This is a genomic window from Vibrio sp. 10N.222.55.B11, from assembly GCF_041473705.1.
In the GTDB taxonomy this organism is placed as follows: domain Bacteria; phylum Pseudomonadota; class Gammaproteobacteria; order Enterobacterales; family Vibrionaceae; genus Vibrio; species Vibrio crassostreae_C.
Genome location: NZ_JBFRST010000001.1, coordinates 3,260 through 60,930, shown reverse-complemented (window position 1 = coordinate 60,930; position 57,671 = coordinate 3,260). Strand labels below are relative to the sequence as shown.

Annotated in this window: 42 protein-coding genes and 14 pseudogenes (1 of these 56 cut by a window edge); 19 read left to right on the top strand and 37 right to left on the bottom strand. The window is 41.5% G+C overall.

What is annotated here, in order from left to right:
* Positions 1 to 50, top strand: partial view of a hypothetical protein gene (locus AB4503_RS00295; RefSeq protein WP_016800071.1) — the final stretch only. 130 nt of this gene lie to the left of the window's left edge; the window shows 50 of its 180 coding nt (coding positions 131-180); its start codon lies beyond the left edge, outside the window; its stop codon occupies positions 48 to 50.
* Between the two features lie 601 nt (positions 51 to 651).
* Here the strand turns inward: AB4503_RS00295 and AB4503_RS00290 are convergent.
* Positions 652 to 801, bottom strand: a pseudogene (locus AB4503_RS00290) (transposase); the annotation flags it as partial.
* A gap of 960 nt (positions 802 to 1,761) precedes the next feature.
* Between AB4503_RS00290 and AB4503_RS00285 the strand changes: the two are divergent.
* Positions 1,762 to 2,121, top strand: a pseudogene (locus AB4503_RS00285) (hypothetical protein); the annotation flags it as partial.
* A gap of 13 nt (positions 2,122 to 2,134) precedes the next feature.
* Here AB4503_RS00285 and AB4503_RS00280 read toward each other — a convergent pair.
* The 4 genes and pseudogenes from AB4503_RS00280 to AB4503_RS00265 form a co-directional block, all read right to left on the bottom strand.
* Positions 2,135 to 2,365 (bottom strand): hypothetical protein, encoded by a 231-nt coding sequence (locus AB4503_RS00280; protein WP_016800070.1) that lies wholly within the window; start codon positions 2,363 to 2,365, stop codon positions 2,135 to 2,137.
* Positions 2,366 to 2,731, bottom strand: a complete 366-nt coding sequence (gspS2, locus tag AB4503_RS00275) for a type II secretion system pilot lipoprotein GspS-beta (RefSeq protein ID WP_016800069.1) — start codon at positions 2,729 to 2,731, stop codon at positions 2,366 to 2,368.
* A pseudogene (locus AB4503_RS00270) lies at positions 2,688 to 3,813 on the bottom strand (alanine/ornithine racemase family PLP-dependent enzyme). Before AB4503_RS00270 ends, gspS2 begins: the two are co-directional and overlap by 44 nt.
* Entirely contained in the window at positions 3,810 to 5,015 is a 1,206-nt protein-coding gene (locus AB4503_RS00265; protein WP_017103259.1) for a DUF1611 domain-containing protein, read from the bottom strand. The pseudogene AB4503_RS00270 and the gene AB4503_RS00265 overlap by 4 nt, the downstream one beginning before the upstream one ends.
* A 1,086-nt stretch (positions 5,016 to 6,101) precedes the next feature.
* On the opposite strand from AB4503_RS00265, the gene AB4503_RS00260 reads away from it, so the two are divergent.
* Positions 6,102 to 6,287 carry a hypothetical protein gene (locus AB4503_RS00260; protein ID WP_017103258.1) on the top strand — a complete coding sequence of 62 codons (186 nt, stop codon included), beginning with the start codon at positions 6,102 to 6,104 and terminating at the stop codon, positions 6,285 to 6,287.
* A 1,009-nt stretch (positions 6,288 to 7,296) separates the two neighbouring features.
* On the opposite strand, the pseudogene AB4503_RS00255 reads toward AB4503_RS00260, so the two are convergent.
* The 6 genes and pseudogenes from AB4503_RS00255 to AB4503_RS00230 all read right to left on the bottom strand — a co-directional run.
* Positions 7,297 to 7,533 (bottom strand): annotated as a pseudogene (locus AB4503_RS00255) (recombinase family protein); the annotation flags it as partial.
* 91 nt (positions 7,534 to 7,624) lie between these two features.
* Positions 7,625 to 7,885 (bottom strand): annotated as a pseudogene (locus tag AB4503_RS00250) (resolvase); the annotation flags it as partial.
* Between the two features lie 125 nt (positions 7,886 to 8,010).
* Positions 8,011 to 8,925: an AAA family ATPase gene (locus tag AB4503_RS00245; RefSeq protein WP_017103257.1), complete on the bottom strand. Its 915-nt coding sequence runs from the start codon at positions 8,923 to 8,925 to the stop codon at positions 8,011 to 8,013.
* Positions 8,922 to 9,947, bottom strand: coding sequence for a hypothetical protein (locus AB4503_RS00240; RefSeq protein ID WP_016800063.1), 1,026 nt, complete (start codon positions 9,945 to 9,947; stop codon positions 8,922 to 8,924). The genes AB4503_RS00245 and AB4503_RS00240 overlap by 4 nt, the downstream gene beginning before the upstream one ends.
* Positions 9,948 to 13,543: 3,596 nt before the next feature.
* Positions 13,544 to 13,975, bottom strand: coding sequence for a GNAT family N-acetyltransferase (locus tag AB4503_RS00235; protein ID WP_371996046.1), 432 nt, complete (start codon positions 13,973 to 13,975; stop codon positions 13,544 to 13,546).
* An 82-nt stretch (positions 13,976 to 14,057) separates the two neighbouring features.
* Positions 14,058 to 15,401: an opine metallophore biosynthesis dehydrogenase gene (locus AB4503_RS00230; protein ID WP_017102562.1), complete on the bottom strand. Its 1,344-nt coding sequence runs from the start codon at positions 15,399 to 15,401 to the stop codon at positions 14,058 to 14,060.
* Between the two features lie 340 nt (positions 15,402 to 15,741).
* Here AB4503_RS00230 and tnaA point away from each other — a divergent pair, with 340 nt between their 5' ends.
* On the top strand, positions 15,742 to 17,157 hold the full coding sequence (gene tnaA / locus AB4503_RS00225) for a tryptophanase (protein ID WP_029203693.1): 1,416 nt from the start codon (positions 15,742 to 15,744) through the stop codon (positions 17,155 to 17,157).
* A 64-nt stretch (positions 17,158 to 17,221) separates the two neighbouring features.
* Here the strand turns inward: tnaA and AB4503_RS00220 are convergent, their stop codons facing one another.
* The 3 genes and pseudogenes from AB4503_RS00220 to AB4503_RS00210 all read right to left on the bottom strand — a co-directional run bounded on the left by AB4503_RS00220 (position 17,222) and on the right by AB4503_RS00210 (position 19,421).
* Positions 17,222 to 17,851 (bottom strand): winged helix-turn-helix domain-containing protein, encoded by a 630-nt coding sequence (locus AB4503_RS00220; protein WP_016800058.1) that lies wholly within the window; start codon positions 17,849 to 17,851, stop codon positions 17,222 to 17,224.
* Positions 17,852 to 17,995: 144 nt separating this feature from the next.
* Complete coding sequence (locus AB4503_RS00215; protein WP_016800056.1) at positions 17,996 to 18,172, bottom strand: hypothetical protein; 177 nt, start codon at positions 18,170 to 18,172, stop codon at positions 17,996 to 17,998.
* Between the two features lie 543 nt (positions 18,173 to 18,715).
* A pseudogene (locus AB4503_RS00210) lies at positions 18,716 to 19,421 on the bottom strand (DDE-type integrase/transposase/recombinase).
* A 635-nt stretch (positions 19,422 to 20,056) separates the two neighbouring features.
* Here AB4503_RS00210 and AB4503_RS00205 point away from each other — a divergent pair.
* Positions 20,057 to 20,509 carry an Lrp/AsnC family transcriptional regulator gene (locus AB4503_RS00205; protein ID WP_017062578.1) on the top strand — a complete coding sequence of 151 codons (453 nt, stop codon included), beginning with the start codon at positions 20,057 to 20,059 and terminating at the stop codon, positions 20,507 to 20,509.
* Positions 20,510 to 20,621: 112 nt separating this feature from the next.
* Positions 20,622 to 21,949, top strand: a pseudogene (locus AB4503_RS00200) (IS4 family transposase).
* A gap of 19 nt (positions 21,950 to 21,968) precedes the next feature.
* Here AB4503_RS00200 and AB4503_RS00195 read toward each other — a convergent pair.
* Both AB4503_RS00195 and AB4503_RS00190 read right to left on the bottom strand, forming a co-directional pair.
* Positions 21,969 to 23,054 (bottom strand): ParB family protein, encoded by a 1,086-nt coding sequence (locus AB4503_RS00195; protein WP_371995773.1) that lies wholly within the window; start codon positions 23,052 to 23,054, stop codon positions 21,969 to 21,971.
* A complete protein-coding gene (locus AB4503_RS00190; RefSeq protein WP_016800054.1) occupies positions 23,054 to 24,253 on the bottom strand; it encodes a ParA family protein in 1,200 nt (399 codons plus the stop codon). The genes AB4503_RS00195 and AB4503_RS00190 overlap by 1 nt, the downstream gene beginning before the upstream one ends.
* A gap of 238 nt (positions 24,254 to 24,491) precedes the next feature.
* Here AB4503_RS00190 and AB4503_RS00185 point away from each other — a divergent pair, with 238 nt between their 5' ends.
* From AB4503_RS00185 to AB4503_RS00165, 5 genes are all read left to right on the top strand, one after another.
* Entirely contained in the window at positions 24,492 to 25,616 is a 1,125-nt protein-coding gene (locus AB4503_RS00185; protein ID WP_017102338.1) for a carbohydrate porin, read from the top strand.
* 146 nt (positions 25,617 to 25,762) lie between these two features.
* The gene (locus tag AB4503_RS00180; protein WP_017102339.1) at positions 25,763 to 27,007 is read left to right on the top strand and encodes a DUF3440 domain-containing protein; all 1,245 of its coding nucleotides are present in this window, start codon (positions 25,763 to 25,765) and stop codon (positions 27,005 to 27,007) included.
* A 5-nt stretch (positions 27,008 to 27,012) separates the two neighbouring features.
* Positions 27,013 to 27,651, top strand: a complete 639-nt coding sequence (locus AB4503_RS00175; protein WP_017102340.1) for a ParB/RepB/Spo0J family partition protein — start codon at positions 27,013 to 27,015, stop codon at positions 27,649 to 27,651.
* A 271-nt stretch (positions 27,652 to 27,922) separates the two neighbouring features.
* A complete protein-coding gene (locus AB4503_RS00170) occupies positions 27,923 to 28,189 on the top strand; it encodes a transposase (protein ID WP_229648116.1) in 267 nt (88 codons plus the stop codon).
* A 691-nt stretch (positions 28,190 to 28,880) separates the two neighbouring features.
* Complete coding sequence (locus tag AB4503_RS00165; RefSeq protein ID WP_029222809.1) at positions 28,881 to 30,161, top strand: aromatic amino acid transporter; 1,281 nt, start codon at positions 28,881 to 28,883, stop codon at positions 30,159 to 30,161.
* Between the two features lie 1,232 nt (positions 30,162 to 31,393).
* Here AB4503_RS00165 and AB4503_RS00160 read toward each other — a convergent pair.
* The 5 genes and pseudogenes from AB4503_RS00160 to AB4503_RS00140 form a co-directional block, all read right to left on the bottom strand.
* Positions 31,394 to 31,628 (bottom strand): annotated as a pseudogene (locus AB4503_RS00160) (type II toxin-antitoxin system RelE/ParE family toxin); the annotation flags it as partial.
* Positions 31,619 to 31,852: pseudogene (locus AB4503_RS00155) on the bottom strand (prevent-host-death family protein); the annotation flags it as partial. The pseudogenes AB4503_RS00160 and AB4503_RS00155, both read right to left, overlap by 10 nt.
* Positions 31,853 to 31,958: 106 nt before the next feature.
* Positions 31,959 to 32,321 (bottom strand): hypothetical protein, encoded by a 363-nt coding sequence (locus tag AB4503_RS00150; RefSeq protein ID WP_016800046.1) that lies wholly within the window; start codon positions 32,319 to 32,321, stop codon positions 31,959 to 31,961.
* Positions 32,322 to 32,593: 272 nt separating this feature from the next.
* Positions 32,594 to 32,986, bottom strand: coding sequence for a Rid family detoxifying hydrolase (locus tag AB4503_RS00145; protein ID WP_016800045.1), 393 nt, complete (start codon positions 32,984 to 32,986; stop codon positions 32,594 to 32,596).
* A 321-nt stretch (positions 32,987 to 33,307) separates the two neighbouring features.
* Positions 33,308 to 34,135, bottom strand: a complete 828-nt coding sequence (locus tag AB4503_RS00140; RefSeq protein ID WP_016800044.1) for a CPBP family intramembrane glutamic endopeptidase — start codon at positions 34,133 to 34,135, stop codon at positions 33,308 to 33,310.
* A gap of 1,371 nt (positions 34,136 to 35,506) precedes the next feature.
* On the opposite strand from AB4503_RS00140, the pseudogene AB4503_RS00135 reads away from it, so the two are divergent.
* From AB4503_RS00135 to AB4503_RS00115, 5 genes and pseudogenes are all read left to right on the top strand, one after another.
* Positions 35,507 to 35,990: pseudogene (locus AB4503_RS00135) on the top strand (integrase core domain-containing protein); the annotation flags it as partial.
* Between the two features lie 1,578 nt (positions 35,991 to 37,568).
* Positions 37,569 to 38,078: a hypothetical protein gene (locus AB4503_RS00130; RefSeq protein WP_102258285.1), complete on the top strand. Its 510-nt coding sequence runs from the start codon at positions 37,569 to 37,571 to the stop codon at positions 38,076 to 38,078.
* Positions 38,079 to 38,775: 697 nt separating this feature from the next.
* Positions 38,776 to 39,365: pseudogene (locus AB4503_RS00125) on the top strand (RNA-guided endonuclease InsQ/TnpB family protein).
* On the top strand, positions 39,311 to 39,433 hold the full coding sequence (locus AB4503_RS00120; protein WP_198592117.1) for a transposase: 123 nt from the start codon (positions 39,311 to 39,313) through the stop codon (positions 39,431 to 39,433). Before AB4503_RS00125 ends, AB4503_RS00120 begins: the two are co-directional and overlap by 55 nt.
* A gap of 722 nt (positions 39,434 to 40,155) precedes the next feature.
* Positions 40,156 to 41,238, top strand: a complete 1,083-nt coding sequence (locus AB4503_RS00115; RefSeq protein ID WP_017100373.1) for an Ig-like domain-containing protein — start codon at positions 40,156 to 40,158, stop codon at positions 41,236 to 41,238.
* A 585-nt stretch (positions 41,239 to 41,823) separates the two neighbouring features.
* Here AB4503_RS00115 and AB4503_RS00110 read toward each other — a convergent pair.
* The gene (locus tag AB4503_RS00110) at positions 41,824 to 42,717 is read right to left on the bottom strand and encodes a dihydrodipicolinate synthase family protein (RefSeq protein ID WP_017100374.1); all 894 of its coding nucleotides are present in this window, start codon (positions 42,715 to 42,717) and stop codon (positions 41,824 to 41,826) included.
* A 235-nt stretch (positions 42,718 to 42,952) separates the two neighbouring features.
* Here AB4503_RS00110 and AB4503_RS00105 point away from each other — a divergent pair.
* Positions 42,953 to 43,131, top strand: a pseudogene (locus AB4503_RS00105) (IS256 family transposase); the annotation flags it as partial.
* A gap of 9 nt (positions 43,132 to 43,140) precedes the next feature.
* Here AB4503_RS00105 and AB4503_RS00100 read toward each other — a convergent pair.
* The 9 genes from AB4503_RS00100 to AB4503_RS00060 all read right to left on the bottom strand — a co-directional run bounded on the left by AB4503_RS00100 (position 43,141) and on the right by AB4503_RS00060 (position 50,134).
* Positions 43,141 to 44,073, bottom strand: coding sequence for a RimK family alpha-L-glutamate ligase (locus tag AB4503_RS00100; protein WP_017100375.1), 933 nt, complete (start codon positions 44,071 to 44,073; stop codon positions 43,141 to 43,143).
* Between the two features lie 16 nt (positions 44,074 to 44,089).
* Positions 44,090 to 44,830 carry an SDR family NAD(P)-dependent oxidoreductase gene (locus AB4503_RS00095; RefSeq protein WP_017100376.1) on the bottom strand — a complete coding sequence of 247 codons (741 nt, stop codon included), beginning with the start codon at positions 44,828 to 44,830 and terminating at the stop codon, positions 44,090 to 44,092.
* Positions 44,831 to 44,839: 9 nt separating this feature from the next.
* On the bottom strand, positions 44,840 to 46,012 hold the full coding sequence (locus AB4503_RS00090; RefSeq protein WP_017100377.1) for an MFS transporter: 1,173 nt from the start codon (positions 46,010 to 46,012) through the stop codon (positions 44,840 to 44,842).
* Positions 46,013 to 46,100: 88 nt separating this feature from the next.
* On the bottom strand, positions 46,101 to 47,090 hold the full coding sequence (cysK, locus tag AB4503_RS00085) for a cysteine synthase A (protein ID WP_017100378.1): 990 nt from the start codon (positions 47,088 to 47,090) through the stop codon (positions 46,101 to 46,103).
* Between the two features lie 20 nt (positions 47,091 to 47,110).
* On the bottom strand, positions 47,111 to 47,683 hold the full coding sequence (locus AB4503_RS00080) for a YqcI/YcgG family protein (protein WP_372113318.1): 573 nt from the start codon (positions 47,681 to 47,683) through the stop codon (positions 47,111 to 47,113).
* Between the two features lie 49 nt (positions 47,684 to 47,732).
* Complete coding sequence (locus AB4503_RS00075) at positions 47,733 to 47,888, bottom strand: hypothetical protein (protein WP_017100380.1); 156 nt, start codon at positions 47,886 to 47,888, stop codon at positions 47,733 to 47,735.
* Positions 47,869 to 48,663 carry an arginase family protein gene (locus tag AB4503_RS00070; RefSeq protein WP_017100381.1) on the bottom strand — a complete coding sequence of 265 codons (795 nt, stop codon included), beginning with the start codon at positions 48,661 to 48,663 and terminating at the stop codon, positions 47,869 to 47,871. Before AB4503_RS00070 ends, AB4503_RS00075 begins: the two co-directional genes overlap by 20 nt.
* A gap of 956 nt (positions 48,664 to 49,619) precedes the next feature.
* On the bottom strand, positions 49,620 to 49,838 hold the full coding sequence (locus AB4503_RS00065; protein WP_139137543.1) for a hypothetical protein: 219 nt from the start codon (positions 49,836 to 49,838) through the stop codon (positions 49,620 to 49,622).
* Positions 49,839 to 50,023: 185 nt separating this feature from the next.
* On the bottom strand, positions 50,024 to 50,134 hold the full coding sequence (locus AB4503_RS00060; protein ID WP_371695879.1) for a hypothetical protein: 111 nt from the start codon (positions 50,132 to 50,134) through the stop codon (positions 50,024 to 50,026).
* A gap of 135 nt (positions 50,135 to 50,269) precedes the next feature.
* Between AB4503_RS00060 and AB4503_RS00055 the strand changes: the two are divergent.
* Positions 50,270 to 51,189, top strand: a pseudogene (locus tag AB4503_RS00055) (IS5 family transposase).
* Between the two features lie 99 nt (positions 51,190 to 51,288).
* Here the strand turns inward: AB4503_RS00055 and AB4503_RS00050 are convergent.
* From AB4503_RS00050 to AB4503_RS00025, 6 genes are read right to left on the bottom strand one after another with little or no spacing between them, the layout of a single operon-like run.
* On the bottom strand, positions 51,289 to 52,134 hold the full coding sequence (locus tag AB4503_RS00050; RefSeq protein WP_016800130.1) for a DMT family transporter: 846 nt from the start codon (positions 52,132 to 52,134) through the stop codon (positions 51,289 to 51,291).
* Between the two features lie 11 nt (positions 52,135 to 52,145).
* Positions 52,146 to 53,420 carry an opine metallophore biosynthesis dehydrogenase gene (locus tag AB4503_RS00045; RefSeq protein WP_017100974.1) on the bottom strand — a complete coding sequence of 425 codons (1,275 nt, stop codon included), beginning with the start codon at positions 53,418 to 53,420 and terminating at the stop codon, positions 52,146 to 52,148.
* Complete coding sequence (locus AB4503_RS00040) at positions 53,417 to 54,196, bottom strand: hypothetical protein (protein WP_016800128.1); 780 nt, start codon at positions 54,194 to 54,196, stop codon at positions 53,417 to 53,419. The genes AB4503_RS00045 and AB4503_RS00040 overlap by 4 nt, the downstream gene beginning before the upstream one ends.
* Before the next feature lie 8 nt (positions 54,197 to 54,204).
* Entirely contained in the window at positions 54,205 to 54,972 is a 768-nt protein-coding gene (locus AB4503_RS00035; protein ID WP_372113316.1) for an ABC transporter ATP-binding protein, read from the bottom strand.
* The gene (locus AB4503_RS00030; RefSeq protein ID WP_016800126.1) at positions 54,972 to 56,036 is read right to left on the bottom strand and encodes an iron ABC transporter permease; all 1,065 of its coding nucleotides are present in this window, start codon (positions 56,034 to 56,036) and stop codon (positions 54,972 to 54,974) included. Before AB4503_RS00030 ends, AB4503_RS00035 begins: the two co-directional genes overlap by 1 nt.
* Positions 56,029 to 57,153: an ABC transporter substrate-binding protein gene (locus AB4503_RS00025; RefSeq protein WP_016800125.1), complete on the bottom strand. Its 1,125-nt coding sequence runs from the start codon at positions 57,151 to 57,153 to the stop codon at positions 56,029 to 56,031. Before AB4503_RS00025 ends, AB4503_RS00030 begins: the two co-directional genes overlap by 8 nt.
* A 193-nt stretch (positions 57,154 to 57,346) precedes the next feature.
* Between AB4503_RS00025 and AB4503_RS00020 the strand changes: the two are divergent.
* A pseudogene (locus AB4503_RS00020) lies at positions 57,347 to 57,671 on the top strand (transposase); the annotation flags it as partial.

Sequence of the window (57,671 nt, the reverse complement as noted above, 5' to 3'; positions counted from 1 at the left end):
AAGACATCCTTGAAGCCCAAGAATTTGATGCGCTTTGGAAGGATGGGTGAAATAGAAGACAATAAAGCACGGCCGCTTTGTCGCGTAATTCAGTTGAGAGACCATTTTTCACCGTTTGATATGCTTTTTAATCAATACGACAGGTTTCAGGCATCCCAAGCTTCTACAGCGCTTTGAGCATGTCTAAGTTTATGAAAGTAAACGTTTGTGATAACCAGACCGCTGTTTCCAATACTTATTGGAACCGGACACCTCCGGGCAACCAGCCGCGAGATTTCGGGAGGGGGATGAGCTCAAACGCGAGTTTAATCTGAATTGCATAGTAACAAGACCTCGTGTCATAGCGCCATCGCCAGATACCTCTATGAGACTTCGGCGTGTTTATTTGAGTAAGTTCGGGAGCACTTCTCCACCGGTAACATTAGATAAACTTAACTCAGCAGCAAGGATTTCCGGCGTCTTGGTATCGACCGCTAAGTGTAACTTTCGCCATACTCTAAGCTTCCCATCTGAACAAGGTTTTTTACTTCCTACTTACCTTCACCATAAACCTTGATGCCTCTCTACTCAATGGCTAGGCACAGCATTGCGCCTCTTGCTTTTGTTTTAGATGAGATATCTACCTCTTTTGCATGGCGAATGATACTTTTGTTATGTGGGCAGCTCAACGGAACATGAAGCTAGCCTAAATATTGAATCGATAGACCCTTGCAGCGATCTCAATGGCATAGAGAAGACTCGTTTCACCATTAACGCAGTGGTAGTAATAACTAAATCACTGAATCGACGTGACCTACCACGCTGGTTCTGTTTGCTTTACGTCCCCCCACTTATCGCCTCGGGACCTATCAGAGCTAATAGGAACTAATACAGGTAAAGGAGACCTCTTTTTATTTGTACTGCAATTTATCTAACTCATAATTGTCCGTGCGACCTGAAGTCGTATGAAGCGTTGTTCACCACGCAGAGTGAACCATCTGTATCACCAGATGACCCTAAGAGCCTGAATAAAGCAGCGGCTCTGACAACGTAACGAAGCTTGGTCGTTAGGCTGTGCGGGAGCAAAATCGTGAGAGGATGTTCCTCCTGATAACCTCAAAATCGGGTGAGTGCTAGGGAGTCAATATGATGAATGTAATGTGAATCCATTTAAGGCGCGTTATGTGATGAAACAGCGGAAGTGGTTAATACGCTGTAGCCAAAAGGCAACGAGAGTCGGAAAGAGATTGGACAATGCTCTTTCGTGGTCATTGTACTCTCCGCACCATTGTGGGCATCTAAGTTGACATTTTTACGCGACATACGGAACAGGGTAAGCCTGTATACCTCCCTATGGGAAAGCTACCTGTGAAGGTGGCCGATAGGTATGCAGGTAAAGGAGGTTAGAGAAAGCAAATGCCGCTTTGTAATGAAGTGGATACAGGTTTATATCTGGCGCGAAAGCGAGCTGACTTCTAACTGGTCTCCCGTTGCGAAAGAGTTTGAAGAACTTTATTGAAGAAGAAAAGCAAATGATGATTTCGAATGAAATTAGTGCATCTTCTTACAACGAACCGTGGTCTCTCAATTACTGAGTGCTCATTGGCGAGGTATTAAAGCTTCAAGTGCGTATCGCAAAGGTAATTAACACGAAGAGCTAATGTTGCGATCAACTTTTGGTCTCGCTCTAGTCCTATAACGATTTAATTACTGGGTGCTTCACTGTGCCTTTGTGGAGGCTTGAGCCGTATGCAGTGAAAGTTGCACACGGTTCTGAGGAGGGTGGCACCTGGTAACAGGTGCCGTCTATCCGACATTTCCTTTCGGCTTGAAGAGATTTGGCGGATCAAAACCAAACTAGAGATTGATAGTAGTTGGATGTAGCTTGCGTTACTTAACTGAGCCATTCTTGATAACAAACTAAGATCGAGTGATTTTCTCTACTTCCGGGGTTGCGAGGTCTCTTCGCAAAATAGGATATTTAGCCGTGTTAAGCAGATTCAGAGAAAAACAGACCTTGAAGTTCAATTTGAGAAAAAGACAAGAACTCAACAGAGTCTCATGAAATGGATTTTGATGACTTCCAACAGCCAGCAATTTTCTTTTCCAAGCCAAATGCGAAAGCAACAACCGATTAAGTATATACAGGCTTAAATTAAAAGTTGGAATGTTCGATTTTCTTCTTTGATTTGTAGGCTTTCATTGAAATTTTTAAGACAAGTTGTTCTTGTTTCGTTGAAATGAGCTGCTTAGTTAAAGCTTTGTGGTGTAGGTCCGTGATAAAGTTTTTTTCCCAAGGCGTAAGGCGGTCAAACCTTAATAAAATAGTGTCATTTAGTACATTGAACAACTCGTATTGGCTTTTATCCATTCGACTGCTGAGCATTCAATTAGAGCACTTAGCTAGAGAAATGACGTTAAGGCTTTCTACGTTATCATTTTTGCCTAAGGTAATGATTCGATAAGAGACCCCCCTCTCTAATAGTGGTCTTATTTCGATGTTGTCACAAAAACTAACGGCGACTTTTTCTACTAAGCTGTCCATATTCAAAGTTTTCTTTTTTACGAAAATAAGAGTGACACTATTGCCCTCTGACTGAGCATTTACGAGTGTGATTGAGCCTAACTCTTGTGGCAGTTGGCTTGAGATAACCGTCGCTCTATAATCGGCAAGCCCATTAGATTTTATTGGGCTTATCTGACAACCGTTAAGCATGACACTGACGAAGAAAATTACTGTTGTTCGTAGCATTATGCGCTTCTTCTCCCTTTAGGTGCCTTAAAATATTTATGGATATAACGTGAAGACATAGAAGATAAGAGCGCACTGTAATCTAAACTGAATGTGACTTTTTCCCCTACAAGTAGTGGTTTCTGTGAGGATTCAAGGACAAAGTGATCGCTAGTTGAAGACATGATCTTAATCCCATTCGGAGCCTTAAGCCCGCTGACACAAACATCTTGGCGGCCTAATGCCAGAATAGCTTGTGATACCTCCCCTCTATCTTGAAGGTTTTCTTTTTCACCAAAAGCATTTAACCCCCGACTTCCCCAAGGCAAAGTCGGTTTAATCTTGGATTCAATCACTTCAGCGGTCAAAGAAACCGCATCCGTATGTAAGCCTTTGATATTTTCGTGCTCTAAAGGCTCACAGCCTAAAAAAATTGCTTCTCCTATACGAAGGTTATTGACTCGAGTTAAGCCTGTTCTCTGAAGAGCCCAGTTAACTGAAGCAGAATTACCCCCTGAAATAATTTCTAGATTGACCCCAAATGTAGCTTCAATTCCATCGGCAAGATCAGAAAGAATATTCATATTTTGTTCATTTGGAGCGACGCCATACCGACAGGCTAAATTCGCACCAATTCCTTTTATCGTGATGTTCGGTAAAGAAATAATCTCTCGGATAAAATCAATCACGCGATTCGGCATCACACCTTCTCTGAGATCGCCAAGCTCAACCATAATAATGATACCGTGACGGCAATTTTGTTGTTCCGCTGCATGTGAAAGCCTCTGAATTACTTCAACTTCAGAATTTAAACTCATATCACTGTATTTTATTACACTCGCCACTTGACTTAGCATGGGCGTACGTATCAGCATTTTAGGGATAGCAATGCCTGATTCAGTCATCTTTTGAAGGTTTTCCATTCTTGAATCGGCTAACATTGTTGCGCCAGCATCAATAAGAACTTGTGCGATGATAGGGTGGCCGAGGAAGACTTTTGTTACAGGTGTAACGGATATATTTTTTAGTGAGAGCTGAGTGATCAGGTACTGAGCGTTATGGTGAATCTTCCCACAATCAATGTCTAATCTAGGGCAGTTCACCCTTTTGCGGCCAGTTTTCTTGCTATCATAGGGAAGGCTGACGTTACGATGTGCAGTAGATGTTCGACAGGCTGTGATAATGCATCAGTAACCGGTATACCAAATTCGGTAGTGTAGCTGTCTATCGCACGACAGGTTTCATCTAAAGACATATCTTCATGATTCAGTGTTAGTCCAATAACATCGGTATTAGAAAACGTTTCGATAAGATTGATTTCTGAAGCAATCGAAGGCATTGGGCAATCAGGAAAATCACTACGATATAAACGTTTAGGAGCATGTTGCAATATCACACCCGCTGGACAACTGCCACGTAAGATAAATGCGCTGGTTGAAAACGCAGGATGACTCAAGGCTCCTTGCCCTTCAATAATAATCAGGTCCGGATTTTCTTTTTCATAGGCCTGTACAATGACAGATTCCAACTCACCGGCACAAAATTGTGAAGGGACAGCATCGAGTGCAACGCAGTATTGTGCGCCTTGCATAATACCTGTTTGACCAGTGGCAATCAGAACGACGTTAAGGCCTTTTCTAGTCAGTTCATTCGCCAATATTGTTGCTGTTGTTCGTTTTCCTAGCGCGCAATCCGTCCCCATTACAGCAATTCTCGGACATTTAACGTTGTGTATTTTGCCGCTAAACGTTTTCAGATCGCCTTTACTTTTGGGTTTGCGAGTATCGAATATTCGAACGTTATTCTTTAAGCTAGCTTCTAAAAATAGAGGATCATCAGTTAGGAATTCATGCAAGCCATTTACGATGTTCATTCCTAGTGACATGGCATTTAAAATGATGCTTTTATCTAAGTCAGATAAAAAACCACTTGATGGCGCAATGCCAAAAATGAAGTAATCGGGAATGCTTTCCGCGTGAATGATAGCTTCTTCAGCATTGGCAAGGATCGGTATTCCATTGGCTTTGTTATCAAGTACTTCTCCAGCATCTAAGCCGGCAGATACACTATCAATAACCGATAGAATACGATAGCTTAATGAATGCCTCACTAGCCCATTAGCGGTTTTACCATCAATTTCACCGAAATTACCTTCGCAATATATAATTGCCGAAGGGATGACAGGTTTCACTTTCTGAGCAAGTGGTAGGCAAGGAGCAATATGAGTTACATTGTAGTTGGTTTTGAAATTTTCAATTCTAGTGAATTTGAAGATGTTTCTTAACTTTTGGGTTGAAATGGACATAATTAAAGCCTGCGGTGAGGCTTAGGAGGGCAACTAAGGAGTGCCGAGATGCGAGTTCGGAAAAGAAAAGAAGTCCCTACTAAGCGGTAGGGATAAAAACCAAGGTAACACACTTACCAGACTATTGTTGGTTAATATTAAGACACTTCTGCGTCTATCACTTTGAAAATTAGCCCTTACTAGAGTGAGTTATCGCCCGAGAATCGACTCAATTAACATCCTAATATCAACACAGATACCTAAACCGTTCAACTTCCTCATCAGTACGTGTTGGCATTGCTTTGATAAGTCTTCCTCTGCGCTTGGGAGCTCGTCTGTTTAGGTTTGGATGCTCTCACTTTTCGATTTTTAGGTTTACTCATAAACTGACCTGATAATATTCCACGAATGACTTCCCCTATCGCCTCAGAAGATAGCGATACTTGCGCATCATTCACATGGGCAAACGAAGCGTTGACGGAATACGCTTATGACCTAACAACTGCGGTGCCATTCATCATTTTTGACAAAAGACCATCTCAGCCCCGTCACCTCTTAAATTAGACAACCCATTAAAAGGAGCAATTTTAGCACCTTAAAACGATTTTAAGCTGCTTTGGCTCTTCCATACTTAAGATGTGTGATTAAGCTATTTTTTACGGTTTTGCTTAATGCCATCACAAGGATTCTCCATACAAGACGCTGCTGAACAGCATACTTAAAAATAGAACGAAGCACATCAAGGTTACGGTTGGCAGCGCCAGCCTAAGTCAACTAAATTCATCAAATCAACGTTGTACATGGTATGAATCAAGGCTACTGACGGGATAGCACACAAACTCTGGCAATAAATGTCTTTTCAAGGCACTCCTTGCTGTCCCTATCGAATCAAATTTCCATGTCGTGCACACCATAAACCATACATGACTCCTTAACCAATTCATCAAATTTATTGCAGGATTATTAGACAAAAAATCCCTTTATACAGAAACCAGTTCCAACGTGTTCCAATCTTAGCCGAGTGGTTAACTCGCGCAGCTCAAGAATCTACCTTACCGCCTTTTGACCACTTTTTTCTTAATTCAAAAAGAGTGGCAAGAGTTGAAAATGGCGAGTTGGCTACATAACTGTGGAAAAATCACGACACCCGAAGGTGTGGTCAAAAAAGCAACAAAACTGGAAGCGATTTATAACCGGATCCACGAAGTAAGAATACGCTTCAAGCTTCTTAAACGTGAGGAAGAAATTACGAAATTGAAGTCTTTGGTGCAAGCGTATCCAGTTGGATGGTGAAAGCAACTAATAGAAAATTGTGAACAGTTGAATCAATATTTTTAATTTTTAGCTCAGCTTAATTTGGGAGCAGAGTTTATCACACCAACTGAACCTAATATCGTCTCACGAATGTGGACTCTAACCTTAAGTAAACAACTCGGTACATCTTCAGAAGAAATGAAGCAGTACACGAAAAAAGATAAATACCCAGCCGAAGCAATATCAGGCGAATAAAGGATAAATGCACAACTTAGGTATTCAGAGCGGCACGTTAACAGAGAAAGAACGGTTTATCATCAACGATCACATTGTTCAAACCATCCATATTTTGGAGTAGCTACCGTTCCCACGACATATTCGAAACTTGGCAAAAATTGCGGGAGGCCACCATGAGAAAATTAATGGTAAGTGTAACCTATGGGCTTAACGGGCTCAGAGATGCCTCTTACCACAAAAGTCATGGCCATTGCCGATCTCTTTGAAGCGTTGACCCTGCTCTGTTCGCTTTTTTTTTAAGTTCGAGGGTTTGTAAACGTCTTACTGATGACTATTTACAGCCTGAGCAAATTGATGAAGTAAACATTAACGATTATTTAACGTGATATCGACGTTAAGAGCCTGTTCCTAGTCGTCATAAAGAGAAGAGGCCGATACGCGAACGTTGTTTCTCTCGTCCTTTCTACTTTCTTCGCAAACGTAATCTTCTCGCATCGGCTCAAAACTTGTTACGCCGTCACAATATATAATCCTGACACCTTAACCTAGATTGCCTTCTTCTAGTCTTATGGAGTCGGTAGATTCGAAATCCTTAACGAGCACCTCATGTACCTAAACCGCCTTTACGGTGGAGTCAAAATCGGTCGAATTCACCTAGATATGTCTCGGCGGATCTTGTGGGACAAACTGTCATGCGGCCTCCTAAAAACTGCATCGAACATAAAAACAAAACCCAGTACACTTAAACGTCCCCTCAACCGTTTTCATGAAACGTAAAGCTGGAAAAAACAAGCCCTATTTTCGTGCCAACCCCCTCATTACAGCGCTGCAAGATGTGTTTTCTTTCCATCTTGGTGGTGTAAATGATCCGGCCTACATAGCTATTGAGCTCCAAATAGCACAAATCATGAAAAACCAAACCGGCTTTCTTTTGCGCGAGCTGAGCGGTAATTTGCAATGCATCGATGGTATTACGCGCCATTCAATCGACTTTGGTAACGTGAATAATGTCCCCTTCCCTCGCAAAGCCCAACAACTGGTTTAGCTGTTAAATTTGAACGTCGGACGTTTAGTCTTGGGTACTGACACGGACATAGACAATTTTCATGAAATAAGCCTAGAGTAAAACCAAATTTGGCGCCTAGTACTGTTGCCATTATCCGACACAGCATTGAACCATCCAGTTGCAAATTCTGATTAGCAATATAGACGATGATTTTATTTTCCATGCTCACTTAGAGTGCTTTGAGCACTTGTGAGGTAAGACGTGCAATACGGCTGACTTCTACAAACACCAAATTACCTATCCCAACCTTTTTGGTAGAGTCATAGAGCCCGTGCTTTTAGTTTGCTACATATTGGTTGTCTGAAGAGACTCCTAAATATGCGTAGTTCACCATGTTTTCACCTTAAATAAGATTATCTAAGGTAGACAAAAAAGTGAACGGATATAAGAAAGTGCGAACAGAGTCAGACAAAAAGACAGCACCGAAATTCGGTGCTTTTTGAAAATGTGAGAGCTAGCTTACAAAACGTCTCTGAGGTTTTTACGCTCTTCAATTTCTTCTTGTTCCGGGATAGTTCCAGGCAGCGTAATTTTTTTTGGATTTTGCTTAATACTTTGCACCGATCGAACAGACTTAGACGTCTTGGATTTCAAACTGAATACCTGTGGATTAATCGTAAGGTTTTGTCTTACTTCAACCGCAAACCCTTGATTTTCATTTTCAGGTAAATAATTACTCTTAAGGTACTTAATCGACAGGAAATCCTTGTTTCTCTTTAACGTAAATAAGCACTTTGTTAATCGCATTATCGACGTTAAACCAGCCCCAGATGCCATGGTAATTTCTTGATTACCACGAATTTCCTCTTTATTCACATGATGAACAAGCAATAAACTAGCGCCTGATTCACTGGCAAGGCTTTGGAAGACATTTTTGATTAAGCGATCGTGTTTGACTTCCTCACAACGGCCTATTGACTCAGTCACGGTGTCTACTATCACTAAATCGAATTCAGAGAAAATTTGTTTGAGTTGTTCTAAATACTGCTTATGTTCTACTTTTTCTTGTGCAGAGCTGTCGGGCGGGATCACTATCGGTTCAATGTCCGTTAAAAAATGTAGATTTTTTTTTAGCTCTGACTTAATGGTGGCAGTGCAATTAACCAGCTTTTCTTTCATTCGAGATTGAATCACGCCAGCCCCGTCTTCTGAACTCAGTACCAAGGTTTTAGCCGGTTTGTCGGCCGCGCTCATCCCTAGTAAAGACATTGAAGAAGCGTGTTCCATCGCAATACAAAGTGCAAGGTGAGATTTACCGACATTCGGTGCGGCAATCAACATACCTACATGCCCTTTGAGTAAGCCTTTTATACTGAACTCTAGGCTTTGGCTCGCAGGTGAAGACATCAAGCTATCAAGAGATTGAGTAATCATGATTTACCCTCCCCAATATAAAAGATCTGTATACCATTACCAACATCGCGAAATTGAAGACTAAAATCTTTTTCAATTTGCACGGCATTGGCCAACAAATCTTTTCTTAGATCGCTCCGGAAGCTATGGCTGACTTTAGAAGCAATAGACTGAATGTAACTATCGAGCGCCCATTCAAACTTTTTGTTATGTAAAAATTCTGCTTTGTGCGTGGTAATGTATTTTAAGAATGAGCGAACTGACGGTTTACTATAGTTGGTCATTTTGTGTTGTTCTAATCGATAATAGTAACCATGGTCGCGTATCGCTTGTAGCAAGCGCATGTCTGGCACTAAGAATACATGGTTAGTTAGATTCTTACTGTTTTTACGGCCGGTTTTGAATTTACTTCGATCACAATAGAAACGGTAATCTTGCACAAATTCTAAGGGCTTTTTGCCTACAACGTTCTGTTCTTCATCGAGTTCATTAATCACCAAATGAGCCGTTGCCAATTGAGTAATACGACGCTCAATTTGATCGTAGTTCGGACGAGTTGTCGCCATTCCCATTCGGGTTGCTAGCTCATACATACTCATCGATAAAACGGTTGCATCCCGGTCAATAAAAGAGTCGAAACCATCTTGTTGAGTGTCAGAAATATCACCATCAGAAATGGTTTGATATACTTGGGACCAATTTAAACGAGATCCCGCTTCATAAGAAGCATCGTCGAGTTGAATAGTTTGAGCATAGGCCAGCATAGTCTCGAGGATATCGCGATGAGGTTGTAGGAGATAATCTACATGTAGATCAACCCTGAAGCTTTTCCCATAGCTATTAATATTAACACTCTCTAATGGGTGATTTGGATCTGTACCACCACTCTGAGCAATTTGAATCAATTTTGACTGCATCGTTGAAGTCAAACGAGAAGCAGGATGAAAAATAGTTGCTCGAGAGAAAAGAATCGATGAGATAAACCGATTTTTTCGGTCTTCTTCATTAATAACCGTCAGGCTAGAGTTGGATGATAACGTCATGATCATTACCTAAGAATGAGATAGTATCATTTTAACAGATAACCTTACTTACCTCATCAACTTCGGTAGATGTCTATATTATTTCGGTAAATATCTATAGCTCGTCACATAAATTATGTATAAATATCGGTAAATAACTACTTTTTTCGGTAAATGTTTAGTTACTTCGCAATGATCAAACTATGTATTTAATTCATAATTTATCTAATGCTTTGATCGTTTTATAACCAATTTAGGTTAATTATCATAAGTTAACTTAAATTAATGATCTTACCTTTTTTTTAGATCGGCTAATGTTAATACTAAAAAATCTTATTTCGGTAAATGTTTATATTTTTGATCGTTTAATATCAATATAAAATCGGTAGATGTTGATATTGAATCGGTAGATGTTGATATTGAATCGGTAGATGTTGATACATTTAGATGAACTCTAAGAAACTAGAAACTTTAGGATCTAGTTTCAAGATATACCAACTTCACTTAGGCTCAGTCGGTAACCCAACAACTAACATCAAATCTCGAGAGATTTTTGATGTTAGTTGTTGGGTAAATGTTAGTTCTCTAATAATTTTATGTCTTACTCTTAATGTTTAGCTATATTTTTTACCAATTGCATGTAATTGATAAATGGGTTGGGTTTGTAGTGGTCTAATGATCTTAGGTACTAAACTAGGTGGTAAATCGCTACTATTAATGCGGGCTCTTATGGTGAAGATCTTTTTCGTTTTTTAGATCATCCCAGGCTGTAAATCAGTTTCATGCATTACTCGTCACTGCGCCTGACTGAATTAAACGAGCTTGCTATGTCTCCTCGATTTTTTATGCAGTCAAACCTATTTATCATTTAAATCTACTTACGAAAAGTTTCTCTCATGCGAACTAAAGAAAGAGCTTCAACATTAATGGAACACTTTGGTGTGATCATGTGTAGCTGCGATATTGTTGGTTACAGCATGTGCTAATCTACAGAGGTTAGGCAAAGAGTTTGCATTTACCTAACCTCTTTGAAGTGAGTTCGTTACAAACTTCATCAGGAAAGACATCCTGACACCGATGACAGTAGTTTTGATAGAATGAGAAGGATCCTAAGACAAAACTATATGTAGCGAAGAGAAGCAGAGGGACTTTCGATAAGAGAAACACAAAGATTTTTGAAACGCTATATCGTTTGTAAATTTCCCTCCATTATATTGAAAGATTTTTCAGTTATGATGTAAGTATTGACATGGGATCGTCAATGCTCCCATGGAGAAGTTATTCATAAATTTGAAAATCGAGTGGACACAAGCTCAGCCGCTATTACCTGATGAGCTACTACAATCGGCAATAGCCTCCTCAAGCAAATGATGAGGCCTATAGATTTAGGATTGGACAAAGGTTGATTCGTGTTGTGATGAGTTGTGTGTGTTGAGCTCTGATTATATTAATGACAGTGGGATTAATTTGCCTTGGGAAGAACCTTAAGTGCCAACGCCAGAAATCAAATATTACGAACTCTCGAATTTCAAAGGTTAAGTCAATAATTATAATTTACCGCCCCTTTCTCTCACTCTTGGATAGAAATTGGCTTCAGAGGCTATTTCTACTATCGTCCCTGAGAAGATTAACTTTAAAATCGACTTAAACCTTGTTGCGTAAATGAAATCCAACTTTGACGAATGTGTTCCTGAAGCTTGCTCTGAAATTACTGATTATTAAATTGAAATTGTCGGTAGGTGCTGTTCCACTCCACAACCGAACAAGCTCGCGAACGTTGTAGGAATACCAATGTCATGCAACCACGCTAACTTTGTAGCAATCTTTATCAACCCTTAGATGGGAAATTACGTTTATCGCTTAATTGGGCTTTATCTTTCTTTAGAGGCAAGAGTATAGTGGTCCAATAAAATTGGTCACGGTTTTCAAGACAATCAATCGTTCTGAGCCAATGAGTGTCAGAACACCATTATACTGATATGGCCTAAGTTGGCTGGAATATCTAATTATGTATTGGATGATTTTTTGAGTCTCTGCAAAGCTGCGATAATTTATTGCGGGAATCCACTTAGTATTTAAGCTTCTAAAAAACGTTCGATTGTCGCCTACTCCCTGCAATTTTTTCGTCGAGATAAGTTTTTTATCTGGAAGCACCGCAGTAATTGATGATACTTTCCACTTATTTAGTGACAGCCTTGGCCGCTGCGGTCCATGATATTTTTAGGTTTCCGACGAGCTTGTAAGCCATCGATAAACTTTATCTCTTGTCCGACTGTTAAACTATCAGCAGAGTCGTGGTTTTTTTAATATTTTCCCCGTCTTGAAATATGTTTATACATTGAGGACTAATTATGACCATCCCAAATAAACACTACGTTAAGAGCACTCAGCGAGATTACACACTAGGCTTTAAATACAGGTTGTGGATACCATTGAAAATGGAGAAATGGATTATTTAGTCAGTTCAAGGAAGAGCACGATGCCGAAATCACCGAGGGCGGCAAGAAGCCTTCGAAAAGAAAGTAAGCGTAATTAGGGCTTGTTCGTTACGCGATATTTATCTTTAATGTGTATATCAGAGAGAAAAATTGTCAAGGTGAGCTTGCACTAAGGCGCTTCATGTCTCGACTAGGAACTCACAAGCTTCACTTCTCTTACTAAAACCTCAATTGATAGCTAAAGGAATAAAGCTGGGCCGCGATGTTTAGTTTAACTACCTTCAAGAAGAGCGGTTGCTGGTTAAGCCAAAATGGAGCTACACCAAAACAATGAAAAAGGCATTGAATGAAAAAACATCCGAATTTGGTAAAATAAATGTTTTCTTCAAAGGTAGAGGAGTTTTTGGTGAGCTACATGACTTATGTTCAATCTGATGAGGGCGTTCATTAGTTGTCATTGTCAACGGACGCCTTCATTCGTAAGATGAACAGGCCAAATAATATGTATGAAAAAACAAAAAATTCCGTTACAGGCTTGCTAAAAATCGTCAACCTATTTAAGACGAGATACCTTCTTTTAAAATTCACGAATTTCTAGTTGTTCAGATGTCATAGGTGAGGCATTAGGGCTTTCTCTCGTAGATCTGTCTAGCGAATAGCAGAACACCGCTTAGCTTTAATTTCGATGTTTGAAGCCACATATGCCAAGCAGATGAACTGTTCTCTTCTAATACTCTCCTACCCTGCCCTCCTACCAGTATCCAAGCACAATGTAGTGTCTCAGTCACACCTTAATTACCGGTGTGATTTACGCTGTGGTATCGACGCTTCATGTTGCTATTTTTTTCTGGTGCAACCGACATATAAAAATCGAGGTCCAAACTCCTTGGTTACTCGCTGTCTCGCCTTTACTTTGGTTTGGGATAACCAGGGGGCTTGGGGCAATTTATAACTGGTGACCGATTGAATACGTTATTTTAGCTTGGGTCGGAGTGGTGTGTGTTGTCTTTTCGCAACTCACTGGCAATATTAGTTTCGCCCTTTTCTTTTTGATTGGGTATCAAGAAGGTTTGATGGGCTTTTATAGAAAAACAGCTTTAGATTGATTTGATTGTGGGAAAATTTGTCAATGCTCAGCCTGAGCATTGACAAATTTCATGGTTTTTTGAAAGATAATGATTAGTGTGCTGATTTGTATTTTTTCCAATAATCAAAGCTGTTGAGTAGGGCAAGCTCAATACCTTGTTCATGGTATTTATACGACACATAAAATCGTTCGATGTAAGCGTAGAAAGATGGGAGACGTTGTTGGAGAGCCGGCCTTTTTTTAGGAGGATGGACACTAACCATTAGGTAACCTATGACTTGTTTATTCTTTTTTGTTTCAGCGACAAAAAAATAGATATTTTTATTGTTTAGCTTCTCCTTCATCATTGATTCCGTAAAAAGTAGATCAATGATTCTGATTTTACTGAAATTGTAATCACTTAAGCTGTATTCGTTCTGCTCTCTCTTGTAATGGCTAATTTTACTGTGGCTGCCTGTTAGTTGCTCGTGACACAGAGCATTGATAGAGGATATGTCGTTGAGCGTCGCTTTTCTTATTAACACCTTAATCTCCTTTTTCCTGTTATCTTTTTGAAGCAAAACGCTAAAATGCGAATTAAAAGATATGTGTGTCCCCTAGTAATTACTAGGGGCTAATAGATGGGGTTGCATATTCGTAATATTCTTTTGCGCGTTGTTTTAAAGCCTGGATTAGCGTATTTGGTAGGTTTCTTTCTTTTATCCAATTTTCAAACACTTCTATTGAGGGAAATGTGACAGAAGAGATTAGGCTTGAGCTTTGAACTAAGTGGTTAAGCCAATAAAGGGTCTGTAGGTCTTCTAGAGGAGTTCTGGGGAGTAGTAGTCTTCCTTTTCTAACTTTTCCTTTGATATAAGGTTTGGCTGAAACCTCAAAGGTTTTACCTTTTGAAAACGGGTCTGGGTCTATCAGGATTGTGCTATATCGTATGTAGAGTAGATATTCCTGCTCTATCTCATCAAGCTCGTTGAAAGAGACTATTTTGTCCTTGGGGATAGTCTTTTCATGTACTCGGTGATGTTCATCATTTAGCAACTGCAGTAGATTAATCGGTTGAGCTGAGTAATGTTCAAGTAGGCGAGAAACTGATTTCCAGTGCAGTAGTAAATCCCTAATCGAACTCATGGTGATTGGCCCTTCTGGGTACAGTTTATACATGTACTTAACTTCGTCTTCCTTAGATAAAATGTGATCTAATGAAAACGTATTGATAATAAAAGCAGGGTGTACATAAGTAGCAATGTTTCTGCCTTCCACACTGAACGAGTTATCTAAAGGGATGACTTGAACATCAATTTTTTCTAAAGCGTTTCGCAAGGCGCTCAATAAACCATCATTGGATTTAGACTGGTAAATATAAACTCGTTTTTTTACTGTTTTGGTTCTGACCGTGAGGACCCTATTTTTGTCCGTCGGGTTAGAAGTAAAATAAGACGTCGCAAAGTAGCTAGAGAAGAGCATTATATTTGGAGAGGCTCCTTTCTTTTTTAACATTCCTTCTAAAATAAGACACCCACCGAGCATTGAGGACATAAGAATGATTTGTTTTAAGTTCTTTAATAAAATTTCAGAAAAGGAAGACAACACATCACAATAGGCGTGAGCTGGAGTGGCTAAAACTAACGTATCCCAAGAGGAGGGAAGGGGAGAGAGCTCTGTATAAAGTTCATTAAACTTAACTAATCCGACTAGTGTCGCTAATTGTGGTTCATTCACCTCACAACAAACAACGTATCCGTGTTGTTTGATTAATCTTTGCCTATTTTCCCACTGAGGGGAGCTTTTGCCGATGAGGGCTATTTTTTGACTAAGAGGAGCCATAATTTGGCTAGTTTGAATGCCGACCGGCCCCGCTCCAGCAACCAATGTGTTCCCTAGTATCATAATGGGCTCTCCATATTTCCATTTTCCTTCTAATTTATATGCTCTAGGTATATTTTTCATTCTCATACCACTACTTTTATAGTGCTACTTTCTAAGTCCATTGTTTATTTAATTATCTTTATTAATTAAAAAAACGGTGATGTCATTTGGTCAGGTTTTCTCATGGCTATGATGCTTTTTTAGAGGGCTTTTAGGTGTTGTTAATATGTTTATTAATATTTAATTTACGCTGAAATTAATACCAAATTTTATTTATTTGATTAATCTTTATTTAAGTTGGGAAGGAGAGGTTTGGGTGTCCGAATAATGGGCTTCTTTAGTTATTTCTAACCAACTTACCCTTAATCGTTGGAAAATGTTTGGAGAGAACCCTATGTCAGCAATTAGCAACAATCAAGAACAGCCTATGGATTCACACTATTTGCCGGAGCCGTATCGAATCCGGGTTATTGAACCAGTTAAAAGAACAACAGAACAAGAGCGAGAGCTGGCGTTAATGAAAGCGGGGTACAATCCTTTTTTGTTAGATAGCGATAAAGTGTTTATCGATTTACTGACCGATAGTGGCACCGGGGCAGTAACGCAGGCCATGCAATCCGCAATGTTGAGAGGTGATGAAGCGTACAGCGGCAGTCGAAGCTATCGGACGCTTAGCCAAACGGTAAAAGATATATTTGGCTATCAGTTTACTATCCCTACACACCAAGGACGTGGCGCTGAACAGTTGTATGTACCTGCCTTGATCAATAAGCGTGAACGAGATAAGGGGCTAGAACGAGAAAAGATGGCCGCATTTTCAAATTACTTTTTTGATACCACTCAAGGGCACACTCAAAAAAATAACTGTCGTGTGATGAATGTGCCTTCTCGTGATGCCTTTAATACTGAAGTTAAGAGAGATTTTAAAGGCAATTTTGACTTGAAAGCGCTCGCGTCTGGCATTGAAGAGATCGGGGCTAAAAATGTGCCCTATATTGTGAGTACGATTACTTGCAATTCTGCAGGTGGTCAGCCAGTTTCTCTTGCCAATTTGAAGGCTGTTTATGAGTTAGCGCAGTTTTATGATATTCCCGTAGTTATGGACTGTGCACGGTTTGCAGAGAACGCCTATTTTGTAAAGCAACGCGAAGAGGGATATGCTGAATGGAGCATTCAAGAGATAACTAGCGAAGCTTTTAAATATGCCGATATCTTTGCTATGTCAGCGAAAAAAGATGCGATGGTTCCTATTGGGGGATTGCTTGCTTTCAAAGATGAAAGCTTGTTAGATGTTCAATTAGAATGCAAAACATTATGCGTGCTATTGGAAGGCTTTCCAACCTATGGCGGGCTTGAAGGCGGTGCTATGGAGCGCCTAGCTGTCGGACTCTATGATGGGATGGAAGAAGATTGGTTAGCTTCCCGTCTTCAGCAAGTTGAATATTTAGTAAATGGTCTTGAAGCGTTAGGGGTTCGTTGCCAGCAAGCTGGCGGTCATGCTGCATTTATTGACGCAGGTGTGCTCTTACCTCATATTCCGCCGGAACAATTCCCTGGGCATGCTTTATCTTGTGAGCTTTATAAAGTGGCGGGTATTCGTGGGGCTGAAATAGGGTCCTTATTGCAAGGGTGTGACCTTGAAACTGGTGAACAACTGCCTTGTCCAGCGGAACTGTTGCGTTTAGCCATTCCCAGAGCAACCTATACGCAAGCTCACCTTGATTACATTATTGCTGCTTTTAAAGAAGTGAAAAAACGCGCCTCATCTATTTCAGGTTTGAAGTTTACTTATGAACCTAAAGTATTGAGACATTTTAACGCTACGTTAGAACCTGCACTCTAAGTTGTACCCCCCTTTGCTGTGAATAAGGGGGGATTTAGTTATTAATAACTAAATTGACGAGGTGTTAGGGGTTTATTGAAGGTTTTTTGCTTGCCTGAACTTGGGAAGAGGCGAGGATTAATTTCAGTTCATCCTTTTTTGTTAAACAGATTTGGCTTGATTGATTATTAAGGTTCACGTTAACAACTTCAAGTTCGTATCGAAAATAGAAATAACTGATTAGTAGGACCGCGAGGGTTGTTGAAGATAAGCCGATGAAAGTCCATTGGTATAATTTTAGATGATTGGTTGCTTTTTTGAGAGGACACGAAAACTTAGAGTGACGTGGTAACTTTATATCTCTCGGCGGGTCTAGTGAGGTTTCAAATTCAGGAATATGAATCTTGTAACCTTTTCTTGGGATGTTGACGATTTTGATGCTATCAAGGTCTAGAACTTTTCTTAGGTTAGTTATCGCGACTGGTAAAGAGTTAGGCCCGATGATATCTGGGCTCCCCCAAGCGGCAATAATTAACTCTTCTTTGGTTGAAATGAGTTGTTCTTTCTTAATCAGAGTTTCAAGGATACAGCTTTCAGGTAGGGTAATTGAAAATGACTTTTGATTGCTAAGCATCAATTGAGCCCCTGATTCATCCCTGTGTAATATACAATTACCTATAGGTAATTGTAGGTTTTCGAGATGCGCTTTTAACATAGTGTTTCTCCATATTTCTAGAGAGCGATGGTTAAGACAGTTAGTTTTTCTAGTGCTTTATATAATGGCTCATTTTTTGAATACTATTTACAAAATTTTGAATAAATTTGAAGTTAAACGAAATATTAGTTAAGGCGTTTTGTTTCATATGAAGCTAAAGGTCAGCTCTTTTCCTCCTTTGTCGTTTAGGTAAAACTGCATCCAACGCCAGTCCTTCTCCTTACAGGCCTTAAAAGTGCAGTGGATATTTTTTCCTTTAACAATATCGTTATCGCAGAAATCTATAAATGATTGAAAAGAGCGGCAGATCAGTGTTTCCATATTAGTAGTCCTTTTGAAAATTTATTCATATACACATCTCTAATTTATCTGTGTAGATGAATGAATTTTAATAAAAAATGATTATTAATAATTTTAGATTACCCATTTGGCAATGGCTAAAATTTAGGCCATTCCTCATAGGATTTTTTTGATAATTTATAAATAAATTATCAAAAAAATCATCTATTTATAGTGATATTTTAGTTTTTTAAAACTGGGGTTTTGGAGGGTTAAACAACAATAAATTTTTGACTAATACTCTCATTCTTCCTGTTTTATATAGTTGCTTCTTCTCTGTCTACGAGATCCCTTGAGCCTGTTATTTTGCTTTTATTCCTCAATTCGTTACGAAAGAATCGGAACTCTTAATCGAGCTGCAGCTATTCATTTTTTGGTGTACTTACTAATCTAATGTTTAGTAGTACAGATTTCATTGCGTTTTGGGGGCGTCTAGCTTGAACTTGGGTCACTAAAAAATAAAATAGGTTAGCTTATGGTCTTTGATGGTCGGCGGAATATTGATTGTTCTAGGGGGTGTAGTGGTCAAAAGTACAGGACACTGGCTGAAGGGCCATTAACTGGTGACAACCCATCATTTTCTTGAGGGCGTTGCCGATTGTAAGGACTCATCAGGTAATAGCCGTTGTCTTTCTTGTCCTGAGCTTGTTCCAGGTAGCTTGTTTCTGGTACCCACTCGGCTTTCAAGCTTCTAAATAACCTTCTATGGGAGTGTTTTCCCAACAATTACCACGAAGGCTCATGCTTTGAGTTGTCCTGGCATCCTTGATATTAATAGAACATCATGTTCTTCGCCGCCCCCGTTTCTTCTAAGCCAGCCCTAAAGTTTTAGATGCTAATTCAGCATTGGACTTATCTGATAAAGGCCAGCCCACAACGCGTCGACTAAATAGGTCAAGCACTACTGCTAAGTAGGCCCACTTCGAACCAGACCTAAGATAAGTAATATCGCCGCACCAAACACTATTTGGAGTACGGATTTTTCTCGTTCTAATCGGTTAATATGGGCTTCTAACTCTTGGATTTTCTTTTACTCAGACGTGAGGGCTTTGGTCGTTGGAGTAACCCTACCTTGCTCAATTTTGAGTTATTCGACCCAGTGTCGTAAAGCTGTTTCACGTATTCCATAGAGCTAGCTGCTTCAGGGATGGAGTCCCCTTGGTCAAGAACCAAGCTTGCAGCATATATTTTTGAATTCAGTAGAAAATGTACGTCTTTGTCGTTTTGCCATTGAACCCCTCATTTATGAGGTCCGGGATCAGGATGCCACTACAGGAGAGAGCCTTTTGGACGTGAGAAGAATTAAGCCTTATCATTATTTATTAATAATAAATTAATGGTCTTTATATTTGGCTAAGATAATAATTCGATTGTTAGGTTCACCTAGAATCAAACACTCTGCACTTAGCCAATTTTTGGGTTATAAGGATGAAGTTACCCTAGGTCAAATAGAATAAGGAAGGAAGTTTCCCAAGCCAACTTGTTCTTGATGGTTTAGTCGCTTGTAGTCATCCTATTTTTTCGATTTGGCGATAGAGGGAGGTGACAAACAAGTGGTTAATTAAAATGATGGAGGTACTTCATCGGCGGGGGGGGGGTAGAGTTTGACGAGGCCAAACTCATTGTAGGGCTTAGTTTTTACTGATTTGGAGACCATTTTCTTTGCATCATCAGTGAGTATTCTATCTTTAGTCTTCCATTATCCTTTCCGCAAGTGCGTTCTGATAAGAGTCATAATTGTATTTGTAACTCTCTAATTTCATGTTGGATATGTGTCAACCTTATTTAGGACGGGTTAGGTGAAAGATAAAGGCTCTAATTTGAGAGAAATACAAATATAATAATAATTCAGAAAAGGCAGAACACATGATGTCCAACATTAGTTTACAAGGCTTAGACAAACTAGATCGTAAAATTCTTTCGAATCTACTCTCCAATGGGCGAGAATCGATTGCTAATCTTTCTCGCAACATCGGCTTGTCGCGAACAGCAGTCGCTGAACGTATCAACAGACTTGAAAAAACCGGTATTATCAAAGGGTATACGGCACAAATAAGAGTAGAAAATGACGGGAGAAAAGCGGCAAGTTATTTGCTGATTTCTTGTGAAAAAGGTAAGAAAAATGATGTAAGTAATGCGTTAAAAGAACTACCTGAAGTCAGACTTACAAGCATTGTTGGTGGTACCTACGACATTATTTCTTTGATTGAAGCACCTGACCTGCAATCAATACACCATTTATGTAATGAGATAGAGTCGTTCAATGGCATTCGCTCTCTCAATACAACAGTAGTGCTACACCAACCAATCAGTCGTTAAAAAGAAAGCCGCTCTTATGAGTAATGCCGATCAGTTAAAGCCAAAGTGATCGGTTGAACGATCCTCCAGAGCTGTCAAAATCCAAGTGTATTTAATGCACTTGGATTTTTTTATGGATGTTTCTCAAGCTCTAAACATAATTAATGATTGGAAACCTAGCAACATTGAAACTTTGTCTGACTTGCTTCCAATTGAACTCATCGACGAATCTTATTCTCTTACTGATACCGTCACGATGAGAAAGAGAAAGTTAACTCTAGAATCCATGGTGTGGCTGCTTGTTGGAATGGCCATCTATAACAATAAGTCCATGAAAGATTTAGTTAACCAACTTGATATTGTACGACCGTACAGGTAAAGCTTTTGTCGCACCAAGTGCGTTGACTCAACGTCGAAAGACGTTGGGTGAAGACGCAATAAAAGCGGTCTTTGAGCGAATGACTACGTCATGGTTGAAAAGCGCACAGTTACCCTAGTGGAATGGGTTAACGCTTCTTGGTGTCGATGGCGTTGTTTGGCGAACGCCCGATAACCCGCAAAATGAAAATGCATTTTCTCGACAAAAAGGGACACAATATCCGCAAGTGAGAATGGTCTGCCAAATGGAACTAAGCAGTCACATTATCACGGCAAGTGCCTTTGATAATTACAATACAAACGAAATGGTATTAGCTGAAAAATTGATAGAAACAACACCAAACCATAGCGTGACAATGTTCGATAAGGGGTTCTATTCTTTAGGCTTATTACATAAATGGCAAGACTCTGGCTCAGAGCGTCATTGGCTTATCCCCCTCAAGAAAAATACACAATATGACATTGTTCAATCTTTAGGGCGAAATGACAAACTTGTTCAATTACACAGTAACCCAAGGGCTAGAAAGCTATGGCCTGATTTACCAAAGTCGATAACCGCTCGACTTGTCACTCGTAAAATTAAAGGAAAAGACTACCAAGTATTAACCTCCATGACGGACTCCCTGCGTTACCCATCAAAAGATATTGCAGGCCTTTATGAACATCGTTGGGAAATAGAGCTAGGCTACCGAGAGCAAAAACAATACATGCTTGGAAACCGTCTTACGCTGCGAAGTCGTTTACCAGAGCTGGTCAAGCAGGAGTTATGGGGCATCTTGCTTACTTACAATTTAATCCGATATCAGATGGTCGAGCTCTGCTTCAATTTAAAGGGAAATTACCTTCCTTATCAACTGAGTTTTAACGGCACATTAGCTCATGTATCGGCGTTACTTGTAGGCTTACCTTACTCAACACCAGGAGCAATACCTCGTCAGTTAAAGGGGTTTCACAACATGGCTGAAAGCTTAATACTTGAAGGGCGAAGGGAAAGAACATTCCCTAGAACAGTTAAGCCTAGACCACAGCCGGTATGCTAAGAACAAAAATGCCGTTCACTCACAAGTGAACGGCATTACCTAATTTGAGAGCCTTTATCTTTTTATAAAGTTGATTGGTGGTGTTTACCTAACACTGATTGGATAGCTTTATCGAGTTCAGCTTGGACATCCTTTGATAAGCGACCAAATTCATACGAAAAGTTTCGACCTTTAACACGCTTACGAGCAAACATACCTTTACTGTCGAACTCTGCTAGAGGAGTAATGACAGCTTTGTCTAATTCTTGCTTGGCTTCAACGATCTTTAACTCAACTTTAATGTAAGCAATCAGAGCGTCTTTAGCGTCTTCTTGGCTCTGCTCAGCCTGAGCGTTGACAGCATTATCGGCTATTTTTTTAATGAAGCTGCTCAAGGCTTTCTTGTCATCGGCGAACGCTTTCATCACCTTAGCCAAGAGGGAGTAATCAGCATGAGACAAGTCGTTAACGACAGGGAATAGGGCAATCAGCTTACTGTCAATACTGGCTGCTTTCAGCGCTCGACCTACCGCTTGACGGCTAATATTTAAGATTTTTGCCGCATCTTCTTGAGTTAGCTCACCGTTCTTCATCAGAGTTTGACATTGCAAACCAATTTCACGCTGGTTGTGCTCTTTGGCGGTTTGCAGCTGCTTAGCCAGCGCTTTGGCATCGGTGGTAGAAAGCTCGTTTTGAGTGACTAGAATTCGGAATGTTTTTACACGACCTTCTTGAAATAAAAACCAAGCACGACGGCGAGAGCCATCAAGAATATCAATGCGACCATTAATTTCTCGGCCAACGGCTGGATAGAACTGCTGAAACTCTAACGAGTTCAAATCTTCCAATGATTCTTTGGTTAACAGAGACTGGTCACGACCATTAACATCAAAGGTCACAAATGAGTTCTGCTTAACTTGTTCGTGTGACAGTGTAACTTCATTGAAAATGGCAGTTGAACCAGAAGCTAATTGCCAAACCATTTTCTGGCCAACAGACTCTAATCCAAACTTAGTTCTAAGGTAGTCTTCAGCGTTTTGCCCGCTTTTCTCTAGCTCGGTGCTGAGTTGACTTGTTAGAGTGTCTAAATTTGCTTTGGCCGCTGATTGCTGCGCTTGAGCTGAACCAGGAGCATTGCCTAAAGGGCTCCCGCCACGTTTCTTCGCCATTATTTGTTCTCCTGTTCACGCCAAACGTTCAGAATATCGCGCAAGATCTGACTTGTAACTTCATAGCTGTTTTGTTGCGCGCTTTGGAAAGTTGCTTTGCTTTTCGGGTATTCACTTTTCGACATATCAAACACCGTCGAGAGTAGGGAAGATGACTGACGAACGGCCTCACTATGCTTAAACTCTTTTGAGTACAAGTAAGGAGAGAAGTTGTCGTACAGGTTGTTCATTAATTCGGTAGTGGTTGAGCTATCACGATGGTTAGTCAGTAAGATCTTCATGAAGTCGTAGCCTTCATGGTTGGCGTTCTCTAACAGGGCCCACACCTGAGGAATGTAGCTGAAGTAAGAGCAGGTAGCATCAATGTCGTTTTCGGTAATCGACAATGGGAAGACCACATTCGTTGCGGCAAAATACGCATTGAAGGTTGCATAACCTAGTGAAGGAGGGGTGTCGATAATAATGATATCAAACTCATCTTTTACACTATCGATGATGTCTTTAAGTAGTGAATAAGGTGAATTTAAGGTTTGACTGAATACTTGCTCATGAAACCAGCCTTCCATCGCTCGGTCACTTTGCGCGGCAGGCAAAATGCGCAGGTTTGGAATGGTAGTTTCAAGAAAGGCTTCAGAGATGACTTGATCAACGGTTTCGCCTTCATCGAGGTCGAACGTTTTCATCATCAAGTCACCAACAGACAAGTTACCTTCTTGCTCGGCTTCGGGCGCGTAGTACATCGATAGCGTGGCTTGGCCATCCATATCGATTAGACCAACACGATACTCTTGATGAAACTCGGTCGCTAAACCTGATGCGATAGTCGCGGCAGAAACGGTTTTACCAACACCGCCTTTTTGGTTCTGGATAACCATCACTTGCGCCTTTTGCTGCTCACTGCGTATGAACTTAGCGTCTTTACGTAGATTATCTGGTAGTAAGTTACGTACCTTGTACATTTCCGCGATATCGATCGACCATTGTGAGTCTTCATGACGACGGGGATCTATCGCAGCGGCGGTAACATACCGATCAAGCGTTTTTGCATCAATGCCAAGGTAGGCCGAGGCTTCTGCTCGGGTAAAGTTACGCAGCTCTTTGCGATGATTGGCCAGTAAACGTTGATTACGACGCTGAATGTAAGCGTCTGCACCGATTTTAAGCGCTTGAAATGTGTTTGTAGTGTTTTGATTATCCATTTCTGCCTCCGGGTAGGGATAAGAAATAGTATATACCTCAATTTTTGATGTTGGTATAAAAAATTGAGGTGTTTTCGATTTTAAATAAATGATTGTGACAGGTTGATAAAGGAGAGCGCTTAAATTACCTATTAATTACGAGTATTCATTTTTCAAATCCCTCTTAATAACTCCTGACTAACAATGAAAGTTGAGCTGAGTCGTACAACTTCGATGAAAAAAAAAGGAAGTTATTGATATGATTGAGAATGTAGCATTTACGAAAAAGACTAAGCGTTTTTGGCTAACGCTTGTGGGATCGGTTGTGTTTGTTACGCCAACGTTGATTCATGCGGCTGAAGACCAGGATTTAAAGGGAGCTGTGGATTATTATGTTTTTGGTTTAACGTCCAGTGAGAGCTTGCCGAACAAAGACAGCAGTGCGGCAGCTGGTATTGCACGGATTACATTGAATTGGCGAGCTTACCAAAAAGAGAGTGATACCGGAGCTTTGCAGCTGAGGGTTGATCATAAGCACGGTTATACAGAGAGTACGCCCTCTGAATTTGTCATGGAGAATGTCGGAGGGTTTGGTGTAATCCAACCAGCTTTTAGTGATATAGGTTTAAGGTTAACGAATCTTTATTGGACACAAACCTTTAATAAACAATCTACTGATATGATGGTTGGTTTTTTAGATGCAACTGATTATGTTGATACTTATCAGTTGGGTAACCCTTACTATGGTTTTTCTAACTTACAGTTTAGTACCGGTTCCGGTTCTATCCCAATCCCAGATGAATCAACATTCGGCGGCGTTCTACGCCATATGATGTCGGAAAACTATTATTTTTATGCAAGTTTCTCTGATGCAAAAGCTGATTCGACTAAGCCTTTCGATGGTGTTGAACAGTTCATCAATGATAATCAATATTTTAAGTCCCTAGAAATAGGTTGGGTGGAGTCGAAAGACGATTTTTATTTGAAGAATTCACACCTAACAGTTTGGCACAGTGATGGAAAAGAGAAAGCTAGCGAAAACTATGGCGCAAATTGGTCGTCCATATATAAAACCGGCTCATGGATACCATTTTTCAGAGCCGGTGTCGCGCAAGGACCTGAGGCTCTATACAAATCTTCGGTCGTGTTTGGTACTGGGTATGAGGCAGGACCTGGCATGCTAGGCATCGCCTTGGGTTGGGCTAAGCCCAACTCTGCTAATGTAGCTGATGACTCTTACAACTCTGAAATCTATTACCGAATGAACTGGGGTGCGCTCTCGTTAACTCCTAATGTTCAATATCTTTATTCTTTACCGAAGAACTCAGAAGCTGATGACAGTTGGATTATTGGTTTAAGAGGTAATCTTCACTTTAGTTTCTAGTCTCTCAAAGCTCTCCCGAGCTTGAAATTCGGAAGAGCTTTTCTTCAATATTGCCCTTATAAATAAATTAATTATTAATAATTAATTTATAAAAAATGCAAAAGTTATTTATTTTTATTTGAGTAGTTAATGACATTGTGGAAATCATGATTGCCAATAAAAAAAGAAGAGAAGGCGATTTCTCTCGAGATAAAATTCAGCAAAAATACAATGTGCTTGAAGGCGCTCGACAAAGAATTTGCTATCTTTTCGACAACTTTAACCATTTCTATGTTTCCTTCTCTGGAGGGAAAGACTCTGGCGTCCTTTTAAATCTGACTATTCAAGAAGCGAAAAAGCGTGGTCGATTACCTGTCGATGTACTCATCGTGGACTTTGAAGCTCAGTATCATGAAACTCATGCCTTCATTGAGCGCATGGTACTGGACGGAGAAATTAACCCCTATTGGGTTTGTTTACCGCTCAGCTTAAGGAATTCAATCTCACAGTTTCAGCCTAAATGGCTTTGTTGGGATCCTGCTAAAGAAGCGCAATGGGTCAGGGACCGACCACCGCATAAAGGCGTGATTTCAAACCCGGATGTATTCCCTTTTTTCCAAAACGGGATGGAGTTTGAAGACTTTGTTTTTAAGTTTGCTCATTGGTACCAAAAGGAAAGGGGTGAGCCAATCGCTGTGTTAATCGGTATACGTGCTGATGAATCTTTACATCGCTTCAATACCATTAAAAATAGGTCCAAAAAAAAATTTTCAGATAAATATTGGACGACTAAAATGCAGCCAAATGTGTATATGGCTTATCCCTTATACGATTGGAAAACTAAAGATATTTGGGTTGCGAATTACCGCTTTAGTTGGGATTACAACCGTATTTACGACTTAATGCATAAGGCCGGCGTCCCTCTTTCACAGCAGCGGCTTTGCCAACCTTTTGGCGATGAGCAAAGAAAAGGGCTGTGGCTATATCAAATATTAGAACCTGATACCTGGCAAAAATTAGTTGCCAGAGTAGAAGGATGTAACTTTGGTGCTCGATACTCAAAAAGTCAGGGGCGTATCCTTGGTTATTATCGCTTTGAATTACCACCGGGGCTTAGCTACCGGCAATACAGTAAATACCTTCTGAAAACCATGCCGCCACATGTAGAAAAACATTACCGAGACCGAATTTTTAAGTTCTTACAGTGGTGGCGTAAAAACGGTCCTCAAAAAGGAGTGACCTGCATCCCTGATTACGCAGAGAGTAAATTGGAATCTAGGAAGCAAGTTCCTAGTTGGAGAAGAATTTGTAAAGTACTGATTAAAAATGACTATTGGTGCCGAGGACTCTCTTTTGGGTACAACAAGTCCTTAGCAAAACAATACCATGCCCTCTATGGAGAAGAAGAGTGATACGAATGGAAAGTGAACCTACTCTAGCTTATCAGCATCGCACCAAGAAGCCGTTGAAATCTATCAATAACACGGACAAACAAGTCATTGATAAGGTCGCAATTTACAATAAAGCAGCCAAAGTACTCATCGAGCTTATTCCTGATTTACCGCCAGCTTGTCATGTTGAAATGATCCCACTTGATGAAATAGAAGCTAATCAATACAACCCAAATAAAATGGCGCCTCCAGAAAGCAAACTCCTAAAAACGTCGATGGAGAAAAATGGTTTAACTATGCCTATTTTGGTTAATCGTTTGAATACTTCGGTCAAAAAATACGTTGTCATCGATGGGTTTCATCGTTATCAATTATTATTGAACCACCCAGAGCTGCAAACCCTAACGGGGTACATCCCCGCGGTGGTCCTTAATTTGCCTGAAGAAAATTGCATATCGACTTCTGTTCGCCATAACCTGGCGCGTGGCTCACACCAAGTTGAACTGATTGCAGATCTGATTATTCAACTCAAAGAGATGGGATGGGCAAATCATAAAATTTGTTACGAATTGGGAATGGATAAAGATGAAGTTCTACGATTACAGCAAGTCACAGGCCTCGCTGCTGCCTTTAAAGATCAAGAATTTTCACAGTCCTGGGAGTAATTGATTTTTTAGCAATCACGCCGTAAACCCTCGCCAGCTCTGAGGGCGGGGAGATAAGGCGAAAGTGCGATAGCACTTTAAGATAGACAGCCCGAAGCAGTTGATATACGACTGTTCATGAATACAGTTAAGGATTTTGAGTGTTAAGAGCAACTAAGGCACGCATTTACCCAACGTAAGAGCAATCTGAGTTTTTAATAGCTCAGTTTGGCGTTGTGCGAACCACAAAGCTCTACATTTAAAGTCGCATATGTACCGCAAGCTTCCGAAAATGAAACCTGTAGAGGCGAACATTCACCGTGAAATTGTAGGTAAAGTTAAAAGTATTACTGTCAGGTTGAGTAAAACAGGTAAGTTCTACGCATCTATCCTTGTTGATGATGGAGTGGAAGCGCCTAGTTTGCTTCATACAGTGAGTAAGGTGACAGGTATTGATCTTGGTCTGTCTCACTTTACTATTGAATCGAACGGCAGAAAGACAGCTAACCCCAGATTTATAAAGCGTGCTGAGAAGAACCTCAGACGTAAGCAGAAGTAGTTATCTCGTAAAGCTAGATTGCTATTAGCTAAATGCGATGAAAAAGTCGCTAACGCTCGCGCTGATTTTCAACACAAACTCTCTCGAACTCTCGTAGACAAAAACCACGCTGACCCCCCAAAAGATAGACGTTATTCTGTTAAGTGTAAGTGGTCAACATTTCGGACACTGATTTAAGCCTATTTTCGGCATTTACTGGCGACAGCCCATGAGTTGCGTGCTGAGGCCGAGGCCGATTGTAGTAACTCATCAAGTAATAGCTCATATCTTTCCTTGCCTGAAATTGTGGCATCAGGCTTATCTGATAAAGACCATTCCACAACGCGTCGGCTTAAGTAGGTCTACTTCGAACCAGACCCAATCTAAGTAAGATCATCGCGTCTAGCCTCTCCAATTTTGCATGTTTATATCGATGCGAACCTGGCTGATTACTCATTAACCAGCTTCACGCATTCTCTGACGAACCTTAAATCCCCCCCGATTTTGACACCTTCTGCACTCAACATCGAAACAATATTTTTTAGTTAGGTTAACTAGGTAGAAATATTAGGCTAATTTAGAATTTAATTAATATGTCATTCCTAAAATTAAGTTCTAGATTCTAGGTTCTAGCGCTTTTTTGTGCCTCCTAGCTTGTAAGGGGAGCAGTCTAAAAGAGCAATTGAACTAAAGAAAAGAAAGGTATTTATTTATGTCTAGTATGAAACAGGTAAGGAGCACAACCCCGCCTTCAATGATTGGAGGAGCCTGTATTGTCGCTTGTATTTGCGTCGGCGCTGGTATGCTTGGACTTCCCGCTGCAGGGGCTGGGGTCTGGACCATCGGTGCTTTAATGGCTTTGCTCTTCACTATGCTCATTATGACAACCAGTGGTTGTCTGTTACTCGAAGTTTTAAAAGATTATCCATACAGGTCGTCTTTTTCTTCCATCACAAAAGATTTGTTAGGAAAAGAGGTTAATTTTTTTAATAACTTAATGATCTACTTTGTGGGAGGGATTTTACTGTACGCTTACATCACTTCATCTGGACTGATCATTAAGGAGTACTTTGGCCTTTCCCCTAAACTAGCTTCTATCCTTTTTGTGCTTATCTTTTCTGGACTAGTTTGGCATTCAACAAAAACAGTTGACCGCATTTCCATGGTGTTGATGCTATTTATGATTATCAGCTTTATTTTTGGGACTGCTGGCCTTTGGTTTAATGTTAATCTTGTTACTTTGTTGGATACTGCTCACTTAAAGTTTGAGTATGCGCAATACGTATGGGGGTTTTTCCCTATTGCTTTAACTTCATTTGGATACCAGCACAGCGTCTCCACTCTGCGAGACTACTACCTTGATGAAAGGCTCGCACAAAGGGCGATTGTAGGCGGAACGCTCATGGCGTTCTTTATCTACACCATTTGGCTATTAAGTATCTATGGTAATTTACCAAGAATTAGCTTCGGCCCTATAATTGCAGAAGGTGGAAATATAGACATCTTACTCATCAGCTTAAAAGCAGTGTTGGCTGAAGAAACCCTATCAAATGTCATTAGTGCTTTTTCAGCGGCGGCCATTTTGTCGAGTTTTATTGGGGTAGGGTTGGGTGTGTTTGATTTTTTGGCCGATCTTTTTCAATTTGATGCTACCTCCAAAGGAAGAACCAAGACCTGGGCGGTTACATTTATTCCGCCTCTTATTTTTTCTCTTCTTTTTCCTTTTGGTTTTCTTAGCGCAATTGGTTATGCAGCGTCTGCCGCTGCGATTTGGGCATGTATCGTACCGGCATTGTTAGTAAGGAAATCGAGACTACAAAGACCAGCGTTTAACAACCTTGAAGAGAGTGAAGAAGATCAGAAAAAATCGAAGGCTTACCAAGTGCCTGGAGGAGAGTTGGTGTTGGTTGGTGTGTTTATCTACGGTGTGAGCATCATCGTTATCAACGTACTAGTCCTGTTCGAAGCGCTGCCCGTTTTTGACGGCGTCTAGCCTTATTAATTTTAAAATTACCCATCCAAAAGATTCAAATCACGGTCAAGGACGAGCAACCCGAGCGCTGAGGGGCGTGGTTATTTGCCGATCGAGCCCTATTAGGACGGTTTTAAAATAAACTCTAGCGGCAAAATCTTGGGTTCCGAGTAAATTTAAATAAAGTAAGCATGAACAAGAAGGATTAGTGATGAAAGTGAGTGTCTATATCGATCAAGTGTTGTTCAAACAAGCACTCAGAGCCGCCAAAAGCTCTGGACTGACCCCGTCCCAAACCATTGCCCATTGGGCGGCAATGGGTCAATTCATGGAAACCAAATCCCTCGGATCGCTGAGGCTCATACAGAGTGGCCCTAGAAAGAAGTAAATTTCCAGCGTTTTCATCGCTCTGGCGAAACCTTGGAGCCCCAGTAAACATCGTTAATAAAGACATTGAAAAGCCGAGCCAGCCCTCGGCCTTTCGATAGCGTTGCCGACGGAACTTGAATGTTCCGTACACAGATGGCCAGAGAAGAATGGCTCTTATGGATGTTTGAAATTCTTGAGAACCAAGTGATAGACAGAAACTCTGAAGCGCCGGCGGATTGCGTGGTGATTTCTGGCGCAATTTTACTCGACGTCCAAAAGAAATGAAGCGTTGGGAAGTATGAATAGAACTCCCCATGCTCCTTGGTGAGCGCAGTTAATTCGGGGACGGTTAGCTTTGCTAAATCCTTGCAATAACGGTCATATTGTCTACCAACACTGTCATTTTTCTCGCACCATCTTGTTGTCGAAAATTTGCATAATGTCCGTCCATCGGGGCATTCTACTCTAGCGCTTGAATGCTTTTTGCGTAAGACCGCACCACATTATATTTCATCTCATTAACGGTATAATTGAGTTTTTTAAAATCCAAACTTGGGGAAGAACTAAAATACTTACCGTTTGTGTCGCCAAGTTAAGCCTTCTATCACTTTAAGCAATCGCTTTTCGTATTGTTCCGCTCCGTCTCATTAAGTGAGCAACACATTTTCAGCGGTGGTGTTCGTGATAGTTAATAACGGGCTGATGAGCCTCTGGGCCTCAACAGAAAACGTCACTTTGCCTTGTTTTATAACGATAATTTTTCCCGTCTCAGCCGTATAGCCGTGGGGTCGTTCATTAAGGTAAACTGATCACGGTCGAGTACTTCAAGAGCGTCTTGAGACGTTTTTAGTTCAACGGTTAGTTCAGCTGAACTAAAGATGCACACCTTTAGCTTGGTAAAAAACACGGCAAGGATTAACCACGAATTCACGAGAATTGAGGTGTTTAAGATCAGGAGGAAGACGCCCCGCCCAGACTCGGGAAATTAGCTGAGGCGTTCGACTCTTTCGAAGATGTTTTGAACGAGTTGTTTGGCAGCGAGCAGGTTTTCAAGGGCAATGTATTCCGCGAATTATTGAGAGTCGATAACGCGGGCTCACTCCAAATCCCTTCAGCCATTTTGACATTTTTCCTTGCTTCATCAGGACCCAGTGCTTTGCCTTTGAGATTGCGAGTTCACCGCCAGCAAGCCCTTCGAGAATAGCCAAACGGTTTTGCATAAACTGGTGTCCACATCAACCAGATACGTAGAGGGGGTCCCATGTTCGGTGAACAGCACTGGCTAGGTCTGTGAGGGTTTTGGTCGCTTGACGCTTAAGGGAAGTAATAAGCTCGACTTTCATGAGAAGGACTCCAACAGAAGACTCAAGTGATACTATTGAATCACTTGAGTCTAGTAAGTTTAGTGGAGAGAAATGCAAAGCGTTGGGAGTTACACTAAACAGTTTGTTATGCCTTTAATTGATAGGTCGCCTTTGAGGTGTATTCTGCCACACCTAAAATGCTAAAAACCCCGCCTATTGTTGTAAAATTGCACGCCCCTTCTTTTGCACAAGCAGAGAGGTTTTTATTAAACCAAGCTCTCGTAAAATAACCCGATTCTTTTAAATGTACGTAAGCGAACTGGAATTCAGAGAGAGTCACTCCTTTTTCATAGAAAGACGCTTTTTTAGAATGAGAGGGAATACGATAGATTAACGCCTCTTCACCTCTTCGTATGCCGAGACCTTTGATTACAAAGTCAGTTTTCATTTCTGGTTTTTGAATAACTCGACCTACTTCTTTAGCCAGTTCTCGGATGACCTTTTCCATTTTTCCTCCTGAGGTATAGATGGCCTTGTTAGGTGTCTTATTTTCGATGTTTTAGTAGTTCTACAACATGCTCTTTAATTTTGCTATCGCAAGGAAGTTGAGCACAGTACCTTCTTGAAACCAATAGAAGGTACTATCTAAGTTTGATTTTAAGGAATCAATTTGCTCAGTAGTTAAGCGTACCAAATATGCTCTCATTCGGATTTTTCGCGCTGTTGATGACAATTACGACATAGGCACCCTGGAGCTAAAAAATTACGAAACGTTAACGGCTAAGGTGCGACAGCAACGGCCTCTATCTCAATCATGGCATTGAGAGGGAGTTTTGACACTTCGATACAGGTTCTTGCGGGAAAATAATTGGCACCATGTTTAATGAAAAAATCATTATAAATTTCATTCACAATTGAAAAGCTCACCATATCGGTAAGATAAACGGTTGTTTTCACTACGTCTGACACATCAGTATTCGCATGTAGCAAAATGGCTCTCATGTTCTCTAGGCATTGAGTCGTTTGTTTTTCAAGGCAGGATTTAACCATCAAGCCTGATTGTGAGTGAAGCGGTAGCTGTCCGGAAGTGAAAATTAGCCCTCCAGAAATCACCCCTTGAGAGTATGGGCCAATAGCTTTAGGGGCTGACTGAGTTTCAATTATTTTTCGCATATTATTTAACCATAGGTTTTTGATGAATCAACAAAGCTATAGGATTGGGTAAAAAAACACTTATTATTTAACTATAATTAAAAATGAGATTTGAAGGGAACGGAGAAGCTAGGCAAGACAATTGCTTGCTTAGACCACTCACTAACTTTTAAATATCCTTTCCTTACTCCCTCTTGGCAGCACTGTTTTCATTGTGAAAATCGCGTAGCGTTCATTTCACTTTTATGATGGAGGAGAAAAGTGGCTGACAACCAAAGCACGCTAAAACTCAACCAAGTGAATTTAAAATAAAGGCGTAAAGTAGACCGCCCCGTATAAACCTTACCTCTCCTTAAACCCTCTACGCTGATAATCAATAAATAGTGAAAAAATCACTAGATACCCCACTTGCAACGCAATAATACTAATATCAACCGCCTCCCAAGGGTTAAAGTGAAGCTGAGTGCTTAAATAATAGACAAGATCATAAAGTAAAATAAACAGGTTATGGCAAGCATGAATGACAATGACTACTCCTAGGCGGCGATATCGCTCAAAGACCCAACATAGAAACGCCCCAGACATAAATGCGTCCAGCGCCCACTGGTGTATTGAAGCAAATATTAAGCTTGAGAGTAATGCGGCGTTAGTAACCCCAAAAATGGACCTGAAAATAACAAACAACAAATAACGAAACAGGAGCTCCTCTATCACGGGAGAAATGAGCACACCGTCTAGAGCGCTTCGCAACACACTCGACCAATCAATTACTCCATCAGAGGCCGAAAATAAAGGGGTAAAATTGTAGGATTGGGCCTGCCAAGATCCCGGGGAAAACCAATCAAAAATAATATATTGAAGATAATTTGATACGGAATTTAATGAAATCACCCCAATCAATATCAACGCGCCTTCACCCCATGTACATACGTTTCTGGGCCAAGAGGTTAAGTACTGCTTCCAATGCTTATCTCGCCGAGCACTAACAAATAGCACGAAAAAAGCGATAACAGGTAGAAAATAGTAGGCGAAAGCAGAGTAGAGTGCTCGATCCAAAGTCGGATTTAATGCCCACTCTCGGGTAATGCTCAGGTAGTAATCAAGCAGGACATAACTTGGAAAGAAATAGCCTATGTAAACCACCACCACAGCTGAAATCATTAACCGCATCGTAAACTCCAAAAAATTAATAACCATAAGGCAGTTTTTGCCGCTTTTATCATGTTGGTCGTTTAAGCTCACTTCGCGAACGTGCTGCGCTGGTAAGGCTCACTATAACGAGCCCTTTGCAAGAGAGGTGCACTCTATCAAGCGAATCTGGGAGCTAGCTTTTAATCCCACGGCCTAGGGTTACCCCCCAAAATTTTCCAACCTTATGAAGAGTAATTAATAATTTCATAGTTAAATTCCCCCTCTATTTAACTGGAGAGCGAAACCAATGTTTTAGGTTTTAAAGGAGTTATCTTCCCAAATAAATTGAATGGAATGTTAGAGTTTTTTCTATGGTTTAATTATTTAATTATAGGTAATTAAATAAAAATTTAATTTTTTGAATCGGTCATTGAAGCAGCCCAATTCATGGATGTGGGTAAGTCTACGTGGGTTCGCTAACTAAAAGCAAAACGCCAGGAAAAACTCCGAAATTCTCACTTAGGACGCCTGAACATTTAGGTTGGCTCATTTGTCCGGATTATACTTGTATCAGCCTCAGAGCAAAGCAAGTCGAGGTCTCATGCAAGACAAAAACGTGCGTAGAGATAAGTGCTCCCGATCTTACTCAAACAAATACGGGGAGCTGGAGGCGGTGCTTATGACGCGAGATTGCGCCGCTTTCTTGGAACGTGGTCACCCTAGAGCTATTGATTCTAGTTGCTATGAAGACTGGGATGAAAAAAGGGGCGAGGTTGGGAAGACATCAAAACTATACAAAGAACCCCCTACTTTAGTCGGTGGTTTAGGGCTAGAATCACAAGCGCGAGGGTTCAACCGTGAAGGGTCTGAGACGCAGGGGGCGCTGGCATACTGGTTCCTTCGCTGCCATTTTTGAGTCTTACACTCAAACCAGGACCTCGATTCGTCCCTGACCAGTAATTTATCCTGAGCGCCTAGACTCGCACGATAAACATATTACCGTATGTATTAAATAACCCTTTTAACTCCTTTTTTTTGTAAAACCAATATTTTCTCCGCCGAGGCTATTTAGGAATATTTTTGATGGTGAGTTGATAAACATCTTCCTACTCCCAGTATCGAAGCTCTCAAGACATGAAGATCCAGTAACTCTACATGTGAACACATTCACGTCGATTGTGTGAGTGGTGATACCTCCATCTTCAGCTGTCGTGACTGTCGTGCTGCCAACCGCAACCCCTGACAACCAGCCAGTAGGTGTCATCGTTGCCGTGCTCAGCTCATTCGACGTCCACGTCAAGGAATCGCTTACATCGTATGAAGTGTTATCGCTGTATGTTGCCGTCGCCATTAATGACCTTCCACAACGGAATTTATGAGGGGGTGACCGCAAGCGAGGTGAGGACCGCAGCGGTAAGCAATGGCTCTTCGGGAGCGAGAACTATTGCTGATCTGGTGATAAATCAAGGCGTAGCTCTGAGCCGTTATCTAGCAACAAAGCTAATGAAAACGCTTGGTTCGATTAGCTGTCAATTACCGAGACATCAGTATAGGAAAGCCTAAAGGGGCTACATTCCACAGCGAGCAAGATAGTCACTAGATGAGTAGAAAATATCGTCAGTTACTGTGGCGTTTTCAGATAAAACAAAGTTTATCTCGACGAGGAAATTGCTGGGAGAATGCTCCAATGGAACGTTTCTTTAGAAGCTTAAAGACGGAGTGGATCCCAACAGTAGGTTATCGTAGCTTTTCTGAGGCTCAACAATAAATTATCCAATACATCATTGGCTATTACAGCCAATTGAGGCCACATCACTATAATGGTGGCCTCACACCTAATGAATCAGAGAGATTGTCTTGGGTACCCTCTAAAACCGTGGCCAATTTCAGTTGACCACTACACATAGCAAAAAATTATAAGCAACCTACTTTTGTAGGTTTGATACTAGGATGAATAACTGTCCCATTAGTATGGGCTAGAGACACTGGTTCAGTTTCTAGAACTGTGCACTTAGGTCCTAAGCGCTTATATATTTTAGGATGCATCTGAGAGAGAATCGAGGTAAAACTTTTATAGTCAGGACTTTCTAAATGCACCGCGCGACAAGTTCCAATAGGAAAGTACGTATGTATTGCCTCAGGGGCTAAAGCCGAATCCTCATAGATGTCACTTAGCTTTACTTTTACCGGGTTCAACTCACATCCCTCAAACGTCCCATTTTTCTTGTACCTATAGTCACTAGGCTTCTCTGTTAAAGGATTAAAAGTATGGCCATAGTAAGAGTCTGTACAATTTCCTCCAATATACTTGTTGTCCTTGTCATAAAGACATAAGCGCGTACGCATGATTAAGCTGTTGTAGCAAGACGGGACTCTAAGATTTCTTACGGTGGTTTTCTTGCCTATTGGTATGAAACCACCTCTGGACCCCTGACAAGTTGCGCTCGTTCCACCGGAATCAAAATATTGATAACCCAACTTCCCACCTCTCAGAGAATCTAAAATGAGGTCATCAAGATAGGTGAGCTCCCGAGTATCTTTCTCTCTAAGTATAGGGTAGAGAAATGCTTGATCACTCAATTGTGGTCCCTCATAAAATGTCACGTAACTATTTGATAAATCGATCGCTCTAGCATTAAAGGAGAGAAAAAAACAACTCAAATAGAACAGTATTCTTGTCCTTGTGTACATATATTACTACCTTTGATTAAAATCAGTTAAACGAGGCTCCACCTAACTCTTAATGCAGACCGAATACTAATAAATTAACTATCAATTATGTTTTCCTTACAAGTGAGTCCAATCGAGTATTGAGAATGACATTTCTTTGATTTTACTAGTCTTTTAAATCAAAAATTTTGCGATTAGGTGGTGGGTTGGCATTAATTGAAGCGATAGCAAGATAAGAAAGTTTAGATTATTGTTATTTTTAGCCTGTATTTTGGGGGTGACAGGACCCCTGTAAAAGAGAAATTTGATATTAATGTAAATACAGTGTGGTTAAATCTACACCCCAACCCCTGCAATCGTGGGTCGGCTGACATTTTGGATTGATGAAAAAGTGATCCAACAATGGCAACGGACCAAGCAAGGTGATCGTGGAAGACCTCGTTTGTTTAGCTAATCACTTTACCGGAGCAAAAGGTAGCCTCATCACCCCTCTAGAATTGTCTGAGGCTGGCTTTGAGATGAAGAACGTCCTATTTCGAAGGCGTGGCCAGAACGCTTGCGCTTCCTCACTCCTTTCACTGACTTTAATTAAGTTCGAGTAAAGGCTTATTGTCTTATGTGCCTATTTCCCTTTCGACTCACATCATTTGATGGGCTCACAGGCTGTTAACCGTGATCGTTCTGAACCCCAATGACAAGGGTATATGAACGCTTCGCGCCCTTGTCCTTGAGAACCAAGAACGTTTGCCGGACAGCCAAGCGGCTCCATAAAAGTGATACTCAAACAGAAAGGAAACTCCTCATGGTACAACGACACTCAAGCCTAACTCTCTCTAAATCAAAGTTCAGCGACCAGCGTTTCGCCGCTGGGCACGAAAGCTCACCAAAAAATGATGTCTCTAGATCTTTGGCGGTCTTGAAGTTGCGCTATCAAGTCAAAAAGTGTCGTGATGAGGCGAAAAGAAAGTCTGATTGGGTTTCCAAAATCCAGCGTTTAAAAATGTTCAGTCGTCGTCAGTCGCCAGAGCAACAGGCTGATATCGCGTCGTTAAAAGGCCAAGGGTTCGTTGAAGCTATCAAGCAGCAGTTTCCGCAATTGGTGTCGCGTCGTTTTGCTTTCCATGAAATCCGTGACTTTTTCATTGAATTAAATGGCGCTGGCTTTGGTGAATGGTTTCTTCACGAGCGAGCGGATCACATTATTCTGTACACCACTTACGGGTCTGTGTTTCCAGCGTTGCGATTCGTGCAAACGGAGGAGGGGACGTTTAAGTGCTCAGGGTTTTGTTTTGATGTGCGTTTTGGCGTTTAGAGGGTCACATGAAAATACGTTCTACGGTTTCCTCTGACATATCCAGGCACGTGATTTGGGTGAATTCAATCGACTTCTTAATACTAAAGGCACCGGGGGGAGGGGTGAGTATCAGAGTGTGTGACTGTGCTACCACCATTAAACAAATGCGAGAAGACGACGCCTATGCGAAGAAAACGGAAAAGACGACAGAAACAACCTCCGAGCATCGCGCGTCGGCCAAAGGTTTACTCTCTTGTCTGTATAACGATTAAGGTCGGCTGATGCGCGACGGCATCAAACCCTCATAAGGTAAGGCCATCAATAGGTCTGAATTTTGTTTCGATATTCCAGTCGTTTTCGGCATTCAATCGGTTCGGGTTTGTTATACGAGCAACGCTTTTGCTCTTTGTGAGCACCAGGCGATTATGCGTATTGTAACTACCAAGTAACTTTGTCTTGGAGTGGTGATTTTTTCAAAACTTACTGAATCCTAAAAAGGACATCAAGCCACTACTTGCAGTTGCCAAGAAATCGCGTAAATACCACTGGTTGAAGCAAGATGATTCAACCGTCTTGCAGCAATCTGTACTCAATCGTCACCAAGCCTTTGATAACTTCTTTAATCCGAAGTTGAAAGCCAAGTACCCACATTCAAACGTAGACACGGTAAGCAATCGAGCTATCACTGTGTTGGTGTAAAAGTCTTTGATGGTGCATCAAACTCCCGAAAATAAAGCCTGTAGAGGCGAATAATCACCGTGAGATTGTAGGCAAGGTTAAGAGCATTACGTTAAGCAAGGTAACTGGTATTGATCTAGGTCTATTTCATTTTGCTATTGAATCGAACGGTAGAAAGACAGCTAACCCAAGATTTGTAAAACGTGCTGAGAAGAATCTCAGACGAAAGCAGCGTCAGCTATCTAGAAAAGCAAAAGGCAGTGCCAATCGAGCAAAACTAGATTGCTCGTTGCCAAATGCCACGAAAAAGTGGCTAACGCTCGTGCTGATTTTCAACATAAGCTTTCTCGAACTCTCGTTGACGAAAACCAAGCGGTGATAATTGAGACATTGAAATCAACAAACATGATGAAAAGCCGCAAACTGGCGAAACACATAGCGGACGCCTCATGGCATAGTTTTGTCTTTAAGTTGGAGTACAAACTAAAAGAGCAAGGCAAATATCTAGTTAAACTAAATCAGTGGGATGCAAGCTCTAAACGTGCTGTTGTTGCGGTCATAAAGTGGAAGAAATGCCCTTATCGGTTTGCAAGTGGGATTGTCCATCAGGCGGCACTACAGACATAAATCGTGACTTAAACGCCGCCCTTAATATCCGTGATAAAGGCCTTCTAGAATTAAAGGCGGTTGGATAATCGTCTCTGCTTATGGAAGCTGCGTAAGTCTTGATACTATCGAGCAATGGCTAACGAAATAAGAAGCATCGCCCAATAGGCGGTGAGTAGTCACTTAGATAGATATGCTGAAAACCCAAGCAAACGAGGGAAGAGCTCCTAGTTTTTTAAGGACTTAATAGCATTTTTCTAGCTAGGCATAGACCTTCGGATCTTGTCACTTTGGGCAAAAAGTAAAAATAGAGTAAAGCAGATGATGGCAAGTCCTAAAGATATTCCTAGTATTAATAAGCTTTCTTCACATATTAGAGGTAAGGCTATTGATAAAAAAGCGAGCAGGACAACAAATAGTTCACATCCTCCCCCGAAAATAGGATGCTGATGACGAAATACTGCCCATTGATAAACCATTGTTGATAATCTCCTTGCAGCTGAGCTCAGCTTAGTTCTTTCTCTTTAGTTAAAATACGTTAACACTATCAATACTGTATGGGGGGGGATTTTTATTATTTATTTTTAATTAATTATCTGCCAATTTTAAACGCTAAAGTTAGTACTATTTGAAAGCGAAATACAGGGTTTATTCATGATTATATTTATAAATAAAGATAATTAATTAAAAATATAAAATCATTGCTTTATGTTAAATAATTGATTAATTATCTTAAATGATTGTCATTTCCTCTGCTATTAATCGAATTTATAAGAATCATTTTTAATTTATAACCATACTAGCTATAGCCATGAATAAAATTATCTCCCTTTATATATTAATTATACTCTTCTTGGCAGGTTGTAATTTAGAATTGTCAGAAGAGGTTGATGTAAAACCAGCAATAACATTAGAACGGATCGATATTAGCGTCTCCTCATCAGGAATTCGGGGAACAAGTAAATTAACGATGAGGAAGGGGAACAAAAAAGCTTTCGTCGCAGTAGGTTATTATTCTGATCACTCTTCAAAGGTGCTAACTGATTTAAGCATTTGGCGCTCTAATAACAAGAACATTGGATATTTTGTAGAACCGGGACAATTAATTGGCAAAGCGTTAGGATTTATAAAGATCACAGCCACTAAAGATGGAGTCACCAGTAACACAGTGGACGTGGAGGTGACCAATGCCATCGTCACCTCGCTCACCGTCACGCCTTCACAGGTCTTAGTCGCGAAAGGTCAAACACAACAGTTACTTGCAACAGCGACCTACAGTGATGGGACCTCATCAGATGTCAGCCGTTCGGTCACGTGGACACCGGATGAACCACAGACAGCAACGGTCACGCCTACTGGTTTATTGTCTGGGGACACAGTCGCCACCACGACGGTTGAGGCTTTCCTAGACGGAGTCACCAGTAACACAGTGGACGTGGAGGTCTATGCATGTAGGAGTACGGGAGCTTCATGTCTTGACATCTTCGATACTGGTAGTGGGAAATTGTTTACAAATTCACCATCCAAAACGTTCCTAGATAGTAGAGGAGGCAGTACAAATAAAGGTTTTACACAAGAAATAGGAACTTCAGGTCCTACTGGGGATTTCTATATTTTCGATTGGAATAACGCAGATTCATTGTGTGACACATATAATTCCAAGAGTATTGCAGGACGAACCAACTGGCGTTTAGCTACTGTGAATGAGTTAAGGGGACTATTCAACACAAATGGAAATATGTTTACTGCTCGTGGCTGGGCAGTCAGGATAAATTACTGGACATCAACGTCTCGTGGTCCGGGCTATGCCAATATATCTCTCAGAAATGGTCACTCTGGGCTCACTATGCCGAGCGACGACTATCTTTACGCATCGTGTGTCTCTGTTCCTTAGCGGCAAACGTCTGAGTCTTAGATTTCTCTCTCAAAACCACCTACCTCGGTAGGTGGTTATATTAGTGATTTTAATAAAGTGCTTGGCAGGTACTTTAATACATTAGTTAGTTATCAAGATAAAACCTAGGCAGATAGATATTGAGATGAACTGGTAGTCTTCTTCGATGAAATAACCTACCAGAAGTGCCGAAGTATATTGATGATGTCAGCTAACTTAAATATCTTGGTTATACCTATTATTGGTATTGTTTCTGGATATTACCTTCTAAAAGAGGGTGTTTTAGGTTTTGACTTATTAGGTATAAGTTTTTTGTTGTCGGCAATTGCCATCTGTAGTGGATAAGGGCATTTGGCCAACAACATGCAGGGTGGTCGTATGGTTGTAATACTAGAAGTAATCCGCAAAGTCAGGATGTTCTATGGTTCGTAACTCAGAAGTGTCCAGCTTCGTGCTGACAGGGTAGATCACATTTTACCCGTGGCAGCTAGATTAGTAAAAACACTGACACGGTTTTGGTCCAAAGCTTGCCATCTTGATTTTGGGTCGAAAAATCCCGTAAGAAATTTCACTCTACATATAGTGTTAAGCGAGATCTAACTCTGAGATAATTTCTTGCAGAATGAGCTTGGATTCACTATCTAATCCTGTCAAAGGGGTTGGTAAACATGGGGATTCAGCATAGCCTAATATTTCTGCCGCACTGACCATCACCCTCATGGCACCGAGATTATCTGAGAACAATTGCCACAGTCTGTCATATCTTAGAGAGAGTTCTTTCGCTTGCGCAGGGGAAGAAATTTTGGCTTGCTTAAATAAGTATAGAGCGGTGAGTGGGAACAAACCTGCTAGGACGGAATACCAAACGTCACATCCTGCTTGAATGCCATTTGAAGCGAATACGTCACCACTAACTCCAATCGTTACATTGCCTGGCAGTAGTTTTCTGAGAGCTTGAACTCGGCATCCACCCTGATCTTCAAATTGCGCACCAGGGAACTTTATTGACTGCACCATTTTTAGCTTTGCAATCTCAGCATGGAGTTCGTGACTAAAGGTAAAATGGGTAGCAGCTGGGTTGTCGTATACACAGATAGGTACCGAAACGCTCTCCGATACACGTCGATAGAGTTCATAGACTTCTTCATCGAATAACCGATGATAAGAAATAGGCGCGAGTAAAAGACCTTTTACGCCGAGCTGCTCTGCTTGCTCAGCATTAGCAAGCACATCCCTTAATCGTAGCGACCCGATGCCAGCCAAGACAGGAATTTCTCCTGCCATTTCAACTGCTGTAGCAATCGCGTTATGTTTCTCTGATGCGTTTAAATACGGATATAAACCTGTTGACCCTAAGGCACATATAGAATCAACCCTTGCGTTAATTAAACGGCCAAGAATCTGACTATAAGCGGTCACGTCGATTCGTTCATCCGACATCGGGGTGATCGGGAAAGCACTGATTCCTTTAAATATCATAGATAAATTCCTTTCATTATGTGTGTTTACCGAGTGTTATGCGACCATAATGAGCCTATCGCAAATACATTAAACAGGATGGTAAAGATAGACAATGATCTGCACAGCCAAGACTGGACACCAAATTAAGTGACTTTCCATACCTGTAGTTATTCATGACTTTCTAATTTAGCAAAGGTACTGATTTATTTTTGTCCAGAAACTTCATAGGCTAAATTTTTATCCGTCACTTTTTATCTCGAAAGCCGTCAACAAAAGTAAGCTATTCCCAACGGATGAAGTGGCAGGGAAGACGATCTTCTTAGCGATCCAGGATGTCTCCGTACAATGGACGATGCCCATATAAGCAAATGGCGACAAGTTCTGAACCGCTTTATAATTATGTTCGAAGACCGATTAACTGCTTATAGGTAACCAGGGCAGTTACAAAGAATCCTTTATATATACAGGCTTTGGGGCTTTATCAATAATCGACTGCACAAATATATCAACGCATTCAGGCGTAAGTGGTAGGCTTAGTGATGGTTCGGTTATCTCAAGTTCCAGCAGCAGCGGCCGACCATTTTTACCTTCAATGAAGTCTAATCTCGCGTACAGAAGTGGTTGAGAAAGACCAAGATTGCTTTGTACTAACCTCAATATACGCTTCGCCAACGCCTTCTCTTCACTATTCGCTTCTTTTAGCTTGCGAAATTCCATGTCCGGCGTTTTAGTCTCACCACGTTGTGCGAGCAAAGGTTCCTTCTTAATCGCATGTGAGTACGTATGATCAAAGTAAATCATGTTCGTTTCACCATGCTCTTCAATCGTATGTAGGTATGGTTGAATAATGACGCCCTTACCTAGTCCTAATAGGTAACGCACATGCTGAGTTATTTTGTCTAAATCTTCGATGGACAGACGAATGACACCGAATGAATAGGCACCAACTGTTGGTTTAATCACGACTTCGTGAACTTTCCAGTAGTTATCTTGAAGATTAGCAACGGCTGCTTGAATCTCAGTTTCTGAGTAGATGATTTCTGTCGGGACAATTGGGACACCCTGCTTCTCGAGTTGTTTCAAATAACTCTTGTCTGAGTTCCATCTGATCACCGATAGAGGATTGAGCAGTACTGAACAATTTTCAACTTGTTGGCAAAATTCAATGAATGGCTCAATTTTCTCCATATAGGTCCACGGTGAGCGCAGGACAACCACATCATACATAGCCCAATCGTGGTTGGGGCTATCCCAAAATATCACATCAACTTCCACGTCAGTACGCTTAAAAGCGTCCAGAATATAAGGCATATCATAGTCGACAGCTAGGCTATCACTATCTGAGACTAAAGCGACTTTCTTTGTTGCGAGCATTTAACTATTCCTTTTACTACCAGGGAAGAAGGGATTCCATGTGAATAAACTGACCACTCACTAAGCTGTCAGCATCAAGTGCCACTTTTATCGCTGTGAGGGCTCCTTCTTTTGGGGTTAACATCCCATCGCCATCGTTTAAGTCGGTCTTTGTATAGCCGGGATGGATGCTATTTACCGTTATCGAGGTATCTCGAAGCTCATAGGCGAGGTGAGCAGTCCAAGAATTGAGGGCACTTTTTGAGGCACTGTACGCTGGTAGAGATTTAAATTCATCCGTGTATGCGTATGATTTGGTGTCACTATGTAACGTCACCGATCCCAATAAGCTCGATACATTGAGGATTTTTCCTTTCATTGAGCGCTTGAGTAAAGGTAAAAAGCTGCGGGTTACGTTTACCGTACCAAACAAATTTGTATTGAACGTTTCAAACCATTTTATGAGTGGTTGTTCAGACGGCGGTGTGCCATATTCTTCAACCCTTATTGCTGCGTTGTTTATAAGTATATCGACCTTACCAAACAAGGTTTCAACGATATGGACGGCTTCTTTGATAGATTTGTCGTCGGTAATGTCCATACATAAGCAATAGACTTCGATACCTTGGAGGTTCAGGTTAGCAGCAGCCTCTTTAATTGCTGCTGCTTTTCTACCAGCAAGCAGTACCTTATGACCTTGCTTGCCAAGTTCTGCTGCAATTTCAAAACCGATCCCTCTGTTTGCTCCTGTAATGAGCGAAATCTGTGAGTCTGACATTCAGCCTTCCTAGCTCTTAACTTTCATAAAGTGAGTTTGTTTCTTCCCTTCTATCAACTTTCCGACGACAATAATGAAACAAAGAGCCAGTAGAAGTGTTAGAAAACTGAGTATCGCCATCCAGTTACCGAAGCGCTGCGCTATGAATCCGGACGTAATTACAGGTATCGAAAATCCGACATAAGAATAGATGTACATGCCAGCCGTAGAGCTTGCCTTGTCGATGTTATGGTTACTCGTAAACTTAAGTAGCCCCGCCATATATGTGAAACCATAACTTGAAAGGCTAGTGCAACTGGCTCCGAAAAGAATGATCGTGATAGATTCATGATAGTAGCCAAGTGCTATGAGGCTAAACCCAAATACCGTAAAGAAACATCCCAATATTAGGCTTGAGTTTGGGTGCAAGCGTTTAGCAATGTGTTGAGTCAAAAAACCAGTGCAAATAGATAGGAAAACCATTAAGCCAGTCCAATCGCTTAAACCCATCTCATTGAGAAGTATTGGTACGATTGCGATGACCATACCCGTTGTAGCCCAAGCTAACATCATGCCTAAACCATACGACCACGTGTTGGTGGGGAAGCAAGGCAATGTAATGAGTTTGAGATTTGGTTTTATGGTTTGGTTGCTCGGCAATCGAACCAGCAACAACAACAACAAAGAAACGAGTAGAAATAGACTGAGGTAACTGTATGGCAGCACTGTCATGCCAGCTACGTTTAGGCTCACACTTGTCGCAAGTGCACCACTACCAAACCCCAACGACGTAGACGCGGCCACTAGCAACGTACCAAATTTTTGTTCTCGTTCATCAATAAGGTCGTATATATACGCTGAGACTGAGGTTGTGGTTAAGGCGGTAGCAACACCCAATAGCAGTCTTGCGACAAATAACGAGGTCCAATTTGGCTGAATGACGAGCAATGCCGTTGCCCCCGCACTTAACAATAGTGCAAGGAATATGGGTTGCTTCCTACCTACTTTATTTGAAATACCCCCTAGCATTAATAGAGTAGGCAATAGACCCAATACATAGGCAGCAAAGGCGATGGCGACCGCCGCGGGGCCCATGTTACTGTTTTCGGCATAAACACTGTAAAGAGGTGCTTGAAGGTTTACAGAGTAGGTCACACAGAACATGACCAACGCCAACACACTTAATGAAATTCGTTTTTCCATACGAGTATTCCTTTCGTTGATAATTATCGTTGATAGCGTTTACATGTCACGTGTACTATTAACATAAATCCAGTATTTAGAGGGTGAACTATGCATTACATTCAGCTGTTATAGACTCTTCGCTCCAAGTTGTAATAAAAGGGTCCGTTTCTTCATTACCAAGTTGATCAAACAACTCAGTAGACAAATATCTTTCTCCTGTATCTGGTGCCATTGCCAATATCACGCTTCCTTTAGATGCAGATTTAGCCACTTCTAAAGCTGTAGCTACCGTTGCCCCGGCAGAGATACCAACAAGAATGCCTTCGTGACGAGCTAAGTCACGTGCCGTCGTGATCCCCAAATTTCCATCAACAGTGACAAGGTTATCCACCACACTCTTATCCAGCACACTTGGTATGAAATCTGGGGTCCAACCTTGGATGGGGTGAACTTTCCATTGGTCCTTTGCGAGGATCTGAGCACCTTTAGGTTCTGGGACGACAATTTCAACCTCCGGTCGTGCCACCTTCAGCATCTGTCCAATACCCGTAAGAGTTCCGCTTGTACCAAAGCCTGTGACAAAGTAATCCAAACGCTTACCAGAAAAATCACTGAGTATCTCACTTGCTGTCGTTTCACGATGATAAGCAGGGTTAGCTGGATTATCGAACTGGCGGGGTCTGAACCATCCATTCTGAGCTGCAAGCTGGTCGGCAATTCGATTACCGCCGCTACTACCTTGTTCACTTGGGAACAAGATGACTTCACCACCGTAAGCGCGAATTAGCTTCCTGCGTTCTAGCGAATATCCATCCCCCATTACGGCGATAAATTTGTATCCTCTGGCTGCGGCAACCATGGCCAAGGCAATTCCAACATTACCTGAAGTGCATTCAATAATTGTGTCGTCTTTCTTGAGCAAACCTTTTGTTTCAGCGTCTAACACGATTGAGAGTGCAAGCCTATCTTTGACTGAACCAGCTGGGTTGAAAGACTCCACTTTGACATAAACCTCGACTCCCTTTGGAGCAAGATTGTTTAGTTTGACAATTGGAGTGCATCCAACAGTTTCTGTTATTGAGTTATATAAAGGCATCTACGTTCTCTCGTTAGTTTTTATTTGAAGGGACACAGTCTTGGTCGTTTCACACTAGCTTCTTGCAACTGATACTGACGCCATTCGAGGTTTTCTTCTTCTCCATAAAACCCCAACTCAGTTGGCATCACTCCGTTGTTGTATTTTTTGACACGATTTCGAATACGCTCTCGAGCCTGCCTGCCACCTTTCGTTTCACCATTAGCGACCATGTCAAAGACCTCCCTTGCGTTAATCACAAAATTAAGGCGTGAGCCGAGATTCCGATTTCTAAGCACTTGATGCTTGTCTGAGCTCATGTTGATAAACAGTTCGACACCATTAAAGCAGTATGTCCATTTAGATGCCTCGGGGTCGATAGGTATATGCCTAGGCCATTGAGCGACATCGTGCTCATGCGTCCAATTTAAGACTTCCCAACCAAGCTTGTGGTGCGGTGCCATTGAAAGTGAAAGGTCCGGAGAAAAAAACACCACTAATGGCGAGAACATACGCTTATTAACTGGAGTGGAATTCAACATGTCCGTATAAGCAATCAGTCCATGCAAAAACGGGTAGTAAGTGTTGTGTTCATCCGACTCACAAAACAGCACTTGGATAGTCTTAGAGTTCCACGCTCTGCGGCTAAACAGGCAAGGGAACTCAGGGGGCGCTGACTCTCTTACTGAATTCTTCCCACGCTTCCTTCTTCCAGTTTGAAAACTGATTCAGTTCTTGCAACAGTTCTGCATGTGTATACAAGGTTTTATGTTGCTCATTAGGCGCAAGAGCCGCAGGGTTAGTTTTGATGATTTCCATGACTTAAACTCTTATTTTTTTTGAATAGCGCATCCACGGCTTGAATGATGAGATCTAGTCCTTCTGTATTGGCTACTGACGAGTGGCTATCTGCACAGAACTCAGCAAGTTCTAAGCCCATAATTTGGTTGTTAGGAAGTGACTCGAATAGATCCAATAATTGGGCGACTTTCAAGCCTCCCTCGACTTTGAAGTCAGCGGAAATCTGCCCCGGGTCCATAACGTCCCAATCCACATGAACCCAGACTTTGGAATCACCAATGAATTTGATGACTGACTCTGGCGTCAGAGTTGAAGGGGGAAAGTGCATGAGACCTGCATTATTAACGTTGTTAAGTTCTTTTTCATCGATGTCATGTACGCCAATTAAAGCAACATTATTAGGTTTAACTCCCGCGCCAAAACCGCTATCCCACAGGCCGCATGTAGCAGCCAATACCATCCCGCCGAGATAACCGGTTTCTGTCGTTTCAGGGGTATTAAAGTCACTGTGTGCATCGATCCATAGGACCTTTATGTCAGGAAAAGTCGATGCAACAACGGGCAGTGTCGCTAAGCTCGCTGAGCAGGTATTTGATGCAAATAGGACAGGGCTATCGCCAGTGGCTAGTAAATGGGAGATTTTTGTCTGCAACAGAGCGAGGGTCTTTCGAGATTCCTGGAGTGCAACACTCCAATCATCCGATTTCGTAGGCGATCGTTGCCCTACGTAGTTAGGTGTAATGTCATAATATAGAGCAAGTTTATTTGCTGTGAGCTTTGCGCCCTCGAGCATACGATCTGCTCTGTCCGCGACACGTCCTTGAGAGCAGAGTATTTGAAAAGGCATTTAGAAAGACGTCAATATATTAAAAATGAAGTCTTTTTATAGCTCAGCTAGATAAATATAAAAAAATAATAATGATTATTTATTATCAAAATAACTTTCAATATTAATTGAATTAATAAAACCCCATATATTATAAGGGTTTTTATTGACTTTCCGTATTCTCGTTTTAACGTGTTGTAGGTGAGTAAATTTGGCCACTAGGCTAGAGGTTTTACAAGACCTTAAATAATTCATGAAATATTAATTTAATAAAACGTGTAACTCAGAAATGTCCGTGCGACCTGAAGTCGTATGAAACGTTGTTCACCACGAAGGGTGAACCATCTGTACTACCAGATGCCCCTAGGAGCCTGAATAAAGAAGCGGCTCTGACAATGTAACGAAGCTTGGTTGTTGACTGAGCTGGAAGAATCGTTAGAGGACGTTCCTCCTGACAACCACAAGTCGGGTGAGTGCTAGGGGGGCAATATGATGAATATAATGAATCCATTTAAGGCGCGTTATATGATGAAGCAGCGGAAGTGGTTAATACGCTGTAGCCAAAAGGCAACGAGAGTCGGGAAGAGATTGGACATTACTCTTTCGTGGTCATTGCACTCTCCGCACCATTGTGGGCATCTAAGTTGACATTTTATGCGGCATACGGAACAGGGCAAGCCTGTATATCTCCCTATGGGAAAGCAGCCTGTAAAGGTTGCCGATAGGTATGCAGGTAAAGGAGGTTAGAAAAAGCGAATGCTACTTTGTAATGAAGTAGATACAGGTTATATCTGGCGCGAAAGCGAGCTGACTTCTAACTGGTCTCCCGTTGCGAGATAGCTTGAAGAACTTTATTAAAGAAGAAAAACAAATGATGATTTCGAATAAAATCAGTGCGTCTTCTGACAGCGAACCGTGGTTTCTTATTCATTAAATGGCCATTGGGGCAGTTTTAAAGCTTTAAGTGTGTATCGCAAAGGTAATTTTGTTACTGGGTGCTTAACGATGCCTTTGTGGAGGCTTGAGCCGTATGCAGTGAAAGTTGCACGTACGGTTCTGAGGAGGGAGGCATCTGGGAACAGGTGCCGCCTATCCGACAGAGGCGTTTTAGCGATAATCGCCGTTAACTGTAATTTCGTCATTTTTAGCCTGTATTCTGGAGTTAAAGTGCTCCTGGATAAGAGTAACTTGGCGTTCATGTAAAAACAGTGTGTTCAAATCTACACCCCTTTCAAGAGGGGCGTTTTTCATCGATAATTTAGGCTCTTAGCGAAAACAAATAGTAATCGGGAAGTATTCCAAAAAATGCCCCTGTATTTTCAATTTTTCACCACACAGCCAAGTTAAAAGATTTTCGCTTCTTAAGCTCAATAAGCCATGAACCAAAATATTTTTCGACCGACTTATCTTTCCATAAAATTGACCTTGCGGCATGGATAAATAGCGTTCTCAGTTCTTTATTTCCTCTTTTTGATATTCCAAGTAGCGTTAACTGGCTTTGTTGCGTAATTCAATGGAACTAAATCAAGAACCTACGATCTGATCAGCTACGTTCACTACTTCTCGTAGCTCTATGCCTAAACCTCTTTACAAAACAACCAACTGGAAGCAATACAACCAATCACTCATTAACCGTGGCTCTCTGACCTTTTGGATTGATGAAGAGGCGATAGCGGGTGGGCGCAAAGCAAACAGAATAAGCGCGGTAGGCCACGTCGATTCAGTGATTTAGCTATCACGACAGCACTCATGGTGAAACGCGTGTTTTCTATGCCACTGAGAGCGTTGCAAGGATTTATCAACTCGATATTTAGACTGGCCCATGTTCCATTAAGCTGTCCGCATTACACCTGCATCAGTCGTAGAGCAAAGCAAGTTGAGGTCTCATTTAAGACAAAAACGAAAGGAGCGATACAGCACCTAGCCATTGATGCGACTGGCCTAAAGGTTTATGGCGAAGGTGAATGGAAAGTCAAAAAACACGGGACAGATGGCAAGCGTAGAGTCTGGCGAAAGCTTCATATTGCCGTCGATACAAGCACTCATGTAATTATTGCAGCCGAGCTAAGTTTATCGACGGTTAGAGATGGGGAAGTACTCTCGAACTTACTGAAACAAACACGCCGAAGTATCCTTGAGGTGTCTGGTGATGGTACTTACGACACGAGAGCATGTCACGCTGCTATTAAGATTAAGCGAGCCGTTGCGCTTATTCCCCCAAGAGAAGGGGCTGCCTTCTGGGAGCGTGGTCATCCTCGAAATCTCGCCGTGGGTTGCCAGAAGTTATACGGCTCAAATAAGTATTGGAAAGAGCGGTATGGATACCACAAACGTTCACTCTCAGAAACAGCGATGTATCGAGTTAAACAGTTGCTAGGAGGGCAACTGAGCTTAAGAAATTACAATTCACAGGTAGGTGAAACTTACGCGATGATAAAAGCGTTGAACAAGCTTACTGGGTTAGGTATGCCTGAAACTTGTCGTATTGACTAAAAAGTATGCGAAACGGGGTGCATCTATCTCTAAATTTAATTACGCAACAAAGCCTTCCCTACTCTCTTTGATTAGTTTGTTTTCTAGGTGGTACTCAGATCATTGAATAATATTTTTTTTCTTTAGCGAGAGGGAAATAGATGTTGTTATTATTATAAGAACGCCACATGTGCTCATCCAACTAGGGATTTCATACCAAAAAATAACCCCCCAAAGTATATTGAAGACCAAGCCGATATAGCGGGTGACTGCAACTACAGCGGCGTTTTCATGACTGAATGCCTTTGTTAGGAAAATTTGCCCAATGAGCGAAACAAGACCAATGGCAATTAGATAAATCCACGCAATTCCCTGTGGAACCACAAACTCATCCCTCATCAAGTAACCGGATACCAACATCGAAGTGAAAAGAAAATAAAACACAATCTCGTAAATATGGTGCCTCTTACTCAGGTGGCGAATAGTGATAGAGGCAGCCGCCGCAAAAAAAGCACTCGCCACCCCTGAGAGGGCATACAAATTAAATGTGTCGAAGCTAAATGGATTTACAATTAAGGTAACTCCAACCAAAGTGAGCGGAAAAAGGAATGCTACTTTTTTAGGGGCTTTTTCTCCCAAAATTAGGTTGGAAAGTAATATAACGAAGAACGGGGACAGGTAAGCCAAAATCACGGCGTCCGCTAGCGGCATGTGGGTAATCGCGTACACAAAAGCGAGCAGATAAAACGCCCCAAACAGGCCACGAAGCAAAAGCATTGGTATGCCCGTGGTAGAAAACCTGATACTCGCTTTCCACATTAAACCTAAAATCAGAACGGTTCCTATTGCGCTTCGGAAGAAGACAATTTCAGAGCTTGGAATCGTCAAACTGGCCGCTTTAATAAGTGCGTTCATGACACTAAAAATGAACGCAGAAAATATAGTTAACGCTACACCGTTGTTCATGATGGGTTTCTTTAAAGGTCGTATGATAGACGCACCCAACCAAGGTATTGGTGCGCTTGAGTGCGGGACTCTTCAATCAAATGGTGAGGGAGTTGAGAGCTACTTAACCAAGATTCGAATATACCTAGCACACGGTTAACGCTCGGTAATGCAATCCCATGCGCTCTGCCTAAGACTTGAAGCCAGTAAAGATTCTGTATATCTTCTTTAGGTATTCGAGGTAAAGACAACTTGCCTTTTTCCACCTTACCTTTGGCATAGGGCACGGCAGAGAAGTTGAAGTAGCACCCATTTTCATCCGGCTTAGAAAAAGGATCGATCAGAATCGCGCTGTATCGTACGTAAACCAAATATTCCTGCGCTATTGGAGTGAGCGACATAAACTGCTCAATTTGACGACGACGAATGGTTTCTGGATGCACAGGGTAGTTGTCATCATTGAGAAATTGTAACAAGTTAAATGGTGTTCCGTTAAAGTGAAGTATCAATCTTGATATATCGCGCCATAGCTCAACCAAAATGTGGATGGTTTCGGTTGTGATCGGTCCCTCAGGGAAAAGTTTGTACATGTACTTAACTTCTCTCGTCTCACTTAAGATATGATTGAGCGAGAAAGGGGTCATAAAAAATGCGGGATGAACGAAAGAGGTAATGTTTCGTCCTTCTACGCTAAACCCATTTTCCAACTCGACAACTTCAACACCGATATCCGCTAAAGTTTGAGTCAGTAGCTCTAGGACAGGGCATTTTTCTTTACTTGAGTAAGCATAAATACGTTTTTTAACCGCTTTGGTAAGGACACGAACGCCAGCTTGTTCCGTTATAAATTTAGTGGCCGCAAAGTAATTGGAAAATATCAGTACGTTGGGGGTTAAATTCAGTTCTGAAAACAAGCCTTTTACAATCCGGTGCCCACCAAATAAGGATGAAATGAGGACTACTATTTTTGTGGAACTCAAACACGATTTAGGTAAAGCCAATAGAACCGCTGAATAAGCATGAGATGGGGTGCCCAGAACCAACGTATCCCATTGTCCGCTTACATCGCGTAAATCTTCAAAAACCGCATCAAATATCACCTGCCCAGCCATTCGCTTCAAAGAGGATTTGGCAGCGAAAATATGCGCAATACGTTCGTTGTGTAAGCTTTCGAACATCGGCTGCCAGCGCTCTGATGAGCGGTTTACTAACCCAAGTTGCTCGCACTGGTTTCTGATGATTTTTGCTGTCTGAAATGCGGCTGGCCCTGTGCCAACGATTAACACTTTTCCTAATGAAAGAGTCATTTTGCGCGCTCCATCAAGACGGTGTCATATATCGCTGCATCGTTATGGATCTGTTGTGTTTCCCACCCATCCATTAGGTTTGGGTTGAAAGGGTAATTGAAGGCGGACTTTAAACCATTACCGAATCGAACTAATACTCGGTGAGAGTGGTTAAGATGAGGTCTAAGCTGTCTGAGTTGTTCCCATTTATGTTCCACTAAAGAGGCTACTACAACATGAGTTGGCCGGAAAGAGGCAAACTCAGTGATTAGATCTTTGCAGCTAAAAGTGGTTGACAAGTTGAGTTGGTTGGCCATTTTCACTGCCTGCTCATCAAGATCTATACCGTGCACGAGAGCGCCTGTGCTCTGAGATATAGTGAAAGCAGAAACCGGATAGGACCCTGAGCCAATAAACAGGACTCGAGAGTTGCTTTCAATTCCTGCTTTTTTTAGTTCAATTTTTGTGTTTTCAGAAAGTTGGTATAAATATTCGCTGATGTCGATTTGATGCTCTCTGGCACACTGAGACTGATGTTTTTCCAATAAACACAGAGCTTTTACAGCAGTTTCACGAAGCTGCTTGATTAAACGATCGTACTCAGGGGTCATATCAAAATCATCGCTAATGGTTTTAAAATTTTCTTGCAAAATCCAAGCGCAAAACTCATCAATTTTTTCTTGCAAAAGGACAAAACATTCACAATTTTCAAGGCTGTAATGAGTCAGGGTTTGAATTTGAGATTCAAACGTGGATAGAGAAACTAATAAGTGATATTGCCTTTTATTCATTGCCATAAGAATGCCTAATCTGTTTTAAGGGCTCGAACTGGGGTGACGTGGGTATGTCCATGAACGCAACAACCTACGTCCACATGAATCTGATAGATTTTCCCCAGCCTTTCAGAATCGAGCACGTCTTCTGGTTTACCGCAATATTGAACTTCACCATCATTCATTAAGAGAAGATGGTCGCAGTATCGAGCAGCGAGAGAGAGGTCGTGTAGGACCGCAATTGTGATGATATTTTTGGCTCGGGTATATTGACGAACAAGGTCTAAAATTTGGACTTGATGCTTGAGATCTAAGGCGCTTGTTGGTTCATCTAAGAGCAATATCTTGGGCTCAGCAACAAGAGATTGCGCCAGTGAAACCAGCTGTTGCTGACCACCGCTTAGTTGAGAAAACTGTCTAAGGGCGAGATTTCTCAAACCTAGATAATCAAGGATGGCGTCTGCTTTTTGTTCTTGTTCAAATGTGATGTTCCAGCTCAGTTGATGAACCAAGCCCAGTAAGACAAACTCAATAACCGTTAATTGACAGGGAGATTTGTTGAGTTGACATAGGTACGAGAAGGATTGTAGCGGTAATCTCAGCCCGTCCTCCCCACTTGAATTAATCTTCCCATCAGAAGGAATGATGCCCATGATAGCTTTGAGCAATGTCGTTTTTCCTGCGCCATTGGGCCCTAAAATGGCGGTAAATTTGCCACCCAAAAAGTGGGCATCTACCTTCTTTAAAACGAGTTTTCTTCCAATTGGAACGGCAAGATTTTCTATTGAAAGCGACGTCATTAGATAAACCTCCTGCTTATCAGAAAATAAAGAAGGATCGGCACACCGACTAAGGAGGTGACGATACCAATTGGTATGATAGTGCCTGGGACAATCAACTTAGCAACAAGAGACGAGGTACATAAAAGCAACGCTCCCATTAATGCCGCCAAAGGTAAGTAGAAACGCTGATCTTCGCCTATTAGCATTCTTGCTAGGTGAGGAGCAACCAAACCAATGAAACCAATGGTTCCGACAAACGACACTGCTCCTGCAGTTAATAAGGAACACAGTAAAAACATCTGTAGTCTTAACTTGCTGGTCTTTATTCCCAAGGCGAGTGCACGCTCTTCGCCTAAAGTGAGGGCGGTGAGTGCCCATACCTTAGATAACGCAAAGACCAAACCGAACAGGAAAACGGCTCCTGAAACAAAGAAGGACAACCAACTCGCCTTCAGTAGACTGCCAAATAACCAAAAAACAATTTGCTGCAGCACTTCTGGTGATGCCAAATATTGAATTAATGACTGTAAAGCCTGGAAAAAGAAGAGAACGACAATACCTGCCAAAATCAGGATTTTTGCGTCCATATGTCGGCTGCGACCAATTATATAGATCGCCATACTCGCTAATCCAGATGTCAAGAAAGCGGCAAACGGCACGCCTAACCAATGCAAACCAAATACTGAAAAACCGGTTAAAAAAGCTATGGCTGCACCAAATCCAGCAGCAGCAGAGATACCAAGGGTATACGGACTGGCAAGTGGGTTGGCTAAGAGGGTTTGCATTAGACCGCCAGCGAGGCCGAGTGAGGCGCCAACCATAAGACAGGTGAGAGTGATGGGTAACCGAAGTTGCCAGACAATAAGTGTTGATAAGCTGTCACCAGAGGGACCACCTAGGAGGGCTTCAACAACTTGTTCAATGCCTAGCCACGATGAGCCAGTACCAAGATCGAATAAAGCGGAAAAACTCGTTGCCAGAAAAGCGCCTAGCAAAATCTTAATTCTTTGCTTCTGCATTCTTTGATAAATAGCGCCGCTGGAATGATTCAGGTCAGACGATGCTTTCATGCTTTCATTCATGAGTTACGCCCACCTGAATCATGAAAGTGCCTTTGAGCGCTTGCGGCATGTAGTTCCTAAAAAATTCTTGGTGCAATTTCTTAGGTTCAATATCTTTAAATGCTTCTGGGTAAATAGACTTTGCTAGATACAACAAGAAAACGTGGTCGTAAATAGTACGTGTTCCTGAGTGGTATATACCGTAGACGTCACCATTTTTAACTGCCGTCAGTTGATTCCAGCCAGCACGATTTAGGTAGGGGCGGTATCTAGTTTGCGCTTCTTCCATTGTGCTGTTGAAACCAAGCAGGGCGCTGTCGTTATGTTTAACCCAGTGAGCACCGGATATAAAGATCACTTCTGGATCTTGACTCAAGATATATTCAGGCGTTAGGTGGGCAGAACCTTCAAACATCCCATGGGCAAGGTTATCGGCCCCCGCCATTGTCAAAAGGTTGCCCCACATTGTCGTCGAGTAAGATTTACCGTATTCATTTGGTCCACCTGTACCTGCTTCCACATACACACGGCGTGCCGTGTGGTTTTCCAGATGCCTCGTAACACGTTGTTTAACCATGTTTACTGTGTTTTCGTATTCCGTTGCAATCGATGAAGCGCGTCCTTCTGTCCCCATTACTCTGCCTATAACACGTGTGCTAATGACGTGTTTTTCAAGCGTTTGAGCATTGAAGTCTACAACGACAACTCTGATACCATTCTTTTCAAGTATTTCAACTTTTTCACCAAGGGATTGATATTGCCACGCCGCAAGAAGTGCAACATCAGGTTTAGTTAACAAGAGTTTTTCGAAATCAAAAGTACCTGTATAAAGAGAACCTGAATCAATAATCGTTTCTAACTCAGGAATGATTTTTTTATAGGTGGTCCATTGAGATTGACGGTAATCTTTCCAAGAGTGTCTTGGGAAAATAGCCACTTTTTTGTAAGCATCTGGTCCAGCGATCGCTAGGTAATCCTCAAAATAAAAACCTAGGAAAATTTTTTCTGCCGGCTTTTCTAAAGAGATGTTTCTACCGAGCACGTCTTTGAACTGAAGAGCTGTAGAAGCAGAGGCCATGTCACCCAAAGCCAAAGTTGCCAAAAAAAGTGCTTTTACTTTTAAAAGGTGTCCTTTCATTCCCTCGACCTCAAATAGAACATTAATTGTTATAATGTAACAATGGTTCTAGGGTTGAAAAGATATATATTTATTATTTATATCTATTAAATATAAATAATAAAGCTAGGTGGATTTGTTGTTGCGTAATTCAATGGAACTAAATCAAGAACCTACGATATGATCAGCTACGTCCACCCTCTCTCGTAGCTCTATGTCTAAACCTCGTTACAAAACAACCAACAGGAAGCAATACAACCAATCGCTCATTAACCGTGGCTCTCTGACTTTTTGGATTGATGAAGAGGCAATAAGCGGTTGGGCGCAAAGCAAACAGAATAAGCGCGGTAGGCCACGTCGATTCAGTGATTTAGCTATCACGACAGCACTCATGAAAAGTCAAAAAACACGAGACGGATGGCAAGCGTAGAGTCTGGCGATGGCGCGTACGACACGAGAGTGTGCCACGCTGCTATTAAGATTAAGCGAGCCGTTGCGCTTATTCCCCCAAGAGAAGGAGCAGCCTTCTGGGAGCGTGG

Excerpts from the sequence above, each read along its gene's own strand:
- AB4503_RS00280 (WP_016800070.1), bottom strand. The coding sequence starts at position 2,365 with ATGCTCAGCAGTCGAATGGATAAAAGCCAATACGAGTTGTTCAATGTA.
- gspS2 (WP_016800069.1), bottom strand. The coding sequence starts at position 2,731 with ATGCTACGAACAACAGTAATTTTCTTCGTCAGTGTCATGCTTAACGGT.
- AB4503_RS00265 (WP_017103259.1), bottom strand. The coding sequence starts at position 5,015 with ATGTCCATTTCAACCCAAAAGTTAAGAAACATCTTCAAATTCACTAGA.
- AB4503_RS00260 (WP_017103258.1), top strand. The coding sequence starts at position 6,102 with ATGGCGAGTTGGCTACATAACTGTGGAAAAATCACGACACCCGAAGGT.
- AB4503_RS00245 (WP_017103257.1), bottom strand. The coding sequence starts at position 8,925 with ATGATTACTCAATCTCTTGATAGCTTGATGTCTTCACCTGCGAGCCAA.
- AB4503_RS00240 (WP_016800063.1), bottom strand. The coding sequence starts at position 9,947 with ATGACGTTATCATCCAACTCTAGCCTGACGGTTATTAATGAAGAAGAC.
- AB4503_RS00230 (WP_017102562.1), bottom strand. The coding sequence starts at position 15,401 with ATGAGAATGAAAAATATACCTAGAGCATATAAATTAGAAGGAAAATGG.
- tnaA (WP_029203693.1), top strand. The coding sequence starts at position 15,742 with ATGGATTCACACTATTTGCCGGAGCCGTATCGAATCCGGGTTATTGAA.
- AB4503_RS00220 (WP_016800058.1), bottom strand. The coding sequence starts at position 17,851 with ATGTTAAAAGCGCATCTCGAAAACCTACAATTACCTATAGGTAATTGT.
- AB4503_RS00215 (WP_016800056.1), bottom strand. The coding sequence starts at position 18,172 with ATGGAAACACTGATCTGCCGCTCTTTTCAATCATTTATAGATTTCTGC.
- AB4503_RS00205 (WP_017062578.1), top strand. The coding sequence starts at position 20,057 with ATGATGTCCAACATTAGTTTACAAGGCTTAGACAAACTAGATCGTAAA.
- AB4503_RS00195 (WP_371995773.1), bottom strand. The coding sequence starts at position 23,054 with ATGGCGAAGAAACGTGGCGGGAGCCCTTTAGGCAATGCTCCTGGTTCA.
- AB4503_RS00190 (WP_016800054.1), bottom strand. The coding sequence starts at position 24,253 with ATGGATAATCAAAACACTACAAACACATTTCAAGCGCTTAAAATCGGT.
- AB4503_RS00185 (WP_017102338.1), top strand. The coding sequence starts at position 24,492 with ATGATTGAGAATGTAGCATTTACGAAAAAGACTAAGCGTTTTTGGCTA.
- AB4503_RS00180 (WP_017102339.1), top strand. The coding sequence starts at position 25,763 with ATGATTGCCAATAAAAAAAGAAGAGAAGGCGATTTCTCTCGAGATAAA.
- AB4503_RS00175 (WP_017102340.1), top strand. The coding sequence starts at position 27,013 with ATGGAAAGTGAACCTACTCTAGCTTATCAGCATCGCACCAAGAAGCCG.
- AB4503_RS00170 (WP_229648116.1), top strand. The coding sequence starts at position 27,923 with ATGAAACCTGTAGAGGCGAACATTCACCGTGAAATTGTAGGTAAAGTT.
- AB4503_RS00165 (WP_029222809.1), top strand. The coding sequence starts at position 28,881 with ATGTCTAGTATGAAACAGGTAAGGAGCACAACCCCGCCTTCAATGATT.
- AB4503_RS00150 (WP_016800046.1), bottom strand. The coding sequence starts at position 32,321 with ATGGAAAAGGTCATCCGAGAACTGGCTAAAGAAGTAGGTCGAGTTATT.
- AB4503_RS00145 (WP_016800045.1), bottom strand. The coding sequence starts at position 32,986 with ATGCGAAAAATAATTGAAACTCAGTCAGCCCCTAAAGCTATTGGCCCA.
- AB4503_RS00140 (WP_016800044.1), bottom strand. The coding sequence starts at position 34,135 with ATGCGGTTAATGATTTCAGCTGTGGTGGTGGTTTACATAGGCTATTTC.
- AB4503_RS00130 (WP_102258285.1), top strand. The coding sequence starts at position 37,569 with ATGGTACAACGACACTCAAGCCTAACTCTCTCTAAATCAAAGTTCAGC.
- AB4503_RS00120 (WP_198592117.1), top strand. The coding sequence starts at position 39,311 with ATGCCCTTATCGGTTTGCAAGTGGGATTGTCCATCAGGCGGCACTACA.
- AB4503_RS00115 (WP_017100373.1), top strand. The coding sequence starts at position 40,156 with ATGAATAAAATTATCTCCCTTTATATATTAATTATACTCTTCTTGGCA.
- AB4503_RS00110 (WP_017100374.1), bottom strand. The coding sequence starts at position 42,717 with ATGATATTTAAAGGAATCAGTGCTTTCCCGATCACCCCGATGTCGGAT.
- AB4503_RS00100 (WP_017100375.1), bottom strand. The coding sequence starts at position 44,073 with ATGCTCGCAACAAAGAAAGTCGCTTTAGTCTCAGATAGTGATAGCCTA.
- AB4503_RS00095 (WP_017100376.1), bottom strand. The coding sequence starts at position 44,830 with ATGTCAGACTCACAGATTTCGCTCATTACAGGAGCAAACAGAGGGATC.
- AB4503_RS00090 (WP_017100377.1), bottom strand. The coding sequence starts at position 46,012 with ATGGAAAAACGAATTTCATTAAGTGTGTTGGCGTTGGTCATGTTCTGT.
- cysK (WP_017100378.1), bottom strand. The coding sequence starts at position 47,090 with ATGCCTTTATATAACTCAATAACAGAAACTGTTGGATGCACTCCAATT.
- AB4503_RS00075 (WP_017100380.1), bottom strand. The coding sequence starts at position 47,888 with ATGGAAATCATCAAAACTAACCCTGCGGCTCTTGCGCCTAATGAGCAA.
- AB4503_RS00070 (WP_017100381.1), bottom strand. The coding sequence starts at position 48,663 with ATGCTCGAGGGCGCAAAGCTCACAGCAAATAAACTTGCTCTATATTAT.
- AB4503_RS00065 (WP_139137543.1), bottom strand. The coding sequence starts at position 49,838 with ATGACGAAATTACAGTTAACGGCGATTATCGCTAAAACGCCTCTGTCG.
- AB4503_RS00050 (WP_016800130.1), bottom strand. The coding sequence starts at position 52,134 with ATGAACAACGGTGTAGCGTTAACTATATTTTCTGCGTTCATTTTTAGT.
- AB4503_RS00045 (WP_017100974.1), bottom strand. The coding sequence starts at position 53,420 with ATGACTCTTTCATTAGGAAAAGTGTTAATCGTTGGCACAGGGCCAGCC.
- AB4503_RS00040 (WP_016800128.1), bottom strand. The coding sequence starts at position 54,196 with ATGGCAATGAATAAAAGGCAATATCACTTATTAGTTTCTCTATCCACG.
- AB4503_RS00035 (WP_372113316.1), bottom strand. The coding sequence starts at position 54,972 with ATGACGTCGCTTTCAATAGAAAATCTTGCCGTTCCAATTGGAAGAAAA.
- AB4503_RS00030 (WP_016800126.1), bottom strand. The coding sequence starts at position 56,036 with ATGAATGAAAGCATGAAAGCATCGTCTGACCTGAATCATTCCAGCGGC.
- AB4503_RS00025 (WP_016800125.1), bottom strand. The coding sequence starts at position 57,153 with ATGAAAGGACACCTTTTAAAAGTAAAAGCACTTTTTTTGGCAACTTTG.